The organism is Clostridium sp. C1 (genome assembly GCF_018223625.1).
In the GTDB taxonomy this organism is placed as follows: domain Bacteria; phylum Bacillota_I; class Bacilli_A; order Erysipelotrichales; family Coprobacillaceae; genus Allocoprobacillus.
On the sequence record NZ_CP073631.1, the window covers coordinates 2,822,690 to 2,880,360 of the forward strand.

Genomic DNA, 57,671 nt, shown 5'->3' on the forward strand with positions numbered 1-57,671 from the left:
TCAAGATATCGCCATGTTTTTATATTTGCATAAAAATCATTCTACCTATCATTCCATGAATATAGCATCTTTATTAGGACTAGATTTTCAACAATGTCAAGCATTAAAAATGGCACCAGATCAGTTTTGTGAATATATTTTAAATTTAGAAAAACAAATGAATGAAGATCATCTTATTGAAATCAATGGAAAGTTCTTATCAATTTATACTTATTCTTTAGAACATGAATTTCTTGGAATTATTATTGACCGTACTCAAGATATGATTAAAAAAACATGTTTAATCAATCAATTAAAAGAAGTAGAAATCAATTCACAGATTGATTCACTTACAAAAGTATATAATCGTAGAGGTTTTGAATTACATGTCCAAAACTGTCTTTGTTTAAATTGTCAAGAAGGTGTCATGATGGCTTTAGATGTAGATAATTTTAAATCTATTAATGATAATTATGGTCACCAAGAGGGTGATAAAGTACTACAACAGATTGCACAATTTTTAACGCAACATTGTTCTTTACAAGATATTATTGGAAGAATAGGTGGTGATGAATTTTTGATTTTTATACCACATACATTACCTATGACTCACTTAGAAACCCAGCTCAAATGTTTGATTCAAAAACTTCAAAAGAGTTTAGGTCACTATTACCATGATAATCACGTATCTATGAGTATTGGTGTTGTCTTTGTTGGTCCTACCATTCATGATTATCATTCACTATATCATTTTGCTGACATGGCCTTATATCATGCGAAAAAATCAGGAAAAAATAAATATTATATTTATTATGATTATGAATATAAAAATAGAAAGAGGTTGTTATGAACAATACATGTATTTTAATTCCAGCTTTAGAACCTTCATATCATTTTATAGATTATGTTAAAGCATTAAAACAAATATCTCATCTTTATATCGTTGTTGTTAATGATGGTTCAAATCAAGACTATCAAGTGATTTTTGATACTATTGATCAAATACCACAATGTTATGTCATTAAACATTCAAAAAATCTAGGCAAAGGAGAAGCTTTAAAAAGTGGTTATCGTTTTATTCAAAAACATTTATCATTTTGTCAAAAAATCATCTGTGTCGATTGTGATGGACAACATGCTGTGACAGATATTCAAAACATCATTGAAAAAATGTATCATCAAGAAAGTTTATTTATGCTTGGTGTCAGAGATTTTTCTTTACACCATGTTCCCATTAAATCGTGGCTAGGGAATCGTATAGCATCCATTCTTTTATGGTTTTCTACAGGTTATTATATTCAAGATACTCAAACGGGATTAAGAGGTTATGATTATCAATTGCTGGATTCACTTTTAAAAATTCATGGACAAAGATTTGAATATGAAATGAATGCATTGGTAGTTCTTTTAAAACAAGGTATTTTGGATACGACAGAGATTCAAACCATTTATTACCATCACAATCAATATAGTCATTTTAGACCTATTCAAGATACATGGCTGATTATTAAGAATCTATACCTCCCATTTTGCTTATATACATCTTTTTCCTTTTTATGTTTTATTGTAGATTGGCTCCTTTTTATCAGTTTTTATTTCTTGTTTACACTTTTCAATTTATCTTCTTTTGAAATAATCTTTTTGGGTAGTTTGTTTGCTCGTCTATTTTCACTTATTTGTCATTATCATCTTATCCAAAAATATGTGTTTCAACCTATTTTTCAAAAGTATCGATTGCCTCGCTATATGATTTTGTGCATGACTATTTTCCTTTTATCAGCCACAGGAACGTATTTTCTTCAATCTTTTCTGCCAGTCCAAATGAGTAAAATCATGATAGATGGATGCTTATTTATTCTTTCATATTATCTACAAAAAAAGTGGGTTTTCTATGATTAAGAAAAGCAATATCATCTTTATTTTATCCTTTATCTTTTCATCTCTTTATCTGATCTGGCGAACATTCTGGACATTGCCATTGAATCAAAGTATGGGTGAAATTATATTTGCAGTTATATTATTGTTATCTGAAATTATCACAACTTTTACAAGTTTTGAGCTGATCATTCATAAAATGAGGAATGATGAAAAAAGATTGGTTCCACCTGTTTTACAAGCCCGAGATTATCCTGAAATTGATATTTTTATCGCCACTCACAATGAAAGTGTTGACTTACTATATAAAACAGTGAATGCCTGTACTTTCTTAGAATATCCGGACTTACAGCTTGTACATATTTATATTTGTGATGATCAAAATCGACCAGAAGTCAAACACCTGGCTGAACATTTTGGTGTTGGATATATTGGTTTAGAATATAATCAACATGCCAAAGCAGGTAATTTTAATCATGCCTTATCAATGACACATTCACCACTCATTGTGACTTTTGATGCTGATATGATACCAGAAAGAACTTTTTTAATGAAGACAGTTCCTTATTTTTTTATGAAAGATACAAAGACATCTTCTTATTTACCAATTGCTTTAGTGCAAACACCCCAAAGTTTCTATAATCAGGATTTGTTTCAATTTCATCTTTTTTCAGAAACAACAATTCCCAATGAACAGGACTTTTTTTCAAAAGAAATCAATGTTTTAAGAAATGCACATTTTGGTGCTAGTTATACAGGAAGTAATGCTGTGATATTACGTGAAGCTCTTGAAAAGATAGGTGGTTTTCCTTACCATACTGTTACAGAAGATTTTGAAACAAGCATTCGTTTACAAAAAGCAGGATATTGGACTTATTCGACTCAAGAATCTCTTACTTCTGGCTTATCAACAACAACAATTCCAAGTATGATCCAACAAAGAATTCGTTGGGCTCAAGGTGTCATTCAAAGTATATATAATACACATGCCTGTACAACATCATCTCTTTCTTTAGGTTTAAGATTATCCTATCTGTGTGCGTTTCTTTACTGGTGGTCTTTTTTGACACGTCTTATTTTTATTTTAGCTCCGATTCTCTTTGCTTTATTTGATTTACAGTTTGTTCAATGCCATTTTGGAGAGTTACTGATCTTTTGGTTACCATCTTCTATTTTTTATCATCTTTCTTTAAACTCTTTATCTACACAAACAAGAAATCAACGATGGAGTCAAATCATTGATACCATTCTTGCACCATTTTTAATTATTCCTGTCTTTTTAGAAACATTAGGGATACATCAAAAAATATTTAAAGTCACAAATAAAAAGAAAGCAACTATGCATACACGTTCATTATTCTATATGATTCCTCATTTGATCCTGGTTATTCTAACGATATTGGCAATTATCCGCTATGGCATGGGAAAATATGGCTCTGCCTTATTTTACAGCAGTGTTATTTTATTTTGGCTATTTTATAATCTGGTAACTTTGTGTTTTGCTATTTTCTTTATGTTAGGAAGACCATCATATCGTGCATATGAACGTTTTTCTATTCAAGAAGCTATTGATATTCATTTTCATCATCAAACATATCAGGGAATGAGTGTTGATTTCTCTTATGTCAGTTTATCATTTTCTTTACCATTACCTTTTTATGTTCCAGCTGATATTCCTTTTTATATAGAAATCAAAACTGATCAATATCAAACCACGTTACCAGTACAACTTTTATATGTCAAAGTTGTACAAGAACAATGGGTTTATGTGGTGTTATTGCAAGATACACCAGAAGAAGACTATCGCCAATATCTTCAAATTATCCATGATCGTAAACATTCTTTACCTTCACATATTGATGAGTGGTCTTCTCTATATGATGATCTCTATCGTAATATTCAATCACGTTTTCAAAAAAGGCAACAAGAACAAAGGCAAACTTTTCGTATTCCTGTTGAACAGGTGTTTCATTTGACAAATGGTATGGAAATTTTTGTAGTTGATTTTAATTATCATTATCTTCTTGTGAAAGATTTTCAAGGAGATAAGCTAAAGGAATATTGTTTAAATTGGTATGGAATGATTTTTCAATTACGTTTTAAAAAGCAAGTCAATCATCAACTTTGCCTTTTAGAAGTTATCAATTTTGAGGAGCTTTTCTTCAATAAAAAAGCGTTAAAAGTATTTCTACAACATCTCATATACACAAAGGTGGATGAAACATGATTTTTATATTTTTTTTGTCTTTAGCTGGTTATATGTCTTTTCTATCAACAAAAGTTACGAAAACATATGTTCCAGTACTTACTTTAAGTTTGATTGGTTTATGTATTTATATTGGAGGTATTTTTCACATTCTTCAAATCATGGCATATATTGTCCTATTGATTGGGATGATATTAGGAATCATCGCCATCAAAAGAATAAACATCAAAAGATTATCTTTTCCATATTGTTCTTTATGGACCTTATGTTTTATGATCATAGCTATCCTATTTTTTATTCTGTCATTATTTTTAAAATTTGATCATTTTGATAATTTTTCACATTGGGGAATTGTTGTAAAAAATATGCTTACCAATCATCGCTTTCCAGAAGCTAGAGATATGCTTATTGCATTTAAAGATTATCCATTAGGTATGTCATCGTTAATTTATTATTTTTGCTTATTTTTAGGAAATAATCAGGGCATAATGATTATGTGCCAAAATATGTTTATATTTTCATGCTTTTATGCTATGTTTGGTATCATAGAGGAAAAAAAGAGATTTTTACTTTATGTTATATTATCTACAGGATGTACTTTTATGATTTATTTGAATATCACAATTCGCATTCAAAACCTACTTGTAGATTTTATATTACCATTACTGACTTTAGCAATATGCTCATATATCTATCATCAACGAGATGATTTGATGAGTGCTTTGTATTTGATACCATTACTAGGTTTTTTAACTGTTATTAAAGAAATAGGCCTCTTTTTCATGTTGATAGCTTTTATATATTGGCAATGGTATTGTTGGCATAGTTCAGTTTCTTTGTCGCAAAAATTAATCATAACAATAACAATTCTGATTATGAGTTTATTACCATTTTTATTATGGAAATATCATATGTCTATAACTTTTGCAGGAATGACACATAAGTTCGACTTATTATCAAAAACAATATCTGTGAATCAATATCCTACGATGATTTTATTCTTTTTTCAATCGCTTTTTCATTTATCCAATCGTTCTACACAAACATTTCTTTTCTTTGAAATTCTTGTGATTGGATTATTGATTTTTCATCATTTCTTGATAAAGAAAAAATGGCAGTTAAAAAAAGTATGGTTATTAGGACATATGATTGTGGTGGTATATGTATTTGGATTATTAGGGATGTATTTGTTTTCTATGCCTGAAGATGAAGCTATCCGTTTAGCAGGGATGGAACGCTATATATGTAGTATCGTTGTTTTTTATGTGGGGATGATTATGATGACTATAGTCAAAGATATTGAACGTTCGTTTTATATTCAATTGAAAGATAGTTATCATTATCAAGCTTTTTATTCACCACAGACAAAGAAAATTTATCAAAATACAACTTTAGTATTCATGATAATCACTTTCTCATGTGTATATTCAGAATTATGTGAATTAATCGCTTTGCGGCAAAATCATTCTTCTTCTCTTGCCAGTCAAGTTGAACAATTGGTAGGAAATCAATGGTATAGTCGTAATCAAATGGACTTATCACGTTATTTAGTTATTGCTTCTAATCAAAATCAGCAAGTATCTCAATACCAGTTAAGTTATACGATGAAATATTTCTTATACGCACCTTATGTAGATACATTATCCTATTTAAATGAGGATATAGATATAGAAAGCTATGATTATGTGATTATTTTTAATCGGGGATATGTTGATGAAGCAGTGATAAAAAAGTATCCTGTCTTTTGTGAAGAAGGAATCTATAAGATAAAGAGATGAAATGATGGAAAAAAATCAATTGGAACAATATGTCACAGTTGTAGAAGCAGGAAGTATCAGTAAAGCAGCGAAAATACTTTATTTAGCTCAGCCTAATTTAAGTAAGACTATTCAAATGATGGAAGAAGAAATGGGCCAAAAGCTCTTATTAAGAAGTCATAGAGGGGTGGAAACAACACCACTTGGCAAAGAGCTTTATTACCACGCTAAAAATATTCTAGAACGTTTTGGTATGATAGATGAGTGGAAGACTATGCATCAAAAGACATGACCTTGTTATTTGAATGTTTCTATATCTTCGTTATTTTTAGATAAACGTATTTTACAAGAATTTTCTAGACAGACACAATCTATGGAAACGTTTATTCAACTACATGAAACAACACCTAAATCAGTATTAGAAGATTTAGTGAATGGACAAGCAGAATTAGGAATTGTTATTTTGAATGATCAGATTTTACCTACTTTTCAAAAGATTGCTGAAGCAAAAGAAATTCATGTTGAAGTGATAGATCGAAAACCATACTGTCTGCATTATCATCGTCATTACCATTTAGAAAAAGATTTATCACAAGATCTCAGATTTTTGAACCATTATATCTGGATACACTTTCCATTAGATTTTTTTGGATATTTAAATGCGTCATTATCGCAATACGGTTTCATGATTCAAGAATCTCAAAAAAGAATAGTCAGTAATAATTATCATGCGATGATTCAAATGCTTTGTTTTTTAGATGCCTTTATTTTTGGAAACATTTGGCAAAAAGAAGAATTTGCCAGAACAAATATTGCATCAATACCCTTAGCCTATATCCATATCCAACAGAATTTTATAATTCTTACAAAAAAAAGAGAAGCTCTTTCTCATGCAGGAAGTCTTTATTTAAAAATCTTGAAAGAGATTTATCAACTTTGATAATGAAATTTTCATTATCATTTTTTGTTGTTTCTTAAAATTTTTCATGAGATAATTATAAGTATGGAAATAGAAAGAAAGGATGGTTATATGAAAAAGTATAAAGCTGTGATTTATGATATTGATGGAACAGTTTTAAATACATTAAATATGAATATGTATCCATTAATGAAAATCATTAAAGAAGAATTAAATGAAGATTGGACATTTGAAGAAGTGTTAAAATTTGCTGCTTATCCGGGTATGAAAGTGATGGAAGAATTAAATATAAAAGATAAAGAAAAAACATATGCCAGATGGGTTCAATATGTCAATGAATATGAAGAAGGAGCAACACTTTATGAAGGATTTGAAGACGTTTTTTCAAAGTCTGAAGAAGCCGGAATCATTCAAGCTATTGTATCTGCCAAGACAAAAGCGCAATATCAAAATGATATGGGACAAAAAGGACTAGATAAGTATATGAAAGCAACGATACTTGCTGAAGATACTGATAAACATAAACCAGATCCTACACCATTATTAGAATGTCTGAAAAAATTACAATTACAACCAGATGAAGTGATTTACATAGGAGATACAAAATCAGATGAACTGGCATCAAAGAATGCTCACATTGATTTTGGATATGCGAAGTGGGGAAATGTCGCTCAAGAAGAAATGAAAGATGCAACAATTGTTTTAGAAAAACCTCTTGATTTATTACAGTTGATTTAATGAATACCCAAAATAATTTTGCTTTAGGAAATGTGTCCCAGCATATTTTACGTATTGCAGGACCTATGATTGTTGCACAATTTATTAATGTTTTATATAACGTTGTTGATCGTATTTATATTGGAAGATTACCTGAGGTTGCTTCATTAGCTATGAGTGGTTTAGGATTATGCTTACCTTTAATTTCAATAATTATTGCTTTTGCGAATTTATTTGGAATGGGTGGATCACCACTGTGTTCTATTGCAAGAGGTAGTGGAAATAATGATCTGGCTGAAGAAATTATGGGAAATGCGTTTTCTTTATTAATCATTTGTTCTATTCTTATTATGTTAGTTGGTTTTATTTTTAAGGAGCCTTTATTATGGGCTTTTGGAGCAAGTGAAAATACGATTGGTTATGCAAACGATTATATGACGATTTATTTATTGGGAACGCCCTTTGTTTTAATTGGATTAGGATTGAATAGTTTTATTAATAGTCAAGGATTTGCGAAAATAGGGATGATGACAGTTTTATTAGGAGCAGTGACAAATATTATTTTAGATCCTCTTTTTATATTTGTCTTTTCAATGGGAGTCAAAGGTGCTGCTATAGCAACTGTTATTTCTCAATGTATATCTGCATTATGGACTTTGCAGTTTTTAACTGGAAAGAAAACAATTTTAAAATTAAAAAAAGAAAAAATGATTTTAAAAATCAAACATGTTCAAAAGATATTTGCTTTAGGTATGGCTGGATTTATGATGGGGATTACAAATTCAGTTGTGACAATTGTCTGTAATGTGACTTTGCAGACTTATGGTGGAGATTTCTATATTGCCATTATGACTATTATTAATTCTATTAGAGAGGTTGTGTCTTTACCCGGTCAAGGTTTAGCCAATGCTTCACAGCCAGTTCTTGGCTATAATTACGGAGCAAAACAATATCAAAGAGTTTTAAAAGGCATTCGTTTTACGACATTGACTTGCTTTTTAACGAGTTTTGTATTGTGGTTGAGTATTACCTTATTTCCTCAGCTCTATATTCAAATCTTTAGTCACAATCCTGATATTTTAAAAGAAGGAGTTCAAGCCATTCATTTATATTTCTTTGGTTTCTTTATGATGGCTTTTCAAATGAGTGGACAATCTATAGCCGTAGGACTAGGAAAATCAAAACAGGCTGTTTTCTTTTCTATATTTAGAAAAGTCATGATTGTTGTACCACTGACTTTCATATTACCTATATATATTGGTATTCAGGGTGTTTTTATCGCTGAAGCTATTAGTAATTTTATTGGTGGGGGAGCCTGTTATTTAACAATGTTATTAACGATTGGAAAAGATCTCAAGAAGAAAGTGAGAACTTTAGAATAATAAGGACTCTTGTTGAAATGATGGCAAGGAGGAAAATGGAAATGATTGTAGATTTTATGGATGGAGCATTTTTCTGGATTGTATTAGCTTTATTTGTGGCTATATCTTGTATGTTGTTGAGTCAAAAGAAATAATAATAGGGGGAGCATATTGAAGATATGCTTTCTTTTTTGATTCAAGTCATAAAGGAATTTCTTTTTTCATATAAATAAACGGGTGATGATTCATATGAAAAAAACGATGTCTTTTATTATCCTTTTTGCTTTATGTACATGTTTATATAAACCAGTGATTCATGTATCATCATCAAAATTATTAAATCAAAGAGTGATTGTATTAGACCCAGGTCATGGTGGTTTAGATAATGGTGCCAGTGTAGCAGGGGTGGATGAGGATACTTTAAATTTGAAAATCAGTTTTGCTTTAAAAGAGGAATTAGAATCACGAGGGGCTACAGTATATATGACACGTACTGATGATCAAGATATGACAAAAAGAAATTATAACTATTCTAAACAAGATGATATGTATTTAAGAGCTTTGCAAGTAGATGCATATCAACCAGATCTATTTTTGAGTATACATCTTAATTCTTCCACATCTAGTGCTTGGGGTTCTCAAGTGTTTTATTATAAAAAAAGTGAAGATGGAAAAAGATTAGCCAATTGCATTCATGATCAGATGAAAACATTAACAGGAACAAGGAAGAATGTTTCATCAAGTAGTTTTTATATTTTACGTGCAACTCAATCATTGGGAGTTTTAATAGAATGTGGTTTTTTATCTAATGCTAATGAACGAGGACAATTAAAAAGTCGTGCGTATCATCAAAAATTAGCAATCGTCATTAGTGATGGTATAGAAGACTATTTTCATTCACTAGCAGCACCTCTATAAAAATATATATAAAAACGAAAAAAAGTATTGACGAAAAATGAAGGCTATGCTAATATATTAGGGCAGTCGTTAATGGGCCTGTAGCTCAGCTGGTTAGAGCGCACCCCTGATAAGGGTGAGGTCGATGGTTCAAGTCCATTCAGGCCCACCATTAATTACTGTCACATATATACATGGGCCTGTAGCTCAGCTGGTTAGAGCGCACCCCTGATAAGGGTGAGGTCGATGGTTCAAGTCCATTCAGGCCCACCATGTATAATATATATTTTTATGGGGCTTTAGCTCAGCTGGGAGAGCGCCTGCTTTGCACGCAGGAGGTCAGCGGTTCGATCCCGCTAAGCTCCACCATATAGGATATAACCTGTATTGAATGTTTTATAAAGCATTTGATGCAGGTTTTTTGTTATTTCATGGAAAATAGTCTATAATAATGTAAAGAGGTGATTAACTATGTGTACAGCTTTTCAATGTCATGGATATTTTGGAAGAAATCTTGATTTAGAAACAGGATTTCAAGAAGAAGTTGTTGTTACACCAAGATTCTATAATTTTCCATTCAAAAATGGAACGGATTTTAAAAATCAATATGCTTTGATAGGGATGGCAACAGTTGTTGAAGATTATCCATTATATGCTGAAGCAATGAATGAAAAAGGTTTATGTATGGCTGGCTTATATTTTCCAGATAATGCACATTATTTTGATCAAGAAGATAAAAAGTTAAATCTAACACCTTATGAATTAATTCCTTATTTTTTAGGTAAATATCAAAGTGTTCATGAAATCAAATCCATCATACATCAACTCCATATTATCAATATACCATTTCTACCACAAATGCCTTTAGCTCCTTTGCATTGGATTATTGCTGATCAAAACGAAAGTCTGATTTTAGAATCAACAAAAACAGGTTTGCAGATATATGAAGATTCATTACATATTCTGACAAATAATCCACCTTATCCATATCATCAGTGGAATGTTCATCATTATATGCATTTAACATCAGCATATCCACAAGATAATTTGATTCATCAAAATATGAAACCATATGGTAATGGTTTAGGAACAGTTGGATTACCAGGTGATTATTCTCCTGCATCACGCTTTATTAAAGCGTTATGGTTAAAAGACAATGCAAAGATGAATGATTGTGAACATGAAAATATCAGCCAGATTTTTCATATCTTAGATGCTGTCGCAATGGTCAAAGGTTCAGTGAAGACCAGTCAAGATAAAGATGATTATACTATTTATTCATGTTGTATGAGCATGAATCAGTTGACTTACTATTATAAAACATATGATAATAATCAAATTCAAGGTATACAAATGAAAAAACTTGATCTTCAAGCTTCACAATTATATATATTTATTTTAAATAGACAACAAAATATCCAATATTATGAAACTGCTTAGGCAGTTTCTTTTGTTTATTATTGATAATAAAAATATTAAAAATGAAACATTTTAAAATAAAGAAGTAAGATATACTTTTTTCTAGAAAATGAAATGATTTTAGCGCTATGAGTTTCATAATAGGAGGAGGAAAAAACATGAATTTTTTTAATAAGCTGCAAGTAGGCTTAGAAAAAATTGTCGGACCATTTGCAACAATGGTCGCTAAGAGTAAGTATATTAAAGCCTTAACAGAAGGGTTTATGTATACTATGCCAATTACTTTAGGTGTAGCAGTTATTGCTGTCTTATCTAATTTGCCTATTGATCCATGGGTTGATTTTTTAAACAGTACAGGATTATATACAGTAGGGCAAGAGGTTGTATCTTTAACATTATCTTTACTTGCTATTTATGTTGTAGGAGCAATTGGATATTGTTTTACTAGAAATGAAGGAGAACAAGGTATTATTGGAGCTGTCATGTCAACAGCAGCCTTTATTATTTTAATGCCGATTCAGACGTTTACAAATGAAGTAGGAACTTCTGTATCAGCTTTATCAACAAGCTATATGGGTAGTGATGGAATTTTCTTAGCTTTGATTTTAGGTTTATTGATTCCTAGATTATACTGTTATTTAATGAGTAAGAATTTAAAATTAAAATTACCAGATTCTGTTCCACCTATGGTAAGTATGTCATTAGCACCAACATTTGTCGCTATGATTATCTTTACATTTGTTTTTGCCTTAAAATGGGCATGTACATTTACACCATATGGTAATGTCTTTAATGTTGTTTCAACATTGATTGGTCAACCTATTTCATATTTTGGAGCTTCACCAATTTCATTAATTATTGTTTTCTCATTAATGAATTTAATCTGGTTCTTTGGAATTCATCCAAATGCTATTTTAATGCCATATATGCCTGTATTAATGATGGCCTCTATGGCAAATACAGAAGCTTTTCTAGCTGGAGAAACAATGCCTTATCTTGTGTTTGGAATCTTAGGGGCATGTGTGCAAATTGGTGGTGCAGGAAATACATTAGGATTATGTATTGCGACATTATTTGCGAAATCAGAAAAATATAAAGCTATGCGAAAACTTGTGATTCCAGCTAATATTTTTAATATTAATGAGCCAATTATATTTGGTTTCCCAATCATGTTAAATCCATTATATGTTATCCCAATGGTCTTTTCACCAGCTGCATCTGGACTTGTTGCTTGGGCATTAATTGGTATTTTCCCAATTCAGTTTAATCCAACAATTTCAATGCCTTGGGTTACACCTGGATTTATTACAACGTTCTTCCAAGGTGGTATATTCATGTTGTTGTTATGGTTAATCAGTTTAGCTATTCATTTTATCATGTATTTACCATTCTTCTTAATTGATGACAACAATGCTTTAAAACAAGAACAGGAAATGAAAGCTCAATAGAAGTTTGTATTGACAAACTTCTTTTTTGAAAGGAGAAGATATTATGGCAAAAATACAATGTAATGTTATTTCTTATACACTGATGAGAACTGTTGATATTGATGTTATTTTACCAACAGTGACAATTCCTGAAAGTATGATGAATCAAGGAAAGATTCATCATGACTACCATCAAAAGTTTCCAGTATTATATCTTTTACATGGTTTTGGAAATAATCATGCACAATGGTGTGGCTATACAAATGTGGAATTATATGCTGAAGAAAGACAGATTGCTGTGGTTATGATTTCAGGTGAAAATAAAAAATATATCGATCAAGATGAGGATTTATTCGCAGATTTTATAGAAAATGAATTACCAGAATTTATTACTCAAGTTTTCCCAGTTTCTACAAGAAAAGAAGATACTTATATTGCAGGACTTTCTATGGGGGGATTTGGTGCTCTTTATCATGGATTGAGTCATCCAGAAAAATATAGGGCTATTGGTGCATTTTCACCAGGTATTGAAATGCAGGGAAATCCAATTGATCTTTATGAAGTTTTGGAACAATGTCAACAAGAGATTCCTATTTATATGGCTTGTGGTGATAAGGATTTTCTTTATGATACGAATGTTCAATTCGTTAAAAGTTTAAAAGAAAAAAAGATGCCATTAACATGGTTGAGTGTACCAGGCTATGAACATGAATGGCGTTTCTGGGACAAGTGTATTGAAGAATTTTTAGATTGGATTCCACGCAGTGATGCTTATGCAAATGCAAAAAGAAAAATTTAAGGAGGTAAAATATGGGATTTCCTAAAGACTTTTTATGGGGTGGTGCTACAGCAGCCAATCAATACGAAGGTGGTTATTTGAGTGGTGGTAAAGGTTTAGCGACTGCTGATACCATTACAAATGGTGATCAAAAACATCCTCGACGTATTATGATTGAACTTGAGGATGGAACAAAAAAAGAAATTAATCGTTTTGAAGATGTGCCAAAAGGTGCAAAAGCTATTGTTGACGAAGATGTTTATTATCCAAGTCATGTAGCAACTGATTTTTATCATCACTATAAAGAAGATATTGCTTTAATGGGTGAAATGGGATATAAAACATTTAGAATGTCCATTAACTGGTCACGTATTTTTCCTCATGGTGATGACGATAAACCTAATGAAGAAGGATTAAAATTCTATGATGATGTGTTTGATGAATGTCATAAGTATGGTATTGAACCCCTTGTAACAATTAATCATTTTGATTTACCACTTCATTTAGCTCATCAATATGAAGGCTGGTTAGATCGTAGAACAATAGATTTCTTTATGAACTACTGTCGTACTATTTTTACGCGTTATCAAAATAAAGTTAGATACTGGCTGACTTTTAATGAAATTAATTTTTTAAGAGATTATTCTACTTTAGGTATTACAGAAGCATCCAATCCTCAAAAACAGCAACAGGCCATTTATCATTTGTTACTTGCTAGTGCAAAAGCTGTTTATTTAGGACATCAAATTAATCCTGATTTTCAGATTGGTTTAATGATAGCTAATATTCTTTTCTATCCTGAAACATGCAATCCAAATGACGCTATTGCTGAAATGGAAATGGCTAGAGACTTTAAAGATTTCTACTATGATGTACAATGTCGTGGTTATTATCCAAGTTATAAATTAAAAGAGTTAGAAAGACAGAATGTGGTACTTCAAAAAGAAGATGGAGATGATCAGATATTACTTTTAGGGACAGTCGATTTTATTTCATTTAGTTATTATAATTCAGCAGTAATTGCAACACGTGAAAATACTGAAAAATCTGGAGGTAATCAATTAGGTGGTGTTAAAAACCCATATCTTGAAGAAAGTGAATGGGGATGGCCAATCGATCCACAAGGCTTAAGACTTGTTTTAAATCGACTCTATGATAAATATCAATTACCATTGATGATTGTTGAAAATGGTTTAGGGGCATTGGATCATGTTGAGGAAGATGGTTCTATCCAAGATGATTATCGTATTGATTATTTAAGAAAGCATATTCAACAAATTCAAAAAGCTATTGATTATGATGGTGTAGATGTTATAGGTTATACACCTTGGGGTTGTATTGATCTTGTTTCTGCTGGAACAGGAGAAATGAAAAAACGTTATGGCTTTGTCTATGTTGATATGGATGATTTAGGACAAGGAACACTTCAAAGAAGACGTAAGAAATCTTTTGAGTGGTATAAAAAAGTCATTCGTACAAATGGAAAAGATCTTGATTGATGTGATATAGAAAAATATGTTAGAATGTTGCTGGTGATAAAGATGCGATTGATTTTTGATGAAGAATATGAAGATGTTGATAGTAGTATACGTAATTATGATAGTAATAAATACTGCTTATTTATAGATTCTGCTGGACATAATGAAAATAAATCTATCATAGATGTTCATTGGCATGAATGGCTGGAAATTGTTCATATTATTGATGGGCATATGATAACAATGACACCTGAAGGACTATTTGAAGTGAATCCTGGTGATGTGATTGTGATTGGAATGCAGGCACTTCATAAAATGATTGGCAATGCTGGTAATTTTCGTTTCCAATGTCTGCATATCAATATTGGTTTTATTTTACAATATATGCCTTCAACTTTACTTATTGATAAAGTCTTTATGATTAAAGATCAAAAGTCTTTTATTGATTTGTTTTCCCAAGTTATTTTAAAAATGAATCATGATGATATTGTTTCTCAATTAGAATATAAAGCATCCCTTCTTTCCTTATTATCCCAATGTTTAAAAGAAAGTCATTATGATCCTACATCCTATCATCATGAAAACAACGATACTTTTTCAAGAATTCTTTTCTATGTCAGTACGCATTATCGAGAAGATATTTCTTTACAGTATTTATCAAATCATTTTGGTTATACAACGCAACATATTTCATTAATGTTTAAACGTTATTTAAATACAAATTATTATACTTATTTAACGAAATTACGTTTAGATCGTGCAAAATTCTTATTAATGACATCACAAAAACGTATTATAGATATTGCTTTTGAATGTGGTTTTTCTAGTGAACATACCTTAATTAATCATTTTAAGAAATGGTATGGAAAAACACCATCTCAATATCGTAAACAGGAACATTCATAAATAGATGGGGACTTTTCTTTAAAAAAGTCCCTCTTTTATAGGAGGTTAAAATGAAAGATCAAGTATTAGTCATTGATGTAGGTGGAACATTTATTAAGTATGGTTTAATTGATGAACAGTGTCATTTAACACAGACATCAAAAATAAAAACACCTTATGAGTCACAGGAACATTTTTTAGAAACATTACAAAATATTTATTTCTCTTTTCAACAAGAAAATATTCAAGGAATTGCAATGAGTGTACCAGGAAAAATAGATGTGGAAAAAGGTGTCATGTTGACAAGTGGGGCACTGGTTTATTTAGAAGGGTTAGAACTTGCTAAAAGATTATCTGCTTTATGCCATTATATTCCTGTATCTGTTGAAAATGATGGTAAAGCTGCAGCTTTATGTGAATCATGGGTAGGACAGGCAAAAGATTGTCAAAGCTGCGTCGTTTTGATTTTTGGTTCTGGTATAGGTGGAGGTATTGTCATTGATCATCAGGTACTACGTGGTTTAGATTTGATTGCAGGAGAATTTAGTCCTATTTTTGTTGATTTGCGTCAAGGACAATATGAGAGTTTTGCTGGAACATATTCAACTTTAGCTATTGTCAAAAAAGTTCAAGATATCAAACAAGATGAAAACATTGATGGGGAAGCCATGATGCAGCTTTATCGTCAAAAAGATCAAGAAGTGATTTCAGTCATGGATGATTGGTTTGAAGCAATAGCTAAGTTTTGTTATAACATTGATAATATCATCAATCCTGAATGTATTTGTATTGGAGGAGGAATCAGTCAAGATCCATTGTTTGTAGAAATGATACAAACAAAGATAGATGATATTTTTACAAAAGCTTATCTCTTTAGAAAACCACAAATCAAACCATGTCAATATCATAATGATTCTAATTTGATTGGTGCTTACTATACATATTGTCAACTTTATAATAAAGGTGGTGTGAAATAATGAAATTAATTTTACGTGCAGATGATTTAGGTATAAGCGAAGGTGTAAACTACGGCATCTTAAAATCTATACAAGATGGTGTAATCAGTTGTGTGGGACTTATGCCTAATATGGAAAGTGCAAAGCATGGCTATCAATTAATCAAAGATTTAGATATTTGTTTAGGACAACATACAAATATATGTTTAGGAAAACCGGTTTGTTCGCCTGGGCTTATTCCTTCTTTGGTTAATGAAAATGGGGAATTTTATTCAAGTCATGATATTAACCATCGTCAAGAAGATACAATCAATATTTTAGAGTGTGAGTTGGAAATTGAAGCACAATTACAAAGATTTATTGAAATCACAGGTCAAAAACCAGAGTATTTTGAGGGACATGCTGTTTTTTCAAGAAATTATTTACAGGCTTTAGAAAATGTGGCTGCCAGGCATCATTTATTTTATGACAATTTGATGGATCAACAATGGCAAAAACAATATCATATTCAATCTTTAGATTTCTTTGCTTTTGATGAAAGAGGACTCTATGACCCTTATCAATATTTTGAAAGTCAATTATCAAATATTCAAAAAAATGAATGTAGTCTGGTGGTTTTTCATCCTGGTTATCTTGACCAATATATTTTAGAACATTCTTCATATACATTGATTAGACCAATGGAATGTGAATTTTTATGTAGTCAGTGGTTAAAAGACTGGTTAAAACATCATCATATTGAAGTCGTCAGTTTTCGAGATTATCAATAAAAGATTTGTTTTTAGTAAAAGGAGTGCGACTCCTTTTTTTTCTTGCTTAATCATAAAAACAAAGTATAATATCCTTATATAGGAGTCAGTTATGGAAAAATATATTAGTGCTTACATTATAACTTTTTATATATATGGTTTTGCTGGATGGATTTGGGAGTCACTCATTTGCCCTATTATGACGAGACATAGGATCAAAAACAGTGGTTTTTTAAATGGACCCATTGTTCCTATTTATGGGGTAGGAGCTTTGACAGTGTCTTTGCTATTCTCTCCAACAGAAAGTTATTTATCTATTTTTATTGAAGGGGCTTTTGTAGCTTGTGTGATTGAATATTTAACATCTTGGGGTATGGAAAAGATTTACCATCGTCGCTGGTGGGATTATTCTGATAAAGCTTTTCATGTCAATGGGAGAGTATGTCTAGAAGGCTTTCTTGTTTTTGGATTATTTAGTGTTGTAGCAGTGAAATATGTTCAACCCATGTTATTGGAGTGGATTATGCAATATGGTTTAATTACTTTGGTTGTTTTTGCGACTATGCTGACAACACTTTTGGGTATTGATTTTATTTATACAGTTGTTTCTTTAATGCATTTGGATGAACGTTTAGATGCATTAAGAAAAGATATGGAATTGACGGTTCAGACATTGATTGAAAATGTTGAACAGAGTAGACATGATTTTGAAGAAATTATGCAATTGTGGAAAGAAAATGATCATGAGAGTTATCGTCAGTGGGTTCATGAAAAATCTATGATGGAAAGACGTATTGTGAAAGCTTTCCCAATGTTGATGAAACATCAAGGAAAAGAGGAGAAAGAAGATGGCAAGAAGTAAACGTGATAATTATCTATCTCGTACTTTTCATGGCTTAGCTGCTGGATATTTTATGAGTTTTGTCTTAGGAACAATCTGTCAGGAAATAGGACAACTGTTTCATCTTTCATTGTTGAATCAATGGGGAATTATACTCACTTATATGCTTGGCCCTGTTATTGGTATCACAATGGCATGGTGTATGGAAGCAAAAGGTATCAATTTAGTGACAGCGTGTTTAGCTGGTATGATTGGTGCAGGAACTTTAGTCGTTGATGGCAGTCATGTGACATTAACAACGGGCTCTCCTTTTCTAGCTTATCTGGCAGTGATTTTAACTGTAGAAGTTGTTCGACTCATTCAAGGGAAAACATCACTGGATTGGCTGTTAGCCCCTATAGTTGCATTAATATGTAGTGGAGTCTTCGTCTGGTTTATCAAGCCATTTTATTTACAATTGTTATACTGGTTTCAAGATTTGATGTTACAATGTATACAGCTACCACTTGTTTTGATGGGAATGTGTGTAGCCTTATTAAGTGCCGTGATTACAACATCACCATTGACATCACTCTTTTTAATGTCGGTTTTAAGTGGGTTAGATGGCGTGGCTTTGGGTTGTGCTTTGGCAGGGGTCTGTGGACAGATGGTAGGACTGGCAGTTATGTCTATTCATGATAATCCTATTGGAAATGTTTTGGCTGTCAGTATAGGAACAAGTTTTTTACAGTTCAAAAACATAATCAAAAGACCTTTGATCTGGGTACCACCTCTTATCGCAAGTCTTATCAGTGGTATATTGACAGCGTTATTGTCTTTAAGCTGTACTGTTCAAGGAGCTTCACTTGGTTTAACAGGACTTATAGGATTACGTGAAGCAATGCATTTGATGTCACCTACTTATTGGATTGTCTTTATTTTGATAGATGTTGTTTTGCCAATGGGTATTTGTTATGGTATGTATAAAGCTATGAGAAAATTAAATTATATAAAAAGTGGAGATATGTATATATCTGGAATATGAAAAGGTGAGGGAAATGAAATTAAGTGAATTATTGAAGGAATTAGATTATCAATTTATACAAGGAGAATTAGATAATGAAGTGACACAAATTGATTATGATTCAAGATGTGTAAAAGAGGGAAGTTTATTTGTCTGTATTCCTGGTGCGAAAGTCGATGGACATTCTTTTATCAAACAGGTTATTCAAAATGGGGCAAAAACAATTGTTGTGGAACATCCTGTAGAATATCAGCAAGGCATTACATATATCATGGTTGAAAATGCAAGAAAGGCATTGGCTTTACTTTCTTGTGCTTTCTTTCATCATCCAAGTCGTGAAATGACAGTGATTGGTTTAACTGGAACTAAAGGAAAAACAACAACGTCTTATATGGTGGCATCAATTTTAGAAAAGGCTCATCAAAAAGTAGGTATTATTGGAACAATTGGTTCTATGATTAATGGTGAGTTAAGAAAAACAAAAAATACGACACCGGAATCTTTTGAATTACAGCGTTTAATGCGTGAGATGGTTGATGCAGGATGTGAATATTGTGTCATGGAAGTATCTTCACAAGGTTTAATGTTAGATCGTGTCACAGGTATTGATTTTGATATTGGTGTTTTTACAAATTTATCTCCTGATCATATTGGTGAAAATGAACATCATTCTTTTGAACATTATATGTCATGTAAAAAGAAATTATTTCAAATGTGTCGTATAGGTTTATTCAATAGAGATGATGACCATTATTTAGATATGATTGATCAGGCAAAATGTCAAATCAAAACTTATTCTATTCAACAGCCAAGTGACTTACAAGCTTCACATATTGAACTTTATAAAGAAGAAAATATTTTGGGTGTCACATTTGATACAAAGGGAGCCATTGAAGCATCATTCCAGACCAACATACCTGGAAAATTCAGTGTCTATAATTCGTTAGTAGCAATTATGATTTGTTATTTACTGCATATAGATATTCCTTATATTCAAGCAGCTTTAAAAAAGGTTAGTGTGAAAGGACGTGTTGAAATTGTTCCCGTTCCACGCCCTTATACAGTATTAATTGATTATGCACATAATGCTTTATCATTTGATAGTATTTTATCCACTATGAGTGAATACCATCCTCATCGTATATATTGTGTCTATGGTTTAGGAGGACATCGAGATGTTCATCGTCGTTATGATGCAGGTGCTATTGTCGCCAAATATCATGCTTTTTCTATCTTAACAGCGGACAATCCACGTGGCGAATCTGTTCATGATATATGTGACAATATTATTGAAGGTATTGAACAGGAAAATGGTGAATATATTGTCATTGAAGATCGTCAAGAAGCCATTCACTATGCTTTAAGTCATGCTCAAGCAGGAGATGTTATTCTTTGTCTAGGAAAAGGACATGAAGATTATCAGATTTTAAATGATGAACCATTACCTTTTAGTGAACGACAAATCATTGAGGAATATTTTCAAGAAAAGGACTAAAAAAGACTTTGATTTCATATAGTATTTTTGGTGATACATATGAAAAAAGTCTTTTTTTATAGTCTGATATTTATTGTTGCTTGTTTGATTTGTATATATTTTTATTTTCAACCCAAAATCATTTTTGTAGATCAGGAAATTCATTTGGCTTTATATCAAGAAGTGAATCCTTTACAATATATTCAAAAACTTTCACATATAGAAATAGATGACATTCAAGTAGATAATCAAGTTGATAATGGAAAGCTTGGAAAATATCAGATTCATTATTCTTATCAACAAAAAACATATAGTTTAACTGTTTATATTGATGATATGTTAGCACCTCAATTTGAAATTCAAAATAAAACGATTCTCAAAAATGAAACAGTAAAACCTGAAGAACTTGTTAAAAATATTCAAGATGATTCAGATACAAAGGTTTATTTTGTTAAAGAATATATTTTTGATGAAGAAAAAACATATCAGGTAGGAGTTGTTGTTGAAGATAGTTATGGCAATAAAACAGAAAAAAATGCTTATATTCAAGTCCAGAATCAAGATAAGCAGCCTCCCACAGTGACAGGGTTAACCCCTATTACATTACTTATTGGTGATGAAATAGATTTAAAAAAAGATGTTGTTGTAAAAGATGACCATGATGAATCTCCACTATTAACAATTGATGATTCTAAGTTAAATATTCGTCAAATGGGTGAATATGAAGTTTATTATCATGTTAAAGATGCGAGTGGAAATGAAGATACACTGATCAGAAAAGTAGAAGTTTTAAGTCAATACGATAATCGAGAAGCTCTCAAAGATGGTATCAAGACATGTTATTTAACATTTGATGATGGCCCATCATTAAATACCAAAGAGATTTTAGATATTTTAGATCAATATCATATTAAAGCAACTTTCTTTGTGACAGGGACTTCCCCAAAGGATTTTCATTATATTAAAGAAGCCTATCAAAAGGGACATATAATAGGCTTACACACATATAGTCATGATTATGAATATATTTATAGTTCTTTAAAGAATTATATTAGTGATTTAAATAAAATTAAGGATGTTGTTTATCAACAAATAGGAAAGAATGTTGATTTGATACGTTTTCCCGGTGGTTCTAGTAATTTAGTTTCTAAAAAATATAATGAAGGGATTATGACACGTTTAACAAAAAAAGTCATTGATTTAGGTTATCAGTACTATGATTGGACTTCTATTAATGGTGATGGAGAAGGTATTAAAACGGTTGATGGTCTTATTAAAAAAGCAAAGGAAGAAATTGGTGAACAGGAAGATATTATGTTTTTAATGCATGATAGTGGTACACAGGAAAATACTGTCAAGGCACTGCCAGATATTTTAGATTATCTCATTGAGCAGGGATATGTTTTTCAGGTATTAGATGAAACTTCTCCAACGTTTCATCATCATGTTCAAAATTAAGAGATTTGTTTGTTATTATGTCAAAGAGTTTAGACTAAAAATAAATAAAATCGAGATAAAAACATCTCTTTGTTGTATAATAGACAAGAGGTGTTTTTATGCTTTTAAATGAACAACAATATCAACATGCATTCAATTTACTGTGTCATCCAGAACAGAAAAGTTTATTTTTATTAGAATTTGAACAATGGTTTGAGCAGGTTTTTCAATTAAAACTTTATGATTTTATTTATGATCAGACACATGATAATCAATCCAGATTGAAACTCATATTATGGAATCATGATGATCAACAAAAAATGAAGAATGGTATAAATTTTGATGAAACAAAGCAACAGAAAATTCGTGAACAATTCTTATTACTTTGTCAAAAACATCATATATCTACAAAGTGTCCTTCGATTATCAGTTATGATACATTGGAAGATGAAATAAGAAAAAGAATTTTAAACCAGATACAAAAAGAAATACAAGATATTCATAGACCTTATATATGGAAAATCAAAATTATTTTTGACCAAGTTCATGTTTTCTATAAAACAGATGAGCAATGTGAAGCTTGCCAGCAAACTGGTATATCTCAAGAAATCAATCAAAAAATCTTAGACATAGTCAAGCCATTGGATTCATTTCATGTTTTTCATGACAATTTTTCGTGTGTTTTTACCAGTCAACAGACATTAAATGAAAAATATGATGGGAAAATGTTTTTATATACGAGATAAATTCAAGTATTTATAACTTGAATTTCAAGTTGTTATAAAACAAAATAATAATGAAAGTGAGGAGTTGAAACAATGATCTTAAGAAAAGATTTTTTATGGGGTGGAGCAGTGACTGCTCATCAAAGTGAAGGTGCATACAATGAAGGAGGAAAAGTACCGGCTGTCTGTGATTTAACAGTCAGTGGAAAGTTTTCTGATTTTAAAGATGGCATTGATAGTTATCATAGATACCAGGAAGATTTTGATTTATATCAAGAAATGGGATTCAATGCTTATCGTTTTTCAATGGACTGGTCAAGGCTGATGAGTGATGAAAACACATATAATGAAGCAGGGTTTAAATTCTATGATCAATTTATTGATGCATTAAAAGACAGAGGAATGGAACCTATTCCTACATTATATCATTTTGAAATGCCAGTAGTTTTACAAGAAAAATATAATGGTTTTGCAAGTCGAAAAGTTGCTGATATTTTTGTAGAATTATGCAAAAAAATTGTGGACCGTTATAAAGATAAAGTTCATTACTGGATTATTTTTAATGAACAAAATGGTATCTTACAAAAAGGACCTAAAATGTTTTTTGGAGGAATTTGTCCTGAAGAAATGAATCCTCAGACTTTTGACAATCAGATCATGCATAATACATTAATTGCTCATAGTTTAGTCAATGACTATATTCATCAACAGGGTGGAAAAGTCATGGGTATGGCAACTGTTGTACAAAGTTATCCTGAAACTTGTCATCCTTTAGATACACTTGAAAGTATGAAAGCACAGAGTGAAGCTTATGTTTTCTTAGATGTTTTTGCAAGAGGATATTACAACTCTTATTATTATGCCAATATGAAAAATGAAGGAACAATGCCTGAAATTCTTGATGGTGATTTAGATATTTTAAAATTGGGAAAAACGGATTATTTATCTATTAGTTATTACATGTCTACGATTTCTCATTATGGTGAAGAAAGTTTAACCAATGTAGAAGATGTTGTGATTAAGAAAAATCCTTATTTGGAAATGTCTGAATTTGGATGGACAATTGATCCTGTTGGTTTAAGAATTACATTACGTCAATTATATGAAAGATATGAGATGCCTATCTATGTTGTAGAAAATGGTTTTGGATGTGATGATGAAATCAATGAAAATGGTGAAATCATTGATGATTATCGTATTGATTATATGAGAAAACATATTGCGGAAATGAAAAAAGCTGTCGAAGAAGGAGTAGACTGTCGTGGATATCTTGTCTGGGGTCCTATTGATATTTTAAGTAGTCGTGCGAATATGAATAAACGTTATGGTATGGTTTATGTCAATCGTACAAATGATGATTTGAAAGATTTAAAGAGAATGAAGAAAAAATCTTTTGGATGGTATAAACATGTTATTGAAACAAATGGGGAAGAATTGTAAAAGTCATGAATACATGGCTTTTTCGTTTATCTAATGATATATTATAAATAATAGGTGTGGAGGTGAGCATATGAAGGTGACTATGAAAGATATAGCCAAAAAATTGAATATTTCTATTAATGCTGTTTCAATTGCATTAAATGATAAACCAGGAGTCAGTGATGAAATGCGTTTATTGATTTTACGTACAGCTGATGAGATGGGGTATATTAATGAAAAGAGGAAATATTTATCTGTATTTTCAAGGTCTAATATTTGTATACTGATGCAGAGTTATTATGCTGATACAGGGCATTTTTATTCCATTGTTTTAAAATCTATTGTGGAAGAAGCTAAGAATTTAGGGTATTCATCTATAATGAATTATTTTGAAGATCAATATATGGATATACCGGAATGTATTGTGGAAAGAAAAGTCGCTGGAATCATCATTGTAGGTAAGATTTCTGATATGAATTTAAGGAAATTGAAGACAACGGGAATACCGATTGTTTTGGTTGATTTTACATCATTGTATGATAGCTTGGATTGTGTATTGACACATAATAAACAGGGTGGTTATATGATGACGAATTATATTATACAAAAAGGATATCAAAAGATAGGGTTCTTTGGTGATTTAGATTATTCTTTAAGTTTTCAAGATCGTTTTTTAGGATATAAATTGGCTTTAATCAATCATCATATGATTCAAACATTTCATGATAATACATATATTCAAAAATATTCTTTCTTAGATCACATTGAAAAATATGTTCTCAATCACCAAACGGATGAAATAGAAAAAAGACTTCAATCAAAAGAATTACCAGAAGTTCTCATTTGTGCGAATGATTCTAATGCTTTTATTGTTATACAGGCATTAACAAATTTAGGAATAAAAGTTCCTGAAGATATAGGTGTAACTGGTTTTGATGATACACCTTTAGCAGCAAAGTTGAAACCGCCACTGACAACGATGCAAGTACAAAAAGAAAGTATGGGGAAGGAAGCAGTGCATCGTTTAGTGGATCGTATTCAAAGAAAGGATTATATTCAAAAAACAGAATTATTAAGTGTTCGTATTATAGAAAGAGCTTCTGTGAAGTAAGCTCTTTTTTTTCAAGCAATTTTGCATTGAAATTCAAGTTATAATCTCTAAAAATATTAATATAGTAAGCGATTACAAAATGGGAGGGAAAGAAATGATAAAAAAACTGTTAAGAATAACATTATCATTAGTACTATCACTAGGAATGATTTTAAGTTCTTTAAATGTATCTTATGCAGCAAGTGATGATTTTGCAACAATTAAGTTACGATTAAAAGAATTTATGATTTCTCAAGATACTTTTGATGATGGAGCCAAAGTAGAAACATGTTATGTATCTAAGGCAAAAGATTATCTTGATATGATTCAAGAAGACGGTTCTTTTGCAGATGTGGATTATACAATGACAGGAAGTGCAGCCAATGGTGGAGCATGGGAGCCTTATTTGGCATTGGATCGTCTTCAAGCTATTGCAATTGCATATCATGTTGAAGGCAATGATCTTTATCAAAATAAAGAAGTCATTGAAAAATTGAATTTAGCCATTGCACATTGGACAAAAGCCAACAATGGCAGTGAACCAACAAATACAAACTGGTGGGAAAGACAAATTGGTATCCAATTAAGATTTTCTCGTATTGCTTTAATGATGGATGGAGTAGAAGGTATTACAGAAGACACAATGAATACTTTACTTTATAAATTATTAGAGAAAACACCAGAAAAATATGGTACTGGTCAAAACAATCTCTGGTTTGATCAAAATTATGTATATTATGCTATTATTACAGAAAATGGGGCAAAGTATAAAGATTCTTTAAAAGATAGACATATGATTGATCTTAGAGAATTAGTTGATAATTATTTAAGTTACTGCTTAGTTGTACAGGAAGATGACAATACAGCTGAAGCTGTACAAGTAGACAATAGTTTCTATATGCATGGGAGACAATTCTATTCTAACGGCTATGGTCTTTCTATGTTTAGAGATATGAGTTATTGGCTTTATATGCTCAATGATACAGCCTATGAATTTGATCAAAGTATTGTTGATTTAATGGCTGATTACATGTTAGATGGAACAAGTTGGACGATTAGAGATGATATTATGGAACTTTATCTTGGTTATCGTCCATATGATTCAGCCATTGGTTATGACAATTATGCATCAGCTTATATTTTGCCATTAGAAAGAATGATGGCTGTTGATACAGAACGTGCTGATGAATATCAAGCTATTTTAAATAATATTACTGATAAGAGTACGACAAATGGTAAAAATGGAAACTACTATATGTGGCGTTCGACTTATGCGTCTCATATGCGAGATAATTATGGTGTCAATATAAAAATGGATTCTAACCAGGTTATTGGTGGAGAGTGGCGAGGAAGCTGGACTGGACAAGAAGATGGTGGTCAATTAATTTATTGGACATCTTCAGCTTCATCTTATATTACTGTTAATGGTGGAGAATATATCCATGTTTATCCAACTTATGACTGGGCACATGTTCCAGGAACAACAACAGCTGCACGTGTTGTTGAAGATTATTCAAATTATGGACGTTTTACAAATGGAACAGAACATACTATTGGTGTATCTAATGGAAAATATGGGGCAACAGCCTACGATATGAATAAAAAAGGAACACAAGTCAAAAAAGGATACTTCTTCTTTGATGATGAATTTGTAGCATTAGGTGCAGGTATCAATTCTACAGAGAAAGTCAAAATTCATACAACACTTAATCAAAGTGAAGCAAAAGATGTAAATGTTGGTGGAACTGAAGTTCCAATTGGAACAGTTGATGAAACATATAACACAAAATGGTTATATAACGATGATATCGGATATGTCTTTTTAGACAATACTGATGTTGTTGTCAGCAATGCAAAACAGGATAATCCATCATTATGGAGTGAAGAAGCTAAAGAAAATGTTGCACCAGCATTTAAAGCTTATATTAATCATGGATTAAATCCTGATAATGATAGCTATGCTTATATTGTTGTACCAGATAAGAATGTCAATGAAGTTAAGAGCTATGCTGAAGGAACAATTCCTGTTGAAATTCTTTCTAATACAAGTGAAATTCAAGCTGTAAGACATAACGGATTAAAGGTTACACAAATTAACTTCTATAAAGCTGGTTCATTAGATTTAAAAAACAGCATGACAATTACTGTTGATAAACCTTGTAGTATCATTGTTGATGAATCAAGTGATGTCAGAAAAATTTCATTAGCTGTGAGTGACACAAAGGCTAATGAAACAGTGAATGTACAAATGAAAGATGATAATCATGAATCACAAACAACATTTGTATCATCTGGTTTACCATATGCAGGTCAAACAATGACAATGAATGAAGGTGCGGATAATCATTATCAAACAAGTTCACAAGTGGAGGGTCATGGAATCGAAAAAGCATTTGATAATGATGAAGCAACATATTGGCAAAGTGAATCTCAACAAGATCAATGGGTAAGTTTCTTTACTGAAAACAATAAACATTTATCTACACTCAATATTCTTTGGGGTGAAAACTTTGCTAATGATTATGATATTTATGTATCAGATAATGGTCAAAAATATGAAGTGTTGAAATCTGTGACAAATGGTGATGGTGGAGAAGATACAATTGATTTAAATGGTGTTTATCCATATATTATGATTAAATTTGGTAATGGAGTAGGAGCAAATTATCAAATTAAGGAAATCACGTGGAAAGCAAGTGAATCACTAGCTTTAAATAAAGTGGTAGAAGTTAGCAGTACTTCAACAAATGATCCAGGTAATACAAAAGAAAAAGCTGTTGACGGAAATACTTCAACAAGATGGAGTTCTCTAAGAAATGAAGATGATAACTGGGTTATCGTTGATTTAGGGCATTATGCACAAATTGATGCCATGAGTATCCAATGGGAATCAGCATGTTCTGATGATTATGATATTCAAGTGTCAAGCAATAAAGTGAATTGGACAACTATTGAAGATGGTAAGAAAACTTCTAGTGAATATCTTGATAGTTATAGTTACGATGAACCTGTTTATGGACGTTATGTGAAAGTTCATTCACATAAGTCAACACAATTAAAATATGGTATTAGTATTTATGAACTATCTGTTTATGGAAAGTTTGTGGATGAAGATATAGCATCTAATAAAAATGCATTTTCAAGTACAATTAAGGATTTAAATTTACCAACAAATGCAGTTGATCATAAATCAAATACATCTTGGATTTCTGAAAAATCAGGAGAACAATGGATTTATGTAGAATTAAAAGGTATTTATGAAATTTCGCATATGGATATTGAATGGGGAACAAATTATGCTTCTCAATATGAAATTCAAATATCTGATGATGCACAAAATTGGAAAACAATAAAAACAGTCAAAGGACAAGGAAATATTGAAACAATTAATGATTTAGGCAATCAACAAGCAAAATATGTACGTTTGAAACTCAATGAATCAAGTGGAGATAATTATCAGATTGTACAGTGGTCTATTTATGGAAATCTTATAGAGGCAGATAGCCAAGAAAATATTGCTTTAAATAAAGAAGCAAGTGCTTCATCAGTTCATAACAATGTTTATGATGCGAGTAGAGCCTTTGATGGCAGCTTCGAAAATAATGGTGGAAATAATCAATCAAGATGGGTTTCAAATAGAAATTCTAATGATGAATATATTCAAGTTGATTTAAATGGTATCTATGATTTAAGTGGGGCTAAACTTTACTGGGAAGGTAATGGTGCAAAGAAATATGAAATTTTAGTATCAATGGATGGTGAAAAATGGACACAAGTTTACTTGCAAGAAAATGGACAACCTGGTATTGATGAAATCGCATTTAATCAGGAAGTTCAGGCAAGATATGTCAGAATGCATGGTATTGATATAAGCAATAATAAATATGGTTATTCATTATGGGAATTTGAAGTTTATGGAAAGTTCAATCATGATATTGATGAACCGGAACCTAAGGTCAATGTGGCGTTAAATAAAGATTCTAAAGCGAGTTCAGAATTTATTGATACAAAAGATGGAAACAAACAATATTATTCATCACTTGCTTTTGATGGTTCTACAGATTCAATTGATGGAAAACAATCACGTTGGGTATCTTTAAGAACAAAAGAAACGCCAAATGCTGAAAATGAATGGATTTATGTTGATTTAGGAGCAAATTATGATATCTCAAAAGTTGTTTTAAATTGGGAAGGTGCTGGAGCCAAAGAATATAAAATTCAAGTATCTGATGATGCCAAAGAATGGAAAGATATCACACATATCACAGATGGTAATGGTGGTATTGATGAATTTGATTATGATAACGTTACTGGTCGATATGTGAAGATGCAGGGATTAGAACCAGGTGGTGTATATGGCTTTTCATTATGGGAATTTGAAGTCTATGGTGAGGCAATCCTAGATGTTGAAGGACCAAACGAAAATATCTCTTTAAATAAAGATTCTAAAGCAAGTTATGAATATGTTGATGTTAAAGATGGTAATAAACAATATTATTCATCATTAGCATTTGATGGGTCTACAGGAACGATTGATGGAAAACAATCACGCTGGGTATCTGAACGTGATTTTGCTACTGATCAATGGATTTATGTTGATCTTGGTGGAACATATAATATTAATAAGGTTGTTTTAAATTGGGAAGGTGCTGGAGCTAAAGAATATAAAGTGCAAATTTCTGATGATGCGAAAACATGGACAGATATCGTTCATGTTAAGGATGTTCAAGAAAGCATAAGCACACTAGCTGTTCAAGAAGTTATCAATTCAAGTGGAGGTATAGATGAATTGACTTTTGATACTGTACAGGCACGTTATGTAAGAATGTATGGTATTGAAGCAGCAGCTAAATATGGTTTTTCATTATGGGAATTTGAAGTTTACAATACAACAGATTTAGATTTATTAGTTGAAGCATATGATCAATATAAAGATTTTGATGTTTCTTCTTATACACCAGCAAGTGTAGCTCAGTTTACAGAAGCATTAAATGCTCTTGTCGCATTAAGTAATGATAAAAAAACGACAAAAGAAGATATTTTAAAAGCTATTGAAAATCTTGAAGCAACAGTTTCAACTTTAACAAAACTGGCAGATAAGACAGATTTAATTGCAGCTATTGATAATGCTTCTCAGAGTTTAGATACTGTAAAATATACACCTAATTCTATTACAAAAGTGACTGAAGCATTAGAAAAAGCAAGAAAAGTTTTCAGTAATGATAATGCAACTCAAGATGAGGTAGATGAAGCTATTGAAACTTTAAATCATGCAGTTGAAGGACTTGTTGAAAAGGCTCATAAAGATAATTTAACATCTATCTTTAATGAAGCTTATCAACTTGATAAAGAACAATATACAACAGAAAGTTACGCAAAAGTAGAAGCATTGTTATCACAAGTTGAAGCAATCATTGATGATGAAAATGTATCACAAAAAGATGTTGATCAAATGTATGAACAATTACGTCAAGCATTAGATGCTTTGGTTGTTATACCTTCTGAAGAAGAAAAACCAGGTGAAGAAACGAAACCAGAGGAAAAACCAGAAGAAGAAACAAAACCTGAAGATACAACGAAACCTGAACAAAAACCAGATAGCGATATTGAAATAACTGTTCAGCCTGATCAAAAACCTCAGGAAGTTGAAAAAACTGTTGGACAAGTTGCAAATACAACAGAAACAGTGACTCAGACAGGAGATACAACATCTCTATTACCAATGATGATTCTTTTGATGGCTTCTAGTGCAGGGTATTATGTTATCAAGAAAAGTTCTTTATTTAAAAAGTAATATAAAAAATACGGTGTCATAAGGCATCGTATTTTTTATAAGTATGTGTTAATATTTTGAATAGCTGCTTGAATGCGTTTTAAGGATTCCTTTTTACCAAAAATATGAATTAATTCTACAGCACCACCGGCACTAGAACGTTTGTTTGTTAGAGCAGCTCTAACAGGTTCCATAATTTGACCATTTTTAAGTCCATTTTCTCTAGCAAGTTCTCTAAAGAATGTGAGAATATCATCATCATTTTGAAAATCTTTGATTTCATGAAAATGCTTTTCTACAAGTGTTAAAGCATGTAAAGATTTTTCTGGGTTGGTTTTGAATTTTTTATGTGTATAAATAGTGATATCAAAAGGAAGGGGCTGATTGATAAAATCAAGCAGTTCTTGAATAATGTCGTCTTGAATTTGTAGAAGTCTAGGTTGAAGAATACGTGAAATTTCTAAGTCGTCAACAGGTTGAGATATAAAATGATAGTGAGGTTGTAATAATTGGTGAAATTGAGATAAAGGCATTTGTCTTAAGTACATACCATTCATCCATTTAAGTTTTTCTAGATCAAAGATAGCAGGAGCTTTCGATATATGATGAACATCAAATTGTTGTATAAGTTCTTCTAAAGACAGGATTTCATTGCTTTCAGGGGACCAGCCTAGTAGTGCTATATAATTGATAATGGCTTGAGGAAGAAACCCTTGCTTCTTGAGATCAAGATATGAAGCATCGCCATCTCTTTTACTAAGTTTATGAGTTTCATCTTTGTTGACAGTTGGCAGATGAATATAAGTTGGAATTTCCCAATCAAAAGCTTGATAAATTAAATTATATTTAGGTGTACTAGAAAGATATTCGTTTCCTCTGACAACATGTGTGATATGCATCAAATGATCATCAATAACATTAGCAAAATTATAAGTAGGGAAGCCATCACTTTTTATAAGAATGCCTTCATTTAAGGTTTTGTTTTCTACTTCAATGTGTCCATAAACTTCATCATCAAAAGAAGTTATTCCTGTTTGGGGAATAGTTTGTCTAATGACATAAGGTTCACCATTTTGAATTTTTTGTTGGATATCATCTGGAGATAAATCTAAGCAAGGATCGTGGTCTTCAATATCATTTAAACAAAAACAATAATGAGCCCCACCCAATTTGATTAATTCTTGAGCATAATGATGATAGATATCTAATCTCTGTGATTGAATATAAGGTCCATAATGACCATGCTCAGGACCTTCATCATAATGTAATCCTGTTTCATCTAATATTTGTAAAATAAGCTCAAAAGCTCCAGCAACTTCTCTTTTTTGATCGGTATCTTCAATCCTTAAAATAAAATCTCCCTTTTCTTTTTTCGCAATCAAATAACAATATAAAGCCGTTCTTAAATTACCTATATGCATATACCCAGTAGGACTAGGTGCAAAACGTGTACGAATTTTCATTTTCCTCTTTACTCCTTTTAAAAAAAGATATATAATAAACGTTGTGATTGGGGTATAGCCAAGTGGTAAGGCATCAGACTCTGAATCTGACATTTCCTTGGTTCGAATCCAAGTACCCCAGCCATTATGTTTATAAAGGAATCACGATTGTGGTTCTTTTTTTATTTTATCACTTTATGACTTAAAAAACTATCTTTGATTCATATTAAAAATAACCACAGCTGTGGTTATTTATGATATGTTTCTTTTCTTATAATTTTAAATGCACGATAAATCTGTTCAGCTAGAATAACACGCATAAGCTGATGAGGGAAAGTCATTTTAGAAAAGCTAATACGTTGATTGGCTCTTGTCAGAACATCTTCACCATGTCCTAAAGAACCACCAATGACAAAATCAATCGTACTTTTACCATGAAGCATACAATCTTCAATAGATTCAGCAAATTGAATAGAGTCTACTTCTTTTCCTTGAACATCTAATAAAATCATATAATCATCTTGTTTCACTTTATCTAAAATACGTCGACCTTCTTTAGATTTCACAATCATTTCTTCAGCCAATGAAGGATTTTCAGGTATTCTTTCATCTCCAACTTCTATGACTTCTACATCACAATAAGCTGATAATCTTTTTAAATACTCTTTGACTCCTTCTTCTAAATACTTTTCTTTTAATTTACCAACACAAATGATTTTAATTTTCATAATCTCCTCCTGATACAATATCAATTTGACTGGCAACTTTAATATTTGAAAAAGCAATTTGTTCTTCTTGAAATACTTGTCGATAAGTTGCTAGAGCTAGTTCTTCTGTATTGGCTTCTTGCGATAAGTGTGCCAATACAATTTCTTTTGTTTTTTCTCCAATAACCTCACACATCAAATGGGCACTATATTCATTGTTAAGATGTCCCATATCATTTAAAATACGATTTTTTAAGAACATAGGTCTTTTAGTCGCCATTAACATTTCAATATCATGATTACTTTCAATAATATAATAATCAAGATTTTTCATAAATTGACGATTTTTTTGTGATACATAGCCTGTATCCGTCATATACAATAGTTGTTCTTGCCCATTACTAATCACAAAACCAATGGGATCACTGGCATCATGAGATGTTCTTAATGTGAAAACATCAAAAACACCAAATTGACGATGTGTGTAAGGAACAAGCGTATGGTATTCATCTAAGTCTTTGATATTCTTTTTAGCACTATAAATTTTTCCTGCATCAAAGATATGAATATTTTTATTGTGGTCATAATGATCATGGGTTAAAAAAACATATGTAATGTCATTTTCTTGAAATCCTAATTGATTTAATTTAAATAAAAGTTGTTTTCGGGTAATTCCACAATCAATCAATATTCCACATTGTTGATCATATATGAATGTAGCATTACCTTTTGAGCCACTTGCTAAAACATGAAATTCCATAATTCAACTCCTTCGTGTATTTATTATACAAATTTGGACTTAAAAAAACAACTTTTTCATTTATGAAAAATTTAACATGGATTTAAAAATATGATAAAATAGAATTATAAAGGAGGGGTATTTATGCCTAGAATTATTACAATCGCAAGAGAATATGGATCTGGTGGTCGTTTAATTGCTCAACGTGTTGCAGAGAAATTGGGAATCTTTTATTATGATAATGAAATTATTGATCTTGCTGCAAGAGAATTGGGATTTGATGTTGATACAATTCGCCGTGTATCTGAAGAAAAATCTTCAAGTTTTATGTATACTTTATCTTCTACAGCTTTTACTTTACCATTGAATGATCAGGTTTTTGCAATGCAATCTAAAATTATTCGTCATATTGCTGAAAATGATACATGTATTATTGTTAATGGAGTTGCTGATTATATTTTGGAAGATTTTGATGATGTGCTCACTATTTTTATTCATGCACCTTTTGAGTCAAGAGTAAGACGTGTCAAAGAAGATTATCAAGAAGAACATGATGATTATAAAAAATTTGTTATGAAAAAAGATAAGGCCAGAAGTAATTATTATAATTATTATACAACAAAGAAATGGGGACAGTTAAAGAATTTTGATTTGACGATTAATAGTGATTTTGGTATTGAAGAAGTCGCAGATATTATCGTTGCTTTATATCAAAAAGGAGAACATCGTCAAAAATAATGAAATGAATTGATAACTTTTGTTTTTATGCCTATATAATAGAAAAGATTATGATGAAATAAAAAACCTGCCATTGGCAGGTTCTTATTATTTAAGTCCGTATTTTTTATTGAATTTTTCTACACGTCCATCAGCACTTGCAAATCTTTGTTTTCCTGTATAGAATGTATGGCAATTTGAACATGTATCAACACGAATTTCGTTTAATACTGATCCACTTTCAAATTCAGCTCCACAAGAAGTACAAATCACTTTGACTTTTTTATAATCTGGATGAATTCCTTTTTTCATTTTTCATTTCTCCTTCCGCCTTGAAATATTTGCTACTTCAAAGTAAGTTGCCCAATTATAATAGCATTTCTTGACGATAAAAACAATAGTTTTTTCATTTTTTATTCATCAATATGATATCTTGTAATATGAGCACCTAATGTAATGAGTTTATGGTCGATATTATCATATCCTCGATCAATATGATAAACATTTGTAATTTCTGTTCTTCCCTGAGCAATTAAACCAGCAACAACCAAAGCAGCTCCACAGCGTAAATCTGTTGCTTCAACCCTAGTACCATGTAATGGTGTTGCTCCATGAATAATGCTTTCAGCTTCTTTTAAATCAATGTGAGCACCCATTTTATTTAATTGAGGACAATGTTTAAATCTTTCAATATAAATGGTTTCTTTGACATGAGAATCACCACTAGCCTGTGTTAAAAGAGTTGTAAGAGGTTGTTGTAAATCAGTTGCAAAGCCAGGATAAATTTGTGTTTTAATGTTGACTGGTTTTAAATCACCTTCTCTACCATAAACCACAATACTATCTCCCACAACATCCATTTGAATACCCATTTCTTTGAGTTTAGAAATTAACGCTTCTAAATGCTGAGGAATAATATTTTGAACAATCACTTTTTCTCCAGCCGCCGCAGCAATAATCAAAAATGTTCCTGCTTCAATACGATCTGGAATAATTTCATGGAATGTTCCATTTAAATGTTCCACACCATCAATCGTAATTGTATCAGTTCCTACACCTCTAATTTTCGCTCCCATCTTTGTCAGAAGGTTTGCCACATCAATAATTTCTGGTTCTTTCGCAGCATTTTCAATCACAGTTTTACCTTTGGCTTTGACAGCTGCTAACATAATATTAATCGTTGCTCCAACTGATGCAAAATCTAAATAAATAGAAGTTCCAATCAATTCTTTAGCTTCCAATAAATAAGTATCATTTTCATAAGTAATATTTGCTCCCAAAGCTTCAAAACCTTTGAGATGAAGATCAATAGGACGTGGCCCTAAATAGCATCCTCCGGGCATTTTTATTTTAACACGTTTATATTTTCCGAGTAAGGCTCCCATAAAATAATAAGAAGCTCTTAGTTTATTGACTGCATCACTCACTAATGCAATATCTTCCATATGTGTAGGATCAATCTTGATACGTTCTCCATCAATCTCTACATCACATTTTAACTCCTTTAAAAGTGTTGCCAATGCAGCAACATCTGAAATTTCAGGGACTCCTAAAATCTCTACAGGGCCTTCAGATAATACGGCTGCGGGAATCAAAGCAACAGTCGCATTCTTCGCTCCACTAATTCTTACAGTTCCATTTAATTTATATCCACCATCTATCGCAATTACTTCTGCCATGTGTTTATTTCCTTTCTTTAATATATATCCAATCATCAATCTATTTATAACTCTATTTCTCTTTTTAATGAGATTATACACATTTATGTCGTCAATATCAAAACAATTTCTTAATTTTTTTCGCTTTCATTATATCATTCAAATGCTGTTCACTCAATCCCAACATGATATTTATAATAAATTCATCATTCCATCATATTAATGCTTTTTATTCCTTATTTATTGCATTTATTTTAAAAAAATCTTTACACTTGATTTAAGAGTGATATACTATATATTGTCAATATTTGGTCCGTTGGTGAAGTGGTCAACACACTAGGTTCTCATCCTAGCATTCAGGGGTTCGAACCCCCTACGGACTACCAATGTTAAAACGCACTGATCAAATCAGTGTTTTTTTATTTGTCTAAAAATATAATATAATTTCTTTTGAAGGTTTTTCAGTGAAATATTGATTTTCTTTTTGAAAAGTTTTGTTTTTAATGAATAATATATATCTTCATTATATAATAAGGAAAAGGACAATCAATAAAAAGGAAGGAGGTTTTGTCATGAAATATGTATGTTCTATTTGTGGATATGTTTATGATGAAAGTCAAGAAGATTTAACGTTTCAACAATTGCCAGAGTCATGGGTCTGTCCGATATGTAAAGCTGATCAGTCTTTGTTTGTCAAAGAAGAAAAAGAAACAAAGACAACAGACATGAATATATCAACAGAAGGAGATATAGTTTATTCTTTAGGAGAATTGGCAGCGATTTGTTCTAATTTACAGCGTGGATGTGAAAAACAATATAAAGACGAAGAAGCTTTGCTTTTGAAAACATTATCTGATTTGTTCACAGCACATGTAGAAAATGAAGATAATGTGAGTGTAGACGTTTTAGAACAGTTGTTGCAGGAAGATCTATCACATTATTATCCTGCTTTACATGGATATGCAAAGCAGGTAGCTGATCGAGGGACACAACGTATTTGTGTCTGGGGTGAAAAGGTAACAGCTATTTTGCATTCGTTATTAATGCGTTATCATCAAGATCAAGGAGCATTTTTGAAAAATACATCTGTCTGGGTATGTTCAGTATGTGGTTTTGTGTTTGTTGGAGATGAAGCACCAGAATTATGTCCGGTGTGTAAAGTTCCAGCATGGAAATTTGAAAAAATAGAGGGGAGGGAGGCTGGATGAAATACATAGCTGTAAGAAATATTCGCTTATGTACAAAAGATTGCCTTTGTCTTTATGTTTGCCCAGTAGGAGCAACAGATACAGAAGACAGTATCATTGATGTGAAAAAATGTATTGGATGTGGTGATTGTGCCAAAGCATGTCCAAGTGGAGCTATCTCCCTTGTTCCACTGACTTATCCACCTCAACAATCAAAAGACCTTTCTCTTGTTCATTTATCTCATACATTAACAACACAAAAGGCGAAACAGGAGCAACTTGCCAGACAATTGATGAATAGTCATAATGATGAATTGTATCGTTTAATGAAGGCATTTGTAAAATCTATTCGCTTGGTTCATGAAGATATCATGCGTGAAGCAGGATTTATGTTACCTCAAAGTGCTAATACCCAGCAATTACTTGAATCTTTTGTAGAAAATCCTCCATGTGATGATTTTCCAACGGATGTTGCTCAAAACTTATTAACAAAGATATCCTTTCATGAAGTTACCACGATTCAATATCATTGTCTTGTGTGTGGTGCCATTTTTGAAGTTAAAAATAATGAAACACCTGTTTGTCCTATTTGCAAGGCAACAGAAAAACAATTAGAAAGAATAGAAAAGGAAGGATCATTATGAAATTAGTTATTGAAAAAGATGTCAAAGCAATGAGTGAAAATGCTATGTATATTTTACTTGGTGCTATGTTGCAGGATAAAAGAGTCAATATTTCATTGACATCGGGAAGAACACCACGTCTTTTATATGAAATAATGATTCCTCTTGTAAGGGATCAAAAGAAATTTAAGGATGTGGAATATTATTTATTTGATGAAAATCCATTTATTGGTGAAAAATATGGAACAAACTGGGCTGAAATGAAAGAGATGTTTTTTGAACCAGCACATATTTTAGAAGAACATATTCATCGTATCACGCTTGATAACTGGCATGATTATGACTGGCAGATTCGTCAAGCTGGAGGTATTGATGTCATGGTGATTGGTCTGGGACATGATGGTCATTTTTGTGGAAACTGTCCACGTTGTACACAATTTGATAGTTATACTTACTGTATGGAATATAAGGATAAATTAGCAGTCAATCCAACTTATGGTGAAAGACCACGACAACCTTATACGATTACGATGGGGGCTAAGAGTTTGATGCGTGTTAATCATCTGGTCATGATTGTAGATGGTCATGAAAAAGCAGAAATTTTTAAACGTTTTATTGAAGAACCTATTAATGCAGAAGTTCCTGCAACAGTTTTAAAGCTTCATCCTAATTTTACGGTGATCTGTGATGAAGCAGCAGCTTCTTTGTTGTTAATTGAAGATGAATCTCGATTATAAAAGGCGATCATTGTATCGCCTTTTATCATGAAAAAAAGACATCATCATGATGTCTAATATAAACGACGGCAAGTATACCATTCATTTTGCCAATAGCTATAACTTAAATCAGCAACTTGAACAGGTTTTCCTGTTGAAGGAGCATGAACCATTTTATTATCTCCGATATAGATTCCTACATGATGAACACCACTAAAGGCACCATTGTCACTAAAGAGAATAATATCTCCTGCCTGTATATTTGCTTTTGAAACAGATTTTCCTGCTGTTGCAAGATTCCATTTGGTTGATTGAACACCAATGTTTACACCACATTGATAATGAGCCCAGCAAACTAAACCAGAACAATCAAATTTTGTCTGATTTGGATTTTTAACTTCACTCATTGTATGACAACCACCCCATACATACATATAACCTTGACGTGTTAATGCCTTATTCGCAATAGCTAAACCTAATTCTTCATTAGATGATAAATTGCTATCAGAAGATGTATTATTTTCTTCTTGATTTTGTTCTTCTTTTTGTTCTTCTTTTTGAGAAGAATCATCATTGGTATTGCTTGATTCATTTTGCGATGGTTTTTGGGTTGATTGACTAGAAGATGGTTTTTTATTAGGTGTTGCCTGAGAAACATGGTTCACTTTTGAAGCATCAGATGCTTTTTGGATAGCGGCTAAGTTCTTTTGAATAGATTCAATAGATTCTTGGTTTTTCGCTGCTTGAGATGTGTTACTTGCAACTGTCTTATTTTGTTCGGTTAATTTTGCCTGGAATGTTTTTTGCAGACTTGCCTGTTCTTTTTTATCATCTTCTAGAGATGCTTTTAAATTCTTTAAAGTTGTTTCTTGTTTTTGTACTTCTTTTATATTTTCATTGATTTGATCAATCAGTTCATTATCATAATTGGTAATTTCTTTAATGTTGATAATACGGCTCATGAAATCAGAAATAGTATCAGCACCAAAGATATATGTTGTAAAAATATTTGAATTAAGTGTTGTTTGCATACTATACAAACGTTCTTGAAGTTTTTCACTTTGCTCTTGTACTTCTTTTTTTAATTTTTCAATATTTTTTTGTACATAATTTAATTCACTTTCAGCTGATTCTATTTTTGTATCTATTTCGGTAATCTTTTGAGCGATTTGGGCAATATCTTCTTTTGTATTTTGAGCATCTTCTTTAGCTTGGGATGCTTCTTCTTTTAATTCTTTATTTTTATCATAGAGATAATTATTAAATTCTTTACATGTTTTTTGTTGACTGTTTGTGAGTTTAGAAGAAGAACATAATTTGATATATTGAGATTCTTTTCCTTCAAAATCTACTGCTTTGACATGGTAGGATGTTGCAAATAGACAGGCAAACAGACTGAATGATAAACATGAAACAATGATTTTCTTTTTCAACACATCACATTCCTCCTTATCTTTATTCTAAAGCATTTTTAGAAACTGTCAAATAATTATTGTTGGAATATTGTGTGAATGATGTGAAAAAAGGAAATAACGCTTTGTTATCTCCTTTTTTACATTATTGATGGTTTGCGATCACACGTTTTGTCACATGTTCAGGTGCAAACTCATATCCTAGAAATTCCATATCAAAGAAGCCTTGACCTTGTGTCATTGCACGTAAATCAACAGCATAATTCATGACTTCTTCCTGTGGGGCTTCAGCAGTAATCTTAATTAAACCATCTTCTAAGATTTCACTACCCATCACACGGGCACGTTTTTTATTGAAGTGTCCCATAATATCTCCCGTAAATTTTTCATCAATATAAACATGCAAAGTCATAAATGGTTCTAATAAAGCAGGTTTTGCTTTTTCCATTGCTTCTTTAAAACACATGATTGTTGCTGTTTTAAATGCCATTTCAGAAGAATCAACACTATGATATGAACCATCAATCAAAGTTGCTTTAATACCTAAAACAGGATACTGTGCTAAAATACCATGCTTTGTTGCTTCCACTAAACCTTTTTCTACAGCAGGGAAGTAAGCTTTAGGAACAGCACCACCAAAGATTTTTTCTTCAAATACAAATGGAACAGTATAATCATGTAAAGGTTCAAATGTGATTTCTACATCACCATATTGACCATGACCACCAGATTGTTTCTTATATTTATAACGTTGTGTCACTTGACCACGAATCGTTTCACGATAAGGAATAATAATATTATCTAATGTGACATCAATTTTAAATCTTTCTTTTAATTTAGAAACAACACTATCAATATGAATATCTCCAATACCATAAATACATTGTTGTTTTGTTTCTGGATTATTTTCAAATTTTAATGTTTTATCTTCTTCCAAAAGTTTATTTAAAGCATTAGTAATCTTTTCTTCATTTGCTTTACCTACAGGTTTAATGGCTTTTCCATAATAAGGTTGAGAGAATAAGATTGTTTCATAAGTGATACGATAATCCAAAGTACATAATGTATCATTTGTTTGAGTATAGGATAATTTAGATAAAGCACCAATATCTCCAGCATTTAAACAATCTGTTTCAATTAATTCTTTTCCCTTCATAATATAGAGTTTATTCAATTTCTCAGCTTCTTTTTTCTGAACATTGAATAAAGTCATACCAGCATGAATAGAACCTGTACAAACCTTAAATAAAGAAATACGCCCAACAAAAGGATCAGCTATTGTTTTAAATACAAATAAAGATGGTGCCAAAGATTCATCAAAACCAATTAAATCATCTTCATCTGTTTCCTCATTATGCACAACCATAGAATTGACCATATCTCCAGCAGCACTAAAGAATGCTACCATAGAATTTAATATAATTTGAATTCCAATCTGATTTGTTCCACATAATACTGGAATCAATGTTTTATTCATAACACCTTGACGTAAAGCCCAAGAAATTTCGTCCTTTGTGAAAGGTTCTTCATTAATATATTTCTCTAATAATTCATCATTGGTATTTGCTACAGCTTCATCAATCATATTTTTAATAGGTGTAATTTCATCCCACATATCATCTGGAATAGGACAAGGATGTGTTTGTTCACCATCAAAATAACGTCCTTCCATTTTTGCAACATTGACATAACCAACCATTTTATTTCCTTCCATAATCGGAACTTGAATAGGGGCAATCGCTTTTCCATATGTCATTTTTAAATCTTCTAATTTTTGCTGGTAAGCAGCATTTGGATAATCCAGCCCGCTAATATAAATCATCTTGGCTTTATCATAAGCTTTATGCATGGCTTCCTTTGTTCCAACACTGATTCCTTCTGTTGCCGGAACAACAATCAAGGCACTTTCAGCAACTTTTAAAGCGGCTTCAACTTCACCAACAAAATCAAAAGAACCGGGTGTGTCTAATAAATTAATCTTACAGTTATTCCATTCTAATGGAATAATAGACAATCCTACTGAAGAATGTCTTTTGATTTCTTCTGGTGAATAATCACTAATTGTGTTTCCATCTTCAATTTTTCCAATACGGTTTGTTAAACCAGCACGATAAGCCATTGCTTCAATCACGCTGGTTTTGCCACTCCCAGAGTGACCTAACACAACGACATTTCCAATTTCGTTTGAGTGATAAGCTCTCATTATCATCACGCTCCTTTAATATTTTTTGGAATATCTTTCTTTTATTCTAACACATTTATAAAATAATGAAAACGGTTACAGCATAATTATAGTGAAATTTATAGAAAAAGATGTTATGATAACACTAGGAGGAAAAAACATGGAAGTTGGATTAATTATTATATTGTTTTTATCGAATGCTTTTGCATTGGATTGCCTTTATAATAAGAGAATAAAAACAACAGGTGCTTTATTGATTTTGAATTTATGTTTAACTGTTGCTTTAGCATATCAATTTGAACAAATGGGAAAAATTGTTCATTTGTTGTTATGTCTTATTGCAATGATTGTGTTATTTTTTGGTGTAAAGTTTTATTTAAAAAAGAAAAAAGAAAATACGACCGATCAGCGTCGTATGATTGAGGAGAAAGAGGACGAATTATGAAAACAATAGATTTTGAAATTGAAATGGAAAATGGAGAAGTGATGTCGGGAGAGTTATATCCTGAAATTGCTCCACGTACTGTGAAAAATTTTGTTGATTTAATTGAAAGTCATTTTTATGATGGATTAATCTTCCATCGTGTCATTGCGGGATTTATGATTCAAGGTGGTGGCTATGATAAAGATATGCATATTCATGAAACACCAGCAATTAAAGGAGAATTTAAAAGTAATGGTATCGATAATCCATTATTGCATACCAGAGGTGTGCTTTCAATGGCACGTACAATGATTAAGGATTCAGCAAGTTCACAATTCTTTATTATGCATGAAGATGCACCTCATCTTGATGGAGAATATGCTGCTTTTGGAAAAATTACGAAAGGAAAACATGTGATTGATGAAATTGCTAATGTGGCAACGGATGCTAGAGATTGTCCATTAGAACCAGTCGTTATTAAAACAATGAGGTTGATTTAAGATGAAATTATTTTATTTAAAAAACTGTCCTTATTGTCGTCAGGCATTTCAATGGATAGAAGAACTTTATCAGCAAAATAATCAATATCAGCAGATTCCTATAGAAACGATTGAAGAAAGTGAACAAAGTGAATTGGCTGATCGTTATGATTATTATTATGTTCCTTGTTTTTTTGAAGGTCAAAGAAAACTTCATGAAGGAGCAGTGACAAAAGAAGAAATTCAAAAGATATTTGAGGACTATTTAAAGGAGGAAAATGAATGAAAATTTTAGTCACAGGTGGTGCGGGATATATTGGAAGCCACACAGTTGTTGAGTTAATGCAGGAAGGACATGAAGTTGTGATTGTAGATAACTTTTACAATTCTAAGCCAGAAGCATTGGACAATATCACTAAGATTACAGGGAAAAGACCTGCTTTTTATGAAGTGGATTGTTGTGATGAAGAAGCTATGGAAAAGGTTTTTCAAGAACATCAAATTGATGGTGCTATTCATTTTGCAGGTTATAAAGCTGTTGGTGAGTCTGTTCAAAAACCAATGGAATATTATCAAAATAACTTGATGAGTACACTTGTTTTATGTCAATTATTAAGAAAATATAACTGTAAGAATTTAATCTTTTCATCAAGTGCAACTGTATATGGAAATCCTCATACAGTACCTATCAAAGAAGATTTTCCATTAGGTCCAACAACAAATCCTTATGGAACAACAAAATTAATGATTGAAAATATTTTAAGAGATATTTATATTTCTGATGACCAATGGAATATTGTTTTATTAAGATATTTCAATCCTATTGGTGCTCATGAGAGTGGTTTATTAGGAGAAGATCCAAATGGTATTCCTAATAACCTTGTGCCTTATATTTCTAAAGTAGCTGTTGGTGAATTAGAATGTTTAGGTGTCTTTGGTAACGATTATGATACACCAGATGGAACAGGTGTCAGAGATTATATCCATGTTGTAGATTTAGCAAAAGGACATGTCAAAGCCTTAAAGAAACTTGTTGGTGATCATGGTGTTTATACTTATAATTTAGGAACAGGACATGGTTATAGTGTTTTAGATATTGTGAAAGCTTATGAAAAAGCAAACAATGTCAAAGTCAACTATGAAATCAAACCAAGACGTGCCGGAGATATAGCAACTTGTTATGCAGATCCAGCTAAAGCCAGAGAAGAACTGGGATGGGTTGCTGAAAAATCATTAGAAGATATGTGCAAAGATGCTTATAACTTCATCATTCATAACAAAAAATAAAAATATTGGAAAGCTGTTAGCTGTAGAAGTTAACAGCTTTTTTGATGAAATGATATATTTATGAAACATTGAATGAAAAATGATATACTGAAAGTAGAGAGGTGATTGATAATGAAAAAGACTTTAAAAAAGATTTATATTTTGATATTTCCTGTTTTTTACTTGATGTTGATGTTATATTATCAATACATTCGTTATGATATATTGACTTTTATATCACAGCATAATTATCTTTTGACTATCACATGGGTATTTATAGATTAGGGATTATGACATCAATTTGGAATGGAATGTTGTTGGTGGATAAAAATAATAGGAAGATGGATATCATCTGTTTGATTGTTTGGTTTATATTGATTATTACTGGTTTTATTTGTTTATATATATTGCCAGAAGCTTATCCTCCAAAGATTTATTATATGTTGGTAGATGGAATTCCTTTTCTCTTTTTCCTTATAGGAAATATAATAAGTTTATTAGGATATCATTTGTATTTTTATTATCACTTGCATAGAAAATAAGGAATAATCTCAAATTTAACTGTTTAAAATATTGATATTAAAAATACGACAATGGTCAAAATATTGTCGTATTACTTTTATCTATTTTTTTGCTCCACAGATACTACAATACTGATAGTCTACATATTCTTCATAGTGTCCTTGATCTTCTTGATGTGAACCAACTTTTACTTTTTCTGTTTTGGATACGTTTTGGTAGTTACTATAATTAACACCATTATATAATCCATTTTCATCAGCATTTTTAATACCAGTTACCATAATATTTTTTAAATCTTTTTCAGTAAATCCATTTTCAAACCAGTACGTTGGACCATTGGCAGTATAAGTAGGTTGACCTAATTCATTCTTTCCAGAGTAAGTGTAAAATCTAGCACCCTTAATTGTTTTTGTTTCATAATCGTCAACAGTGACCATATGACTGACCCATTTTTTGGCTTTATGATCTTTCCATACATGCTTATGTGTTGAAGATGAACTCTTACTTGTTGTAGATTTTTGAGAGCTTTTGTTAGTTATTGTTTCTGATGAATTCTTCGATGTTTGTTGTGTATGGGAATCATTTTTTGAAACTTTTGTTTGATTATTTTTATCGGTTTCTTTTGTTTTGGATGATGAATCTTTTTTAGAAGAATCACTCTTTTGTGATGATTGGTCAGGTGATGTATCTTCTTGTGTTAAATTTGATGATTGTTGGTTGAGTGCAGTTGTTTGCTGATCATCTGTTTTTTGAACAACTGTTTGACTTTGAAATGAGAAAAAGATGAAAAAACATAATATAACAATAAGAATAATGACTAAACTGTACCCTGTAAAATGGACAGTTAAATAAAAAGGTATCACTCTAAAATGTGATGCTGAATATTTAACCGACTCTGTTTTACAGGGTCTTTTATTTTGCTTATAATATGATTTGATGAAAGGATTGATTGGAATGGGTGTAAACTATTTTACTGATGAACAAATTAAAATACTCAAGGATAATCCATATATTGAAAAAATATCTTACAAAAGCATTAAATACTCCCAAAAGTTTAAAATGGAGTTCTGGTCACGCTATTCACAAGGAGAAGCCCCTTCTTCCATACTTTCTTCCTTTGATATTGATCCACATATTCTTGGACCAAAACGCATAAGTAATATTGTTCAACGAATAAAGAAGGAAGCAGAACGCTTAGAAGGATTTGAAGATACCAGAAAACACAATGCAGGTCGCCCTAGAACAAGAGACATGTCCCCCGAAGAAAAGATTGCTTATCTTGAACATAAGATTGCCTATCAAAAACAGGAAATAGAGTTTCTAAAAAAAATAAGATCACTGGAGAGGGAAGCCTATTGGAAACTGCAGAAGAAAAATACAAAATCATCGAAGAAATGATTTCTCGAGATGACAATCTTCTCAACATTACCAGATTATGTGAAATTGCAGAAGTTTCCAGAAGTGGCTTCTACAACTGGAAAAATAACTGCAATAAGCGCCAGCAGAAAGAACAGCGGACAAGAACGATTTTGAACTCATATTGAAGGCATATCAGTACAGAGGATATGATAAAGGAGCAAGAAGCATTCACATGCATCTGCTGCACATGGGAGTAAGGATGAATATCAAAAAATAAGGAGGCTCATGAAAAATATGGACTTTTCTGCAAAATAAGAAAAGCCAATCCATATAGAAGAATGGCAAAAGCAATAAAAACAAATAATATTGCCCCCAATGTTGTCAATCGTGATTTCATACAGGAGCCAAGAATAGTCATATTAACCGATATTACATATCTCTTTTATGGGAAAGAAAAAAGAAAAGCATATCTATCGGTCATGAAGGATGCATTTACCAATGAGATACTATCATATGTTGTCAGCGAATCATTGGAGATTGACTTTGTGTTAATGACTGTAAAACAACTGTTTGAAAAGCATGGAGCGACAATCAAAACAAACAAGACGATATGCCATAGCGACCAGGGCATTCATTACACCAGTATAGATTTTCAAAAGCTGCTCAAGGACAAAGGATTGAGGCAATCAATGTCAAGAAGGGGCAACTGCTGGGATAATGCACCACAGGAATCCTTTTTTGGTCATATGAAAGATGAAATAGATATAAGCAGGTGCAACACTTTCAATGACCTTAAAGCAGTTATAGATGATTATATAGATTACTACAATAACGAAAGGTATCAGTGGGACCTGGCAAAACTGTCACCTTCAGAATATTATCAGTACTGGCTGTCAGATATATATCCAATAGATATAAAAAAATGATACTATTCAAAAATAGTATCATCATATTGAAAACGCATCATATCATGATATTGGTTTCTTTCATCCAAGAGTTCTTCTTCAAGGTCAATATTAAGCTGAGATTCAAAACGGGTCTGCATATCAATCATCTGATAGGATAAGACTTCACATTGATTTTCAAGCCAGAAGATATATTCGCGAGTGGACATGAACTTATAACCATCAGTGTAGGACTGATAGTCCTGACTGAAAAGATCCTTAAGCTCACTAATGGTCATAAGCACAGTTGACACATCGAAATCATTGTGGAAAACATTGAAAAGCTGTTCCTCGTTCCAAAAGGAATCTGAGAAATCGGCGAGTTGACAGGACGTGTTAAGTGAAGGAAAAGCAATCCAGTTATAATAGACACCTTTAGAAAGGATTCCTTCAATAACATTACCATTTCTGTTGACCTTAAATTCAATACAGTTGTCATACTTGACACAAACAAGTTTAAACTTTTTAGAATCATTAAAAATATACATAATCATCTTAAACACAAAGCCACTGATCTTGACCAGTGGCTTAAGACTGTGTCATTCCTCCTTGACACAATCATATAAGATAATATTCGTTAAAAATATACCTTTTTATTTAATTGTCCTTGACATAGGGTACACTTTAGACAATAATAATAAATCTTTTTTTATTTTCTATAAATGATTTGAAATTCATAATACCCCTCTTTTCTGTTTCCTTATTATAGCACAAAATAAAACAATGTATTGTAAATGTTGCTGATAATAATAGTTTTAATAGTAAGTTAAAAATGTATGAAATTGATAAAGGTGAGAAAATAAAGTCTAATGGTATTGTCTTATTGCAAAAATATCGGAGGGGGGTATATAATGAAAAAAGGAGGATATATGATGAAAGAAAATGTAATTGAAGCGAAACAACTATCAAAAAGGTTTCAGACAACTGTTGCCTTAGAGAATTGTGATTTTTCAGTTCGAAAAGGGGAAATTTTTGGCTTTTTAGGTCCTTCGGGGGCTGGAAAAACAACAACGATTAAATTATTGACGGGGCAATTAAAAAGTGATGGAGGAGAAATTCATATATTAAAAGAGAATCCTTTTTCATCAAAAATAAAAAGTCAAATAGGGATTATGAGTGATAATAGTGGTTTATATGAAAAGATGAGTGTTTATGATAATTTACTGTTATTTGCAAAAATCTATGGTATTGATAAAAGCTGTATTGAAAAAGTCTTGGAAGAAGTAGATTTATTAGAGGCTAAAAAGCAATTGGTTAGTCAATTATCAAAAGGAATGAAACAACGATTAATCTTTGCTAGAACAATTATTCATTCACCTTCACTTCTATTTTTAGATGAACCTACAGCTAATTTGGACCCTTCCACAGCAAATGAAGTGAGAGAAATCATCAAAAAACTGAATGCAAAAGGGACGACTGTCTTTTTAACAACTCATAATATGGAAGAAGCAGATGAAATGTGTCATCGTGTAGCCTTTTTGAATCATGGACATATTATTGAAAGTGGACAACCTGAAGCTCTCAAACTGAAATATTCTAAGAAACAGATTCGTATTAAAACAAATCAGCAGGATTATACGATTCCTTTAGATTTAAAACTTTTAAAGCAGGAATTGGAACAGATTGATGAATTATTAATGATTCACTCAATTGAACCAACTTTAAAAGAAGTCTTTTTAACATTGACGAAGGAGGAATCATAATGAATATACGTATTTGTAAAGCATTGTTTATGAAAGATTTGAAGAATTGTTTTGTGAATAAAAATGTATTTTTAATGTTGGCTTTACCGGTTTTATTTGGAGTCATGTATAAATTTTTATTAGGAGATATTCTTAAAGAAGCAACAGGAAGTTTTGTCATTGTGATGTGTATCGTTATGACGATTTCTATTATTCCATTGAATGTCTTAGCTAATATGGTAGCTGAGGAAAAAGAAAAACATACTTTGCGTTCGTTAATGTTGGCTAATGTCAGCGCAACTGATTTTTTGTTAAGTAAAGCTTTTGTTGCATTGGTTTTGATGTTAATTGATGGAATCCTTATTTTCCTTGTTTGTCAAGAACCAATAGGATATTTAGTATATTTTCTTATCTTTTACATTTTAGCATCATTAAGTGTCTTGTTTTTTGGTGCTTTGGTAGGTTTGCTTTCTAAAGATCAGATGAGTGCTGGAACATTGAGTTCACCTTTGATGATCTTCTTAATGTTGCCACCTATTTTCAGTCAACTGAATGAAATGATTGAAAAGATTGCAGTTATTTTTCCAACAACCTCTTTCCAAACACTTTATTTACAATTATCAGCAAAACAGCCTTTCTTTAATCAAGATACAGTGATAGCTATAATTGTCTGTATCGTATGGATAGTTTTGGGAGTTATTGCTTTTATGTATGGTTACAAGAAAAAAGGATTAGATGATTAGGGAAATCGGTATTGATTTCTCTTTTTTTCATTCATTGAAAATGATAAAATAAGAAAAAGAAGGTGAGTCTATGGTAAGAAAACATATTATTTTTAAAGGACGTGTTCAAGGGGTTGGTTTTCGTATTACAGTTTATCAACAAGCGACACGTCTGCATTTAACAGGATGGGTAAGAAATTTGAGTAATGGGGATGTTGAGGCATGTATTCAAGGTGAGTGGGTACGTATTCAGCAGCTTATTAATCATATGAAAAGTATACGTTATATACGTATCGACGAATGTATGATGGAAGATTTAGAGATTTTAAAAGAAGAAAAGGGATTTGAATTGAAATATTAATTATTTATCATGTCAAGTCTTTTCTTTTAAAAAATATCGGTTATAATAGGGATAGTTATTTTCATAGAAAAGTTATAAAAATCAAAAAACGTTGTTTTTATCAATGTTTTTTGATTTTGTTTGTGAACAAAGAAAAAACTGTGGACCTATAGAGCATATTCCTTTTTTTGAACTGAGGATTATGGTAAACTTACAGGTACAAGACTAAGGAGGAAGGATGTTTATGAAAATTATTAAGCGTAATGGAGCAGAAGTTTTATTTGATCAGACAAAGATTACAGCTGCAATTGAAAAAGCAAATAATGAAGTTGTAGGTAAAGATAGATTATCGGATGAAGATATTGATAATATTACAAATAATGTGAAGTATCAATGTGAAAAGATGAAAAGAGCTTTGAATGTTGAAGAAATTCAAAATCTTGTAGAAAATGAAATTATGAAATTGAATGCTTTTGCAGTAGCTAGAAAATATATTACATATCGTTATATGAGAGCATTAGTACGTAAATCAAATACAACTGATGAACAGATTTTAAGTTTGATTGAATGTGCAAATGAAGAAGTAAAACAAGAAAATTCTAATAAGAATCCAACTGTCAATAGTGTTCAAAGAGATTATATGGCAGGGGAAGTTAGTAAAGATATTACAAAACGTCTTTTATTGCCTGGTCATATTGTGAAGGCTCACGAAGAAGGAATTATTCACTTCCATGATTCAGATTATTTTGCTCAACATATGCATAATTGCTGTTTAGTTAATCTGGAAGATATGTTACAAAATGGAACAGTCATTAGTGAAACGATGATTGAAAGACCAAAAAGCTTTTCAACAGCTTGTAATATAGCGACACAAATTATTGCTCAAGTTGCAAGTTCACAATATGGGGGACAAAGTATTAGCTTGTCACATCTTGCTCCTTTTGTTGATGTCAGTCGTCAAAAGTTTAGAAAAGAAGTCCGTGAAGAATTTGAGCAGGAAAATATTCCTGTCAGTGAAGAACAGATTAACGAATTGGCAGAATATCGTGTACGTAAAGAAATTAATCGTGGTGTTCAAATGATTCAATATCAGGTCATTACGTTGATGACAACAAATGGTCAAGCACCATTTGTGACAGTTTTTATGTATTTAAATGAAGTTCCTGATGGACAAATTAAAGATGACTTGGCTTTAATTATTGAAGAAACATTAAATCAAAGAATTTTAGGTGTTAAAAATGAAAAAGGTGTTTATGTGACACCAGCTTTCCCTAAGTTGATTTATGTTTTAGAAGAAGATAATATTAGTGAAAACAGCAAATATTGGTATTTAACTGAATTAGCAGCGAAATGTACAGCAAAACGTATGGTTCCAGACTATATTTCTGAAAAGAAAATGCTGGAATTAAAAGTGGATAAAAATAATGAAGGACATTGTTATACATGTATGGGATGTCGTAGTTTCTTAACACCTTATGTTGATCCAAAGACAAATAAACCTAAATATTATGGACGTTTTAATCAAGGTGTTGTGACTATTAATCTAGTAGATGTTGCTTGTTCATCACAAGGTGATATGAAAGAATTCTGGCGTATTATGGATGAAAGACTGGCTTTATGTAAAGAAGCTTTAATGTGTCGTCATAATCGTTTAAAAGGGACTGTCAGTGATGTTGCACCAATCTTATGGCAATATGGTGCACTGGCAAGACTTAAAAAAGGTGAAACGATTGATCAATTACTATATGGTGGATATTCAACAATCTCATTAGGTTATGCCGGTCTTTGTGAATGTGTGAAATATATGACAGGAAAATCACATACTGATCCAGATGCGACACCATTTGCTTTAGAAGTGATGCAACATTTAAATGATGCCTGTGCCAAATGGAAAGCAGAAGAAAATATTGATTTTAGTTTATATGGTACACCAATTGAATCAACAACTTATAAATTTGCGAAATGTCTACAAAAACGTTTTGGAAAAATTCCTGGTGTGACTGATAAAAACTATATTACGAATAGCTATCATGTTAATGTGACTGAAGAAATAGATGCCTTTACAAAATTAACTTTTGAATCACAATTCCAGAAATTATCTCCAGGAGGAGCAATTAGCTACGTTGAAGTACCAAATATGCAAGATAACATTGAAGCTGTTTTAGCTGTTATGAAGCATATTTATGAACATATTATGTATGCAGAATTGAATACAAAGAGTGACTATTGTATGGAATGTGGCTATGATGGTGAAATTCAAATTAAAGAAGATAAAGATGGAAAATTGATTTGGATTTGTCCAAATTGTGGAAATACAAATCAGGATAAGATGAGCGTCGCCAGACGTACATGTGGATATATTGGAACACAGTTCTGGAATCAGGGACGTACACAAGAAATTAAGGAACGTGTACTTCATTTATAAAAATGAAATATGTAACGATTAAAACTGTAGATATAGCCAACGGAACAGGAGTGCGAGTATCACTCTTTGTTTCGGGCTGTACTCATCATTGTCCTGATTGCTTTAATGAGATTGCTTGGGATTTTCAATATGGTGAAGATTTCACACAAGATACAATTGATTTTATATTACAGGCATTAGCGCCTCAACATATCTCAGGTCTGACATTGTTAGGTGGAGAGCCAATGGAACTTGTAAATCAAAAAGGTTTATTACCTTTATTAAGACAGGTTCATGAAAAGTATCCGGATAAGGATATTTGGTGTTATACAGGTTATCTGTATGAAGATTTACAACCTGGTGGGAGAGTCTATGGAGAGGATACGGATGAAATATTAAATTATTTAGATATCTTGGTTGATGGTCCTTTTTTAGTTGATCAAAAGAATATTCGTTTGAAATTTAGAGGTTCTGAAAATCAAAGAATTATTGATATAAAGAGAACAAATCAAGCTCATAAGGTTGTTTTATGGGATGGAAAGTGATTAAAAAAATCACTTTTTTTGTGTGAAAAACAAAAAAAGAAGTGATAAAAAATAAAAAAATCCTAAAATAAGTAGATATTTTTTAGAAAATTATATATAATGTAATGGCAGTGAAGGGAGGATTTTAAGTGAAAGAAGGCATTAGACGAGAGTATAAAAAGCAATATGATGCTTCAACCAAAAAAATAGATGTTGTTGATGTACCAGAATTTAATTTTTTAATGGTTGATGGAATTGGAAATCCTAACGTTGAAGAATTTAAACTGAAAGCAGAGGCTTTACATATATTATCTAAGGCAATTAAAGATTATTTTAAGGAAAAAATGGATTTATTGTATTTGATTTCTCCATTAGAAGGATTATGGGATACATATGATAATAGTCAATTTGATGTCACAAGAAAAAAGATGATCAAATTTACTTTGATGATTGCTCAACCAAAAGTCCTTGATGAACAAACTTTTGAAATGATTAGAGAAAGTGTGACTTTAAAAAAAGATAATCCATATCTTATTGATGTTTATTTAAAAAAGTTTCAAGAGGGACGATGTGTTCAGATGTTGCATAAAGGAGCTTATAATACTGAAATTAATACAACCAAACAGATTATGGAATATATTACAATTCAAGGAATGAAACTAAGTGGATTTCATCATGAGATTTATTTAAATGATCCTGAAAAGAATCCAGTTGATAAATTAAAAACAATTGTAAGATATGCTATTGAGGAGGATGGGGTATAGCCCCTTTTTTTATAGGAGGAGAAAATTATGTTATTTGTATCATGGAATGTGAATGGTTTAAGAGCGTGTTTAAATAAAGGGTTTGCAGATTTTTTCTTATCTGTGAATGCTGATATTTTTGCAATACAGGAAACAAAATTGCAAAAGCATCAATTGGATTTAAAGTTTGATGGCTATTTTTCTTATTATAATGATGCGATAAAGAAAGGATATAGTGGAACAGCAATCTATACAAAGAAAGAACCACTCAATGTCACTTATGGATTAGGTATTGATGAACATGATCAGGAAGGTCGAGTGATTACATTAGAATATGAAAATTTCTATTTTATAACAGTATACACACCTAATTCAAAAAGAGGATTAGAACGATTGGACTATCGTCAAGTATGGGAAGATGCTTTTAGAGAATATGTTTGTCAATTAAAACAAAATAAAGCAGTTGTCATATGTGGAGATTTAAATGTAGCTCATCAAGAAATTGATTTGAAAAATGATAAAACAAATCATAAAAATGCTGGATTTACAGATGAGGAAAGACAAAAATTTACTGAGTTACTAGAGAGTGGGTTTATTGATACGTTTAGATATAGATATCCAACATTAGAGAAGTATTCATGGTGGTCATATATGTTTAAGGCAAGAGAAAAAAATGCAGGTTGGCGTATTGATTATTTTGTTGTATCAGATGATTTAAAAGAACAGATTGAAGATGCTTATATCTATAATGATATATTGGGTTCTGATCATTGCCCAGTTGGTGTGAAAATGGAGGGATTAATGTGAAATGGATGATTATTTCTGATATTCATGGATCTTATGATGATTTAAAAAAAGTGATGGAGATTTATGAAGAAGAAAAGATGGAAAAGTTGATTATATTAGGCGATATATTATATCATGGACCAAGAAATCCTTTACCGGAAGGTTATCAGCCTCAAAAGGTTATAAACCTACTGAATCAATATAAGGATAAGATTATGGCAGTTAGAGGTAACTGTGATGCAGAAGTAGATCAGATGGTTTTGGAATTTCCTATGCGTGGGGATTATAGTGAATTATATGCTGATGGGTATCGCTTCTTTTTAACGCATGGACATTTATATGATGAAACACATTTACCAATGTTACACAGTGGAGATATTTTTATGTATGGTCATTTTCATAAACCTGTTTTAAAGAAAGAAAATGGTATTGTTTTATTGAATCCTTCTTCTATATCTTTGCCTAAAGCTGGGCAGAAAAGTTTTGGAGTTTATGAAGATGGTGAATTAAAAATTGTTACTTTAGATAAAAAAGTGCTTCAAAGCATGAAATTATCATAAAAATATAAAAAAACCGTGAAATTAAATAAAAAGTATGGTATTTTTATATTGGTGAGGTGAGTTTATGGCAAAGTACAGAGATATTGCTGATGATATTCGTCAGAAAATAAAAAATCAAGAATATACTTTTGGTCAAAAACTCCCTTATGAGTATGTATTGTGTATGAGCTATCATTGTAATAAAGAAACAATGAAAAAAGCTTTAGATATTTTGGTTAAAGAAGGTTTGATTATTCGTAGACGTGGGGCTGGGACATTTGTGAAGGATTATGATCCAGCTATGGATAATCCAGTAAGTAAATTTGGACGTGGTTTGACTGAACAATATAAAGGGATTAAAGAAGTCACAAGCAATGTTCTAGAATTTGAAGTTGTTCCAGCAGATGAACTTTTATCAGAAAAATTACAAATAGATGTTGGAGATTTTGTTTATCATATTATAAGATTAAGGTTTTTAGATAAAGTTCCACATTTAATTGATATTACATATATTCCTATTAGTGTGATTCCAAATTTAAAATTACAACATCTTAAAGGTTCTATATATAGTTATATTGAAAATGTTTTAAAGCTAAAAATACAAAGCTGTCATTTAACTATACAAGCTGCTTTGTCAACCCCTTTAGAACAACAATATCTTGGATTGAAAGAAAATGAACCATATATTCAAGAAGAACAGATTTCATATTTAAGCAATGGTTCTATATTTGAATATACTTTATCAAGGCAGCATTATGCCCATTTTGAATTTCAAACTGTTATTATTCAACAATAAGCATGACTTTATTTTGTCATGTTTTTATATTAATAGAACAATTGTGCCGGAGAGTGTTTTTTTGAGATGTATTATGCTATAATGTAATCAAAAAGAAAGGAAAGATCATGATGAAGCGTATCACAACAGGAACAGAAAATTTTAAAGAATTCATGGATAAGAATTATTATTATGTTGATAAGACAATGCTTATAGATGATGTCTTAAGTGATAAGGTGATGTTGTATACAAGACCTAGACGTTTTGGGAAAACATTAAACATGAGTATGCTTTATTATTTCTTTTCTAATCAGGAAAAAGAGAATGCTTATCTTTTTGAGGGTTTGAATGTATCAAAACATCAACATCTCATGCTTCATCAAAATCAATATCCTGTTATTTTTCTATCGTTAAAAGATATGAATAATGATACTTTTGAAGATCAAATATACAAATTTTCATCTTTGATATCAAAAATTATAGATAAGTACGAAAATGTTTTGAATAGTAGAAGTATTAATGCAAGGCAAAAGAAAATCTTAAAGAAATATCAGAACTTAGAATCGAATCAAAATGAGTTGAAAGAGTCTTTATTTAATCTTTCAAATATATTCTATCAACATTATCATCAAAAAGTTATCATTCTCATAGATGAATATGATGTGCCTTTACAGAGTGCCTATCAACATGACTACTATGATGAAATGGTTGATTTTATAAGAAGTGTCTTTTCATCTGCTTTAAAAACCAATGATGCACTGGAAAGAGGAGTATTGACTGGTTGTCTTAGAATATCTAAAGAAAGCATCTTTACAGGTCTTAACAACTTTACAGTCAGAACCATCATGGATGTAGAAGCTTCTGATTGCTTTGGATTTACCCAAGAAGAAATTGATGAACTTTTGAAATACTATAATCTTATGGATAATCGTCAAGAGATGAAGGAATGGTATGATGGCTATCTGTTTGGAAAGACGGAAATCTATAATTCATGGAGTGCCTTGAACTATGTCAAGAAATTACTGAATGATGACCATTTTCAGGCTGTATCTTTCTGGGCGAATACCAGCAGCAATGATCTTGTTAAAACATATATCGAATATGCAACGATGACAATGAAGGAAGAATTTGAAAGACTAATCAATGGTCAAAGCATCATCAAGAAGATTGTTCCTGAACTGACGTATCGAGAAATGGACTTTCATAGTATTCAGACAATGAATGACAATGTCTATAGTTTTCTGTTGTTTACTGGTTATCTGAAAATCAAGAGTAAGGTTGATAATGATCATCCTTATACCTATGAACTTGTGATTCCTAATAAAGAAGTCAAATATATCTATGAAGATATCTTCATGAAATGGTTTGACAGTTATCAAAGAGAACGAAAGGGAAAGTTTATTGATAAGCTCATAAAAGGTGAAATGATTGAAGCTATAGATTTATTGAATGATGTGCTGGAATCAAGTATTAGTTATTATGATAGTCTGGAAAGTTTTTATCATGGTTTTATGGTAGGCTTTCTGCAGGAAACAGAATATGAAATACAGTCTAACAAAGAAAGTGGCGAAGGACGATTTGACATAGCTTTAGTACCAAGAAGAATCACAAGAG

General features: G+C 31.3%; 54 protein-coding genes and 5 tRNA genes (2 of these 59 running past the window's edge). 50 read left to right on the plus strand and 9 right to left on the minus strand.

Annotated elements, in window-relative coordinates; translation table 11 throughout:
• From KEC48_RS15035 to KEC48_RS15165, 27 genes are all read left to right on the plus strand, one after another.
• On the plus strand, positions 1–829 hold the 3' portion of the coding sequence (locus KEC48_RS15035; protein WP_211963300.1) for a GGDEF domain-containing protein. It extends 269 nt beyond the left edge of the window; the window shows 829 of its 1,098 coding nt (coding positions 270–1,098); the start codon falls outside the window, past its left edge; its stop codon occupies positions 827–829.
• Positions 826–1,878 (plus strand): glycosyltransferase, encoded by a 1,053-nt coding sequence (locus tag KEC48_RS15040; protein ID WP_211963302.1) that lies wholly within the window; start codon positions 826–828, stop codon positions 1,876–1,878. Before KEC48_RS15035 ends, KEC48_RS15040 begins: the two co-directional genes overlap by 4 nt.
• Entirely contained in the window at positions 1,871–4,081 is a 2,211-nt protein-coding gene (locus tag KEC48_RS15045; RefSeq protein ID WP_211963304.1) for a cellulose synthase catalytic subunit, read from the plus strand. The genes KEC48_RS15040 and KEC48_RS15045 overlap by 8 nt, the downstream gene beginning before the upstream one ends.
• Positions 4,078–5,838 carry a hypothetical protein gene (locus KEC48_RS15050; RefSeq protein ID WP_211963306.1) on the plus strand — a complete coding sequence of 587 codons (1,761 nt, stop codon included), beginning with the start codon at positions 4,078–4,080 and terminating at the stop codon, positions 5,836–5,838. Before KEC48_RS15045 ends, KEC48_RS15050 begins: the two co-directional genes overlap by 4 nt.
• Before the next feature lie 4 nt (positions 5,839–5,842).
• The gene (locus KEC48_RS15055) at positions 5,843–6,109 is read left to right on the plus strand and encodes a LysR family transcriptional regulator (RefSeq protein WP_211963308.1); all 267 of its coding nucleotides are present in this window, start codon (positions 5,843–5,845) and stop codon (positions 6,107–6,109) included.
• Between the two features lie 9 nt (positions 6,110–6,118).
• Positions 6,119–6,757 (plus strand): LysR family transcriptional regulator substrate-binding protein, encoded by a 639-nt coding sequence (locus KEC48_RS15060; protein WP_211963312.1) that lies wholly within the window; start codon positions 6,119–6,121, stop codon positions 6,755–6,757.
• A 90-nt stretch (positions 6,758–6,847) separates the two neighbouring features.
• Positions 6,848–7,474, plus strand: a complete 627-nt coding sequence (locus tag KEC48_RS15065) for an HAD-IA family hydrolase (protein ID WP_211963313.1) — start codon at positions 6,848–6,850, stop codon at positions 7,472–7,474.
• Positions 7,474–8,835, plus strand: coding sequence for an MATE family efflux transporter (locus KEC48_RS15070; RefSeq protein ID WP_211963315.1), 1,362 nt, complete (start codon positions 7,474–7,476; stop codon positions 8,833–8,835). The genes KEC48_RS15065 and KEC48_RS15070 overlap by 1 nt, the downstream gene beginning before the upstream one ends.
• A gap of 228 nt (positions 8,836–9,063) precedes the next feature.
• Positions 9,064–9,732: an N-acetylmuramoyl-L-alanine amidase gene (locus tag KEC48_RS15075; RefSeq protein WP_087357993.1), complete on the plus strand. Its 669-nt coding sequence runs from the start codon at positions 9,064–9,066 to the stop codon at positions 9,730–9,732.
• A 74-nt stretch (positions 9,733–9,806) separates the two neighbouring features.
• Positions 9,807–9,883, plus strand: a tRNA-Ile gene (locus tag KEC48_RS15080).
• 24 nt (positions 9,884–9,907) lie between these two features.
• Positions 9,908–9,984: transfer RNA gene (locus tag KEC48_RS15085), tRNA-Ile, on the plus strand.
• Between the two features lie 20 nt (positions 9,985–10,004).
• Positions 10,005–10,080, plus strand: a tRNA-Ala gene (locus tag KEC48_RS15090).
• A gap of 102 nt (positions 10,081–10,182) precedes the next feature.
• Entirely contained in the window at positions 10,183–11,151 is a 969-nt protein-coding gene (bsh, locus tag KEC48_RS15095) for a choloylglycine hydrolase (protein ID WP_129737971.1), read from the plus strand.
• A 137-nt stretch (positions 11,152–11,288) separates the two neighbouring features.
• Entirely contained in the window at positions 11,289–12,578 is a 1,290-nt protein-coding gene (locus tag KEC48_RS15100; protein ID WP_211963317.1) for a PTS transporter subunit EIIC, read from the plus strand.
• Positions 12,579–12,621: 43 nt separating this feature from the next.
• Entirely contained in the window at positions 12,622–13,356 is a 735-nt protein-coding gene (locus KEC48_RS15105) for an alpha/beta hydrolase-fold protein (RefSeq protein ID WP_211963319.1), read from the plus strand.
• Between the two features lie 11 nt (positions 13,357–13,367).
• Positions 13,368–14,834: a family 1 glycosylhydrolase gene (locus KEC48_RS15110; protein WP_211963321.1), complete on the plus strand. Its 1,467-nt coding sequence runs from the start codon at positions 13,368–13,370 to the stop codon at positions 14,832–14,834.
• 42 nt (positions 14,835–14,876) lie between these two features.
• Positions 14,877–15,719, plus strand: a complete 843-nt coding sequence (locus KEC48_RS15115) for an AraC family transcriptional regulator (protein WP_211963323.1) — start codon at positions 14,877–14,879, stop codon at positions 15,717–15,719.
• Positions 15,720–15,769: 50 nt separating this feature from the next.
• On the plus strand, positions 15,770–16,675 hold the full coding sequence (locus KEC48_RS15120; protein ID WP_211963325.1) for an ROK family protein: 906 nt from the start codon (positions 15,770–15,772) through the stop codon (positions 16,673–16,675).
• A complete protein-coding gene (locus KEC48_RS15125; RefSeq protein WP_211963327.1) occupies positions 16,675–17,424 on the plus strand; it encodes a ChbG/HpnK family deacetylase in 750 nt (249 codons plus the stop codon). Before KEC48_RS15120 ends, KEC48_RS15125 begins: the two co-directional genes overlap by 1 nt.
• 91 nt (positions 17,425–17,515) lie before the next feature.
• On the plus strand, positions 17,516–18,265 hold the full coding sequence (locus KEC48_RS15130; RefSeq protein WP_211963329.1) for a putative ABC transporter permease: 750 nt from the start codon (positions 17,516–17,518) through the stop codon (positions 18,263–18,265).
• Positions 18,252–19,268, plus strand: a complete 1,017-nt coding sequence (locus KEC48_RS15135; RefSeq protein ID WP_211963331.1) for a PTS sugar transporter subunit IIC — start codon at positions 18,252–18,254, stop codon at positions 19,266–19,268. The genes KEC48_RS15130 and KEC48_RS15135 overlap by 14 nt, the downstream gene beginning before the upstream one ends.
• Positions 19,269–19,281: 13 nt before the next feature.
• A complete protein-coding gene (locus tag KEC48_RS15140) occupies positions 19,282–20,742 on the plus strand; it encodes a UDP-N-acetylmuramoyl-L-alanyl-D-glutamate--2,6-diaminopimelate ligase (protein WP_211963333.1) in 1,461 nt (486 codons plus the stop codon).
• A 39-nt stretch (positions 20,743–20,781) separates the two neighbouring features.
• Positions 20,782–22,179, plus strand: a complete 1,398-nt coding sequence (locus tag KEC48_RS15145) for a polysaccharide deacetylase (RefSeq protein ID WP_211963334.1) — start codon at positions 20,782–20,784, stop codon at positions 22,177–22,179.
• Between the two features lie 98 nt (positions 22,180–22,277).
• Entirely contained in the window at positions 22,278–22,904 is a 627-nt protein-coding gene (locus KEC48_RS15150; RefSeq protein WP_211963335.1) for a hypothetical protein, read from the plus strand.
• A gap of 72 nt (positions 22,905–22,976) precedes the next feature.
• Positions 22,977–24,323: a glycoside hydrolase family 1 protein gene (locus KEC48_RS15155; protein ID WP_211963337.1), complete on the plus strand. Its 1,347-nt coding sequence runs from the start codon at positions 22,977–22,979 to the stop codon at positions 24,321–24,323.
• Positions 24,324–24,393: 70 nt separating this feature from the next.
• Positions 24,394–25,413 (plus strand): LacI family DNA-binding transcriptional regulator, encoded by a 1,020-nt coding sequence (locus KEC48_RS15160; RefSeq protein WP_211963339.1) that lies wholly within the window; start codon positions 24,394–24,396, stop codon positions 25,411–25,413.
• A gap of 94 nt (positions 25,414–25,507) precedes the next feature.
• Complete coding sequence (locus KEC48_RS15165; protein ID WP_211963341.1) at positions 25,508–31,186, plus strand: discoidin domain-containing protein; 5,679 nt, start codon at positions 25,508–25,510, stop codon at positions 31,184–31,186.
• 35 nt (positions 31,187–31,221) lie between these two features.
• Here KEC48_RS15165 and gltX read toward each other — a convergent pair whose 3' ends face one another.
• Positions 31,222–32,628, minus strand: a complete 1,407-nt coding sequence (gene gltX / locus KEC48_RS15170) for a glutamate--tRNA ligase (protein WP_211963343.1) — start codon at positions 32,626–32,628, stop codon at positions 31,222–31,224.
• A gap of 48 nt (positions 32,629–32,676) precedes the next feature.
• Between gltX and KEC48_RS15175 the strand changes: the two genes are divergently transcribed.
• A tRNA-Gln gene (locus KEC48_RS15175) sits at positions 32,677–32,752 on the plus strand.
• Positions 32,753–32,855: 103 nt separating this feature from the next.
• Here KEC48_RS15175 and rlmH read toward each other — a convergent pair.
• Both rlmH and KEC48_RS15185 read right to left on the minus strand, forming a co-directional pair.
• Positions 32,856–33,335, minus strand: coding sequence for a 23S rRNA (pseudouridine(1915)-N(3))-methyltransferase RlmH (rlmH, locus tag KEC48_RS15180; protein WP_211963345.1), 480 nt, complete (start codon positions 33,333–33,335; stop codon positions 32,856–32,858).
• Positions 33,325–34,074, minus strand: a complete 750-nt coding sequence (locus tag KEC48_RS15185) for an MBL fold metallo-hydrolase (RefSeq protein ID WP_211963347.1) — start codon at positions 34,072–34,074, stop codon at positions 33,325–33,327. Before KEC48_RS15185 ends, rlmH begins: the two co-directional genes overlap by 11 nt.
• 123 nt (positions 34,075–34,197) lie before the next feature.
• Here KEC48_RS15185 and KEC48_RS15190 point away from each other — a divergent pair, with 123 nt between their 5' ends.
• Positions 34,198–34,791, plus strand: a complete 594-nt coding sequence (locus KEC48_RS15190; protein ID WP_087358013.1) for a cytidylate kinase-like family protein — start codon at positions 34,198–34,200, stop codon at positions 34,789–34,791.
• Between the two features lie 87 nt (positions 34,792–34,878).
• Here the strand turns inward: KEC48_RS15190 and rpmE are convergent, their stop codons facing one another.
• Entirely contained in the window at positions 34,879–35,082 is a 204-nt protein-coding gene (rpmE, locus tag KEC48_RS15195; RefSeq protein WP_211963349.1) for a 50S ribosomal protein L31, read from the minus strand.
• A 101-nt stretch (positions 35,083–35,183) separates the two neighbouring features.
• The gene (locus tag KEC48_RS15200; RefSeq protein WP_211965519.1) at positions 35,184–36,449 is read right to left on the minus strand and encodes a UDP-N-acetylglucosamine 1-carboxyvinyltransferase; all 1,266 of its coding nucleotides are present in this window, start codon (positions 36,447–36,449) and stop codon (positions 35,184–35,186) included.
• A 289-nt stretch (positions 36,450–36,738) separates the two neighbouring features.
• Between KEC48_RS15200 and KEC48_RS15205 the strand changes: the two genes are divergently transcribed.
• The 4 genes from KEC48_RS15205 (at position 36,739) to KEC48_RS15220 (ending at position 38,975) form a co-directional block, all read left to right on the plus strand.
• Positions 36,739–36,814 (plus strand) — tRNA-Glu (locus tag KEC48_RS15205).
• Between the two features lie 186 nt (positions 36,815–37,000).
• Positions 37,001–37,636: a rubredoxin-like domain-containing protein gene (locus KEC48_RS15210; RefSeq protein ID WP_211963351.1), complete on the plus strand. Its 636-nt coding sequence runs from the start codon at positions 37,001–37,003 to the stop codon at positions 37,634–37,636.
• Positions 37,633–38,259: a 4Fe-4S binding protein gene (locus tag KEC48_RS15215; protein ID WP_087358803.1), complete on the plus strand. Its 627-nt coding sequence runs from the start codon at positions 37,633–37,635 to the stop codon at positions 38,257–38,259. The genes KEC48_RS15210 and KEC48_RS15215 overlap by 4 nt, the downstream gene beginning before the upstream one ends.
• A complete protein-coding gene (locus KEC48_RS15220) occupies positions 38,256–38,975 on the plus strand; it encodes a glucosamine-6-phosphate deaminase (protein ID WP_211963353.1) in 720 nt (239 codons plus the stop codon). Before KEC48_RS15215 ends, KEC48_RS15220 begins: the two co-directional genes overlap by 4 nt.
• A 53-nt stretch (positions 38,976–39,028) precedes the next feature.
• Here the strand turns inward: KEC48_RS15220 and KEC48_RS15225 are convergent, their stop codons facing one another.
• Both KEC48_RS15225 and KEC48_RS15230 read right to left on the minus strand, forming a co-directional pair.
• Positions 39,029–40,390, minus strand: coding sequence for a C40 family peptidase (locus tag KEC48_RS15225; protein ID WP_211963354.1), 1,362 nt, complete (start codon positions 40,388–40,390; stop codon positions 39,029–39,031).
• Positions 40,391–40,511: 121 nt separating this feature from the next.
• Positions 40,512–42,569 carry an elongation factor G gene (locus KEC48_RS15230; protein ID WP_211963356.1) on the minus strand — a complete coding sequence of 686 codons (2,058 nt, stop codon included), beginning with the start codon at positions 42,567–42,569 and terminating at the stop codon, positions 40,512–40,514.
• Between the two features lie 139 nt (positions 42,570–42,708).
• Between KEC48_RS15230 and KEC48_RS15235 the strand changes: the two genes are divergently transcribed.
• The 5 genes from KEC48_RS15235 (at position 42,709) to KEC48_RS15255 (ending at position 45,002) form a co-directional block, all read left to right on the plus strand.
• On the plus strand, positions 42,709–42,993 hold the full coding sequence (locus KEC48_RS15235; RefSeq protein WP_087358797.1) for a hypothetical protein: 285 nt from the start codon (positions 42,709–42,711) through the stop codon (positions 42,991–42,993).
• On the plus strand, positions 42,990–43,472 hold the full coding sequence (locus KEC48_RS15240) for a peptidylprolyl isomerase (RefSeq protein ID WP_087358795.1): 483 nt from the start codon (positions 42,990–42,992) through the stop codon (positions 43,470–43,472). Before KEC48_RS15235 ends, KEC48_RS15240 begins: the two co-directional genes overlap by 4 nt.
• 1 nt (position 43,473) lies before the next feature.
• Entirely contained in the window at positions 43,474–43,737 is a 264-nt protein-coding gene (locus KEC48_RS15245) for a thioredoxin family protein (RefSeq protein WP_087358792.1), read from the plus strand.
• Positions 43,734–44,738, plus strand: a complete 1,005-nt coding sequence (gene galE, locus KEC48_RS15250; protein WP_087358790.1) for a UDP-glucose 4-epimerase GalE — start codon at positions 43,734–43,736, stop codon at positions 44,736–44,738. The genes KEC48_RS15245 and galE overlap by 4 nt, the downstream gene beginning before the upstream one ends.
• 111 nt (positions 44,739–44,849) lie before the next feature.
• Positions 44,850–45,002 (plus strand): hypothetical protein, encoded by a 153-nt coding sequence (locus KEC48_RS15255; RefSeq protein ID WP_211963358.1) that lies wholly within the window; start codon positions 44,850–44,852, stop codon positions 45,000–45,002.
• A gap of 338 nt (positions 45,003–45,340) precedes the next feature.
• On the opposite strand, the gene KEC48_RS15260 is transcribed toward KEC48_RS15255, so the two are convergent.
• Positions 45,341–46,102, minus strand: a complete 762-nt coding sequence (locus KEC48_RS15260) for a hypothetical protein (protein WP_211963360.1) — start codon at positions 46,100–46,102, stop codon at positions 45,341–45,343.
• Positions 46,103–46,193: 91 nt separating this feature from the next.
• On the opposite strand from KEC48_RS15260, the gene KEC48_RS15265 reads away from it, so the two are divergent.
• The gene (locus tag KEC48_RS15265; protein WP_087357186.1) at positions 46,194–46,637 is read left to right on the plus strand and encodes an HTH domain-containing protein; all 444 of its coding nucleotides are present in this window, start codon (positions 46,194–46,196) and stop codon (positions 46,635–46,637) included.
• Between the two features lie 224 nt (positions 46,638–46,861).
• The gene (locus KEC48_RS15270; protein ID WP_211965521.1) at positions 46,862–47,524 is read left to right on the plus strand and encodes an IS3 family transposase; all 663 of its coding nucleotides are present in this window, start codon (positions 46,862–46,864) and stop codon (positions 47,522–47,524) included.
• Between the two features lie 2 nt (positions 47,525–47,526).
• Here the strand turns inward: KEC48_RS15270 and KEC48_RS15275 are convergent, their stop codons facing one another.
• Positions 47,527–48,030 carry a hypothetical protein gene (locus tag KEC48_RS15275; RefSeq protein WP_211961963.1) on the minus strand — a complete coding sequence of 168 codons (504 nt, stop codon included), beginning with the start codon at positions 48,028–48,030 and terminating at the stop codon, positions 47,527–47,529.
• 384 nt (positions 48,031–48,414) lie between these two features.
• Here KEC48_RS15275 and KEC48_RS15280 point away from each other — a divergent pair, with 384 nt between their 5' ends.
• From KEC48_RS15280 to KEC48_RS15325, 10 genes are all read left to right on the plus strand, one after another.
• Entirely contained in the window at positions 48,415–49,245 is an 831-nt protein-coding gene (locus KEC48_RS15280) for an ABC transporter ATP-binding protein (RefSeq protein ID WP_211963361.1), read from the plus strand.
• The gene (locus tag KEC48_RS15285) at positions 49,245–49,967 is read left to right on the plus strand and encodes an ABC transporter permease (RefSeq protein WP_211963363.1); all 723 of its coding nucleotides are present in this window, start codon (positions 49,245–49,247) and stop codon (positions 49,965–49,967) included. The genes KEC48_RS15280 and KEC48_RS15285 overlap by 1 nt, the downstream gene beginning before the upstream one ends.
• Positions 49,968–50,037: 70 nt before the next feature.
• Positions 50,038–50,307: an acylphosphatase gene (locus tag KEC48_RS15290; RefSeq protein WP_211963365.1), complete on the plus strand. Its 270-nt coding sequence runs from the start codon at positions 50,038–50,040 to the stop codon at positions 50,305–50,307.
• Between the two features lie 223 nt (positions 50,308–50,530).
• Positions 50,531–52,711, plus strand: a complete 2,181-nt coding sequence (gene nrdD, locus KEC48_RS15295; RefSeq protein ID WP_087358857.1) for an anaerobic ribonucleoside-triphosphate reductase — start codon at positions 50,531–50,533, stop codon at positions 52,709–52,711.
• A gap of 2 nt (positions 52,712–52,713) precedes the next feature.
• Positions 52,714–53,235: an anaerobic ribonucleoside-triphosphate reductase activating protein gene (gene nrdG / locus KEC48_RS15300; protein WP_211963373.1), complete on the plus strand. Its 522-nt coding sequence runs from the start codon at positions 52,714–52,716 to the stop codon at positions 53,233–53,235.
• 128 nt (positions 53,236–53,363) lie between these two features.
• Positions 53,364–53,978, plus strand: coding sequence for a GyrI-like domain-containing protein (locus tag KEC48_RS15305; protein WP_087358780.1), 615 nt, complete (start codon positions 53,364–53,366; stop codon positions 53,976–53,978).
• Positions 53,979–54,005: 27 nt separating this feature from the next.
• The gene (locus tag KEC48_RS15310; RefSeq protein ID WP_087358778.1) at positions 54,006–54,764 is read left to right on the plus strand and encodes an exodeoxyribonuclease III; all 759 of its coding nucleotides are present in this window, start codon (positions 54,006–54,008) and stop codon (positions 54,762–54,764) included.
• Positions 54,765–54,769: 5 nt separating this feature from the next.
• The gene (gene yfcE / locus KEC48_RS15315; protein WP_349291063.1) at positions 54,770–55,303 is read left to right on the plus strand and encodes a phosphodiesterase; all 534 of its coding nucleotides are present in this window, start codon (positions 54,770–54,772) and stop codon (positions 55,301–55,303) included.
• Between the two features lie 64 nt (positions 55,304–55,367).
• Positions 55,368–56,078: a GntR family transcriptional regulator gene (locus KEC48_RS15320; protein WP_087358774.1), complete on the plus strand. Its 711-nt coding sequence runs from the start codon at positions 55,368–55,370 to the stop codon at positions 56,076–56,078.
• A 107-nt stretch (positions 56,079–56,185) separates the two neighbouring features.
• A protein-coding gene (locus tag KEC48_RS15325) for an AAA family ATPase (RefSeq protein ID WP_211963375.1) crosses the window boundary here: on the plus strand, positions 56,186–57,671 show its 5' portion. The gene runs 188 nt beyond the window's last position; only the first 1,486 of its 1,674 coding nucleotides appear in the window; it begins with the start codon at positions 56,186–56,188; its stop codon lies beyond the right edge, outside the window.

What these genes read in the sequence shown, in the direction of transcription:
- KEC48_RS15040 (WP_211963302.1), top strand. Translation starts at nt 826, where the DNA reads ATGAACAATACATGTATTTTAATTCCAGCTTTAGAACCTTCATATCAT.
- KEC48_RS15045 (WP_211963304.1), top strand. Translation starts at nt 1,871, where the DNA reads ATGATTAAGAAAAGCAATATCATCTTTATTTTATCCTTTATCTTTTCA.
- KEC48_RS15050 (WP_211963306.1), top strand. Translation starts at nt 4,078, where the DNA reads ATGATTTTTATATTTTTTTTGTCTTTAGCTGGTTATATGTCTTTTCTA.
- KEC48_RS15055 (WP_211963308.1), top strand. Translation starts at nt 5,843, where the DNA reads ATGGAAAAAAATCAATTGGAACAATATGTCACAGTTGTAGAAGCAGGA.
- KEC48_RS15065 (WP_211963313.1), top strand. Translation starts at nt 6,848, where the DNA reads ATGAAAAAGTATAAAGCTGTGATTTATGATATTGATGGAACAGTTTTA.
- KEC48_RS15070 (WP_211963315.1), top strand. Translation starts at nt 7,474, where the DNA reads ATGAATACCCAAAATAATTTTGCTTTAGGAAATGTGTCCCAGCATATT.
- KEC48_RS15075 (WP_087357993.1), top strand. Translation starts at nt 9,064, where the DNA reads ATGAAAAAAACGATGTCTTTTATTATCCTTTTTGCTTTATGTACATGT.
- bsh (WP_129737971.1), top strand. Translation starts at nt 10,183, where the DNA reads ATGTGTACAGCTTTTCAATGTCATGGATATTTTGGAAGAAATCTTGAT.
- KEC48_RS15100 (WP_211963317.1), top strand. Translation starts at nt 11,289, where the DNA reads ATGAATTTTTTTAATAAGCTGCAAGTAGGCTTAGAAAAAATTGTCGGA.
- KEC48_RS15105 (WP_211963319.1), top strand. Translation starts at nt 12,622, where the DNA reads ATGGCAAAAATACAATGTAATGTTATTTCTTATACACTGATGAGAACT.
- KEC48_RS15110 (WP_211963321.1), top strand. Translation starts at nt 13,368, where the DNA reads ATGGGATTTCCTAAAGACTTTTTATGGGGTGGTGCTACAGCAGCCAAT.
- KEC48_RS15115 (WP_211963323.1), top strand. Translation starts at nt 14,877, where the DNA reads ATGCGATTGATTTTTGATGAAGAATATGAAGATGTTGATAGTAGTATA.
- KEC48_RS15120 (WP_211963325.1), top strand. Translation starts at nt 15,770, where the DNA reads ATGAAAGATCAAGTATTAGTCATTGATGTAGGTGGAACATTTATTAAG.
- KEC48_RS15125 (WP_211963327.1), top strand. Translation starts at nt 16,675, where the DNA reads ATGAAATTAATTTTACGTGCAGATGATTTAGGTATAAGCGAAGGTGTA.
- KEC48_RS15130 (WP_211963329.1), top strand. Translation starts at nt 17,516, where the DNA reads ATGGAAAAATATATTAGTGCTTACATTATAACTTTTTATATATATGGT.
- KEC48_RS15135 (WP_211963331.1), top strand. Translation starts at nt 18,252, where the DNA reads ATGGCAAGAAGTAAACGTGATAATTATCTATCTCGTACTTTTCATGGC.
- KEC48_RS15140 (WP_211963333.1), top strand. Translation starts at nt 19,282, where the DNA reads ATGAAATTAAGTGAATTATTGAAGGAATTAGATTATCAATTTATACAA.
- KEC48_RS15145 (WP_211963334.1), top strand. Translation starts at nt 20,782, where the DNA reads ATGAAAAAAGTCTTTTTTTATAGTCTGATATTTATTGTTGCTTGTTTG.
- KEC48_RS15150 (WP_211963335.1), top strand. Translation starts at nt 22,278, where the DNA reads ATGCTTTTAAATGAACAACAATATCAACATGCATTCAATTTACTGTGT.
- KEC48_RS15155 (WP_211963337.1), top strand. Translation starts at nt 22,977, where the DNA reads ATGATCTTAAGAAAAGATTTTTTATGGGGTGGAGCAGTGACTGCTCAT.
- KEC48_RS15160 (WP_211963339.1), top strand. Translation starts at nt 24,394, where the DNA reads ATGAAGGTGACTATGAAAGATATAGCCAAAAAATTGAATATTTCTATT.
- KEC48_RS15165 (WP_211963341.1), top strand. Translation starts at nt 25,508, where the DNA reads ATGATAAAAAAACTGTTAAGAATAACATTATCATTAGTACTATCACTA.
- gltX (WP_211963343.1), bottom strand. Translation starts at nt 32,628, where the DNA reads ATGAAAATTCGTACACGTTTTGCACCTAGTCCTACTGGGTATATGCAT.
- rlmH (WP_211963345.1), bottom strand. Translation starts at nt 33,335, where the DNA reads ATGAAAATTAAAATCATTTGTGTTGGTAAATTAAAAGAAAAGTATTTA.
- KEC48_RS15185 (WP_211963347.1), bottom strand. Translation starts at nt 34,074, where the DNA reads ATGGAATTTCATGTTTTAGCAAGTGGCTCAAAAGGTAATGCTACATTC.
- KEC48_RS15190 (WP_087358013.1), top strand. Translation starts at nt 34,198, where the DNA reads ATGCCTAGAATTATTACAATCGCAAGAGAATATGGATCTGGTGGTCGT.
- rpmE (WP_211963349.1), bottom strand. Translation starts at nt 35,082, where the DNA reads ATGAAAAAAGGAATTCATCCAGATTATAAAAAAGTCAAAGTGATTTGT.
- KEC48_RS15200 (WP_211965519.1), bottom strand. Translation starts at nt 36,449, where the DNA reads ATGGCAGAAGTAATTGCGATAGATGGTGGATATAAATTAAATGGAACT.
- KEC48_RS15210 (WP_211963351.1), top strand. Translation starts at nt 37,001, where the DNA reads ATGAAATATGTATGTTCTATTTGTGGATATGTTTATGATGAAAGTCAA.
- KEC48_RS15215 (WP_087358803.1), top strand. Translation starts at nt 37,633, where the DNA reads ATGAAATACATAGCTGTAAGAAATATTCGCTTATGTACAAAAGATTGC.
- KEC48_RS15220 (WP_211963353.1), top strand. Translation starts at nt 38,256, where the DNA reads ATGAAATTAGTTATTGAAAAAGATGTCAAAGCAATGAGTGAAAATGCT.
- KEC48_RS15230 (WP_211963356.1), bottom strand. Translation starts at nt 42,569, where the DNA reads ATGAGAGCTTATCACTCAAACGAAATTGGAAATGTCGTTGTGTTAGGT.
- KEC48_RS15235 (WP_087358797.1), top strand. Translation starts at nt 42,709, where the DNA reads ATGGAAGTTGGATTAATTATTATATTGTTTTTATCGAATGCTTTTGCA.
- KEC48_RS15240 (WP_087358795.1), top strand. Translation starts at nt 42,990, where the DNA reads ATGAAAACAATAGATTTTGAAATTGAAATGGAAAATGGAGAAGTGATG.
- KEC48_RS15245 (WP_087358792.1), top strand. Translation starts at nt 43,474, where the DNA reads ATGAAATTATTTTATTTAAAAAACTGTCCTTATTGTCGTCAGGCATTT.
- galE (WP_087358790.1), top strand. Translation starts at nt 43,734, where the DNA reads ATGAAAATTTTAGTCACAGGTGGTGCGGGATATATTGGAAGCCACACA.
- KEC48_RS15255 (WP_211963358.1), top strand. Translation starts at nt 44,850, where the DNA reads ATGAAAAAGACTTTAAAAAAGATTTATATTTTGATATTTCCTGTTTTT.
- KEC48_RS15265 (WP_087357186.1), top strand. Translation starts at nt 46,194, where the DNA reads ATGGGTGTAAACTATTTTACTGATGAACAAATTAAAATACTCAAGGAT.
- KEC48_RS15275 (WP_211961963.1), bottom strand. Translation starts at nt 48,030, where the DNA reads ATGTATATTTTTAATGATTCTAAAAAGTTTAAACTTGTTTGTGTCAAG.
- KEC48_RS15280 (WP_211963361.1), top strand. Translation starts at nt 48,415, where the DNA reads ATGAAAGAAAATGTAATTGAAGCGAAACAACTATCAAAAAGGTTTCAG.
- KEC48_RS15285 (WP_211963363.1), top strand. Translation starts at nt 49,245, where the DNA reads ATGAATATACGTATTTGTAAAGCATTGTTTATGAAAGATTTGAAGAAT.
- KEC48_RS15290 (WP_211963365.1), top strand. Translation starts at nt 50,038, where the DNA reads ATGGTAAGAAAACATATTATTTTTAAAGGACGTGTTCAAGGGGTTGGT.
- nrdD (WP_087358857.1), top strand. Translation starts at nt 50,531, where the DNA reads ATGAAAATTATTAAGCGTAATGGAGCAGAAGTTTTATTTGATCAGACA.
- nrdG (WP_211963373.1), top strand. Translation starts at nt 52,714, where the DNA reads ATGAAATATGTAACGATTAAAACTGTAGATATAGCCAACGGAACAGGA.
- KEC48_RS15310 (WP_087358778.1), top strand. Translation starts at nt 54,006, where the DNA reads ATGTTATTTGTATCATGGAATGTGAATGGTTTAAGAGCGTGTTTAAAT.
- yfcE (WP_349291063.1), top strand. Translation starts at nt 54,770, where the DNA reads ATGATTATTTCTGATATTCATGGATCTTATGATGATTTAAAAAAAGTG.
- KEC48_RS15320 (WP_087358774.1), top strand. Translation starts at nt 55,368, where the DNA reads ATGGCAAAGTACAGAGATATTGCTGATGATATTCGTCAGAAAATAAAA.